74 protein-coding genes (1 of these 74 only partly in view) are annotated in these 56925 nt (G+C 38.5%); 45 read left to right on the top strand and 29 right to left on the bottom strand.

Annotation, left to right across the window (positions count from 1 at the left end):
* The 39 genes from M2277_RS24270 to M2277_RS24080 form a co-directional block, all read left to right on the top strand.
* Positions 1–199: the end of a DHH family phosphoesterase gene (locus M2277_RS24270; protein WP_280755726.1), read on the top strand. Its footprint begins 1397 nt before the window's first position; only the last 199 of its 1596 coding nucleotides appear in the window; its start codon lies beyond the left edge, outside the window; the stop codon is at positions 197–199.
* Positions 200–366: 167 nt separating this feature from the next.
* Positions 367–1215 (top strand): prohibitin family protein, encoded by an 849-nt coding sequence (locus tag M2277_RS24265; RefSeq protein ID WP_280755725.1) that lies wholly within the window; start codon positions 367–369, stop codon positions 1213–1215.
* Positions 1216–1232: 17 nt separating this feature from the next.
* Positions 1233–1598 carry a class Ib ribonucleoside-diphosphate reductase assembly flavoprotein NrdI gene (gene nrdI, locus M2277_RS24260; RefSeq protein WP_280755724.1) on the top strand — a complete coding sequence of 122 codons (366 nt, stop codon included), beginning with the start codon at positions 1233–1235 and terminating at the stop codon, positions 1596–1598.
* Between the two features lie 22 nt (positions 1599–1620).
* The gene (gene nrdE / locus M2277_RS24255) at positions 1621–3690 is read left to right on the top strand and encodes a class 1b ribonucleoside-diphosphate reductase subunit alpha (RefSeq protein ID WP_280755844.1); all 2070 of its coding nucleotides are present in this window, start codon (positions 1621–1623) and stop codon (positions 3688–3690) included.
* Between the two features lie 23 nt (positions 3691–3713).
* The gene (gene nrdF, locus M2277_RS24250) at positions 3714–4682 is read left to right on the top strand and encodes a class 1b ribonucleoside-diphosphate reductase subunit beta (RefSeq protein ID WP_280755723.1); all 969 of its coding nucleotides are present in this window, start codon (positions 3714–3716) and stop codon (positions 4680–4682) included.
* Between the two features lie 4 nt (positions 4683–4686).
* Positions 4687–4929 carry a glutaredoxin domain-containing protein gene (locus M2277_RS24245; protein ID WP_280755722.1) on the top strand — a complete coding sequence of 81 codons (243 nt, stop codon included), beginning with the start codon at positions 4687–4689 and terminating at the stop codon, positions 4927–4929.
* Positions 4930–4959: 30 nt separating this feature from the next.
* Positions 4960–5676: a dUTP diphosphatase gene (locus tag M2277_RS24240; RefSeq protein ID WP_280755721.1), complete on the top strand. Its 717-nt coding sequence runs from the start codon at positions 4960–4962 to the stop codon at positions 5674–5676.
* Positions 5677–5735: 59 nt separating this feature from the next.
* Positions 5736–6566, top strand: a complete 831-nt coding sequence (locus M2277_RS24235) for a thymidylate synthase (RefSeq protein ID WP_280755720.1) — start codon at positions 5736–5738, stop codon at positions 6564–6566.
* Complete coding sequence (locus tag M2277_RS24230) at positions 6566–7054, top strand: dihydrofolate reductase (RefSeq protein ID WP_280755719.1); 489 nt, start codon at positions 6566–6568, stop codon at positions 7052–7054. The genes M2277_RS24235 and M2277_RS24230 overlap by 1 nt, the downstream gene beginning before the upstream one ends.
* Before the next feature lie 596 nt (positions 7055–7650).
* On the top strand, positions 7651–7827 hold the full coding sequence (locus M2277_RS24225) for a hypothetical protein (RefSeq protein WP_280755718.1): 177 nt from the start codon (positions 7651–7653) through the stop codon (positions 7825–7827).
* A gap of 20 nt (positions 7828–7847) precedes the next feature.
* Positions 7848–8063 carry a hypothetical protein gene (locus tag M2277_RS24220; RefSeq protein WP_280755717.1) on the top strand — a complete coding sequence of 72 codons (216 nt, stop codon included), beginning with the start codon at positions 7848–7850 and terminating at the stop codon, positions 8061–8063.
* Positions 8064–8110: 47 nt separating this feature from the next.
* Positions 8111–8494 (top strand): hypothetical protein, encoded by a 384-nt coding sequence (locus M2277_RS24215; RefSeq protein ID WP_280755716.1) that lies wholly within the window; start codon positions 8111–8113, stop codon positions 8492–8494.
* Positions 8495–8639: 145 nt separating this feature from the next.
* Positions 8640–11819 carry a PHP domain-containing protein gene (locus M2277_RS24210; protein ID WP_280755715.1) on the top strand — a complete coding sequence of 1060 codons (3180 nt, stop codon included), beginning with the start codon at positions 8640–8642 and terminating at the stop codon, positions 11817–11819.
* Between the two features lie 16 nt (positions 11820–11835).
* A complete protein-coding gene (locus M2277_RS24205) occupies positions 11836–12381 on the top strand; it encodes a metallophosphoesterase (protein ID WP_280755714.1) in 546 nt (181 codons plus the stop codon).
* Entirely contained in the window at positions 12366–13376 is a 1011-nt protein-coding gene (locus tag M2277_RS24200) for a DNA cytosine methyltransferase (protein WP_280755713.1), read from the top strand. The genes M2277_RS24205 and M2277_RS24200 overlap by 16 nt, the downstream gene beginning before the upstream one ends.
* Before the next feature lie 6 nt (positions 13377–13382).
* Positions 13383–13622: a hypothetical protein gene (locus tag M2277_RS24195; RefSeq protein ID WP_280755712.1), complete on the top strand. Its 240-nt coding sequence runs from the start codon at positions 13383–13385 to the stop codon at positions 13620–13622.
* The gene (locus tag M2277_RS24190; protein ID WP_280755711.1) at positions 13615–14640 is read left to right on the top strand and encodes a DNA cytosine methyltransferase; all 1026 of its coding nucleotides are present in this window, start codon (positions 13615–13617) and stop codon (positions 14638–14640) included. The genes M2277_RS24195 and M2277_RS24190 overlap by 8 nt, the downstream gene beginning before the upstream one ends.
* On the top strand, positions 14637–15620 hold the full coding sequence (locus M2277_RS24185; RefSeq protein WP_280755710.1) for a DNA cytosine methyltransferase: 984 nt from the start codon (positions 14637–14639) through the stop codon (positions 15618–15620). Before M2277_RS24190 ends, M2277_RS24185 begins: the two co-directional genes overlap by 4 nt.
* Positions 15621–15635: 15 nt before the next feature.
* Positions 15636–16331 (top strand): hypothetical protein, encoded by a 696-nt coding sequence (locus M2277_RS24180; protein ID WP_280755709.1) that lies wholly within the window; start codon positions 15636–15638, stop codon positions 16329–16331.
* A gap of 16 nt (positions 16332–16347) precedes the next feature.
* Entirely contained in the window at positions 16348–16872 is a 525-nt protein-coding gene (locus M2277_RS24175; RefSeq protein ID WP_280755708.1) for a VUT family protein, read from the top strand.
* 5 nt (positions 16873–16877) lie between these two features.
* Positions 16878–17279 carry a DUF6884 domain-containing protein gene (locus M2277_RS24170; protein ID WP_280755707.1) on the top strand — a complete coding sequence of 134 codons (402 nt, stop codon included), beginning with the start codon at positions 16878–16880 and terminating at the stop codon, positions 17277–17279.
* Positions 17280–17313: 34 nt separating this feature from the next.
* Positions 17314–17583: a hypothetical protein gene (locus M2277_RS24165; RefSeq protein WP_280755706.1), complete on the top strand. Its 270-nt coding sequence runs from the start codon at positions 17314–17316 to the stop codon at positions 17581–17583.
* Positions 17584–17594: 11 nt separating this feature from the next.
* Complete coding sequence (locus M2277_RS24160; RefSeq protein WP_280755705.1) at positions 17595–18317, top strand: metallophosphoesterase family protein; 723 nt, start codon at positions 17595–17597, stop codon at positions 18315–18317.
* Between the two features lies 1 nt (position 18318).
* Positions 18319–18759, top strand: coding sequence for a hypothetical protein (locus M2277_RS24155; RefSeq protein ID WP_280755704.1), 441 nt, complete (start codon positions 18319–18321; stop codon positions 18757–18759).
* 299 nt (positions 18760–19058) lie between these two features.
* Positions 19059–19490, top strand: coding sequence for a hypothetical protein (locus tag M2277_RS24150; RefSeq protein ID WP_280755703.1), 432 nt, complete (start codon positions 19059–19061; stop codon positions 19488–19490).
* Positions 19491–19676: 186 nt separating this feature from the next.
* The gene (locus tag M2277_RS24145) at positions 19677–19982 is read left to right on the top strand and encodes a hypothetical protein (RefSeq protein ID WP_280755702.1); all 306 of its coding nucleotides are present in this window, start codon (positions 19677–19679) and stop codon (positions 19980–19982) included.
* Between the two features lie 3 nt (positions 19983–19985).
* Entirely contained in the window at positions 19986–20312 is a 327-nt protein-coding gene (locus M2277_RS24140; protein ID WP_280755701.1) for a hypothetical protein, read from the top strand.
* Positions 20287–20484, top strand: coding sequence for a hypothetical protein (locus M2277_RS24135; RefSeq protein WP_280755700.1), 198 nt, complete (start codon positions 20287–20289; stop codon positions 20482–20484). Before M2277_RS24140 ends, M2277_RS24135 begins: the two co-directional genes overlap by 26 nt.
* Positions 20481–20654 carry a hypothetical protein gene (locus M2277_RS24130; protein WP_280755699.1) on the top strand — a complete coding sequence of 58 codons (174 nt, stop codon included), beginning with the start codon at positions 20481–20483 and terminating at the stop codon, positions 20652–20654. The genes M2277_RS24135 and M2277_RS24130 overlap by 4 nt, the downstream gene beginning before the upstream one ends.
* A 600-nt stretch (positions 20655–21254) precedes the next feature.
* Positions 21255–21599, top strand: a complete 345-nt coding sequence (locus tag M2277_RS24125; RefSeq protein WP_280755698.1) for a hypothetical protein — start codon at positions 21255–21257, stop codon at positions 21597–21599.
* 39 nt (positions 21600–21638) lie between these two features.
* Positions 21639–21800 (top strand): hypothetical protein, encoded by a 162-nt coding sequence (locus M2277_RS24120; RefSeq protein ID WP_280755697.1) that lies wholly within the window; start codon positions 21639–21641, stop codon positions 21798–21800.
* A gap of 17 nt (positions 21801–21817) precedes the next feature.
* Entirely contained in the window at positions 21818–22126 is a 309-nt protein-coding gene (locus M2277_RS24115) for a hypothetical protein (protein WP_280755696.1), read from the top strand.
* The gene (locus tag M2277_RS24110; protein WP_280755695.1) at positions 22123–22371 is read left to right on the top strand and encodes a hypothetical protein; all 249 of its coding nucleotides are present in this window, start codon (positions 22123–22125) and stop codon (positions 22369–22371) included. The genes M2277_RS24115 and M2277_RS24110 overlap by 4 nt, the downstream gene beginning before the upstream one ends.
* Positions 22286–22816 carry a hypothetical protein gene (locus M2277_RS24105; protein WP_280755694.1) on the top strand — a complete coding sequence of 177 codons (531 nt, stop codon included), beginning with the start codon at positions 22286–22288 and terminating at the stop codon, positions 22814–22816. Before M2277_RS24110 ends, M2277_RS24105 begins: the two co-directional genes overlap by 86 nt.
* Positions 22813–23121 carry a DUF7352 domain-containing protein gene (locus tag M2277_RS24100; protein WP_280755693.1) on the top strand — a complete coding sequence of 103 codons (309 nt, stop codon included), beginning with the start codon at positions 22813–22815 and terminating at the stop codon, positions 23119–23121. Before M2277_RS24105 ends, M2277_RS24100 begins: the two co-directional genes overlap by 4 nt.
* 40 nt (positions 23122–23161) lie before the next feature.
* A complete protein-coding gene (locus tag M2277_RS24095) occupies positions 23162–23953 on the top strand; it encodes a hypothetical protein (protein ID WP_280755692.1) in 792 nt (263 codons plus the stop codon).
* Between the two features lie 25 nt (positions 23954–23978).
* Positions 23979–24443, top strand: coding sequence for a crossover junction endodeoxyribonuclease RuvC (locus M2277_RS24090; RefSeq protein ID WP_280755691.1), 465 nt, complete (start codon positions 23979–23981; stop codon positions 24441–24443).
* 253 nt (positions 24444–24696) lie between these two features.
* The gene (locus M2277_RS24085) at positions 24697–25998 is read left to right on the top strand and encodes a hypothetical protein (RefSeq protein ID WP_280755690.1); all 1302 of its coding nucleotides are present in this window, start codon (positions 24697–24699) and stop codon (positions 25996–25998) included.
* A gap of 391 nt (positions 25999–26389) precedes the next feature.
* Positions 26390–26647 carry a hypothetical protein gene (locus M2277_RS24080; protein WP_280755689.1) on the top strand — a complete coding sequence of 86 codons (258 nt, stop codon included), beginning with the start codon at positions 26390–26392 and terminating at the stop codon, positions 26645–26647.
* 396 nt (positions 26648–27043) lie between these two features.
* On the opposite strand, the gene M2277_RS24075 is transcribed toward M2277_RS24080, so the two are convergent.
* Together M2277_RS24075 and M2277_RS24070 are read right to left on the bottom strand one after the other, a co-directional pair.
* The gene (locus tag M2277_RS24075) at positions 27044–27673 is read right to left on the bottom strand and encodes a hypothetical protein (RefSeq protein ID WP_280755688.1); all 630 of its coding nucleotides are present in this window, start codon (positions 27671–27673) and stop codon (positions 27044–27046) included.
* A 180-nt stretch (positions 27674–27853) separates the two neighbouring features.
* A complete protein-coding gene (locus M2277_RS24070) occupies positions 27854–28192 on the bottom strand; it encodes a YolD-like family protein (protein ID WP_280755687.1) in 339 nt (112 codons plus the stop codon).
* Positions 28193–28272: 80 nt separating this feature from the next.
* Here M2277_RS24070 and M2277_RS24065 point away from each other — a divergent pair, with 80 nt between their 5' ends.
* A complete protein-coding gene (locus M2277_RS24065; RefSeq protein WP_280755686.1) occupies positions 28273–28509 on the top strand; it encodes a helix-turn-helix domain-containing protein in 237 nt (78 codons plus the stop codon).
* Positions 28510–28925: 416 nt separating this feature from the next.
* On the opposite strand, the gene M2277_RS24060 is transcribed toward M2277_RS24065, so the two are convergent.
* Together M2277_RS24060 and M2277_RS24055 are read right to left on the bottom strand one after the other, a co-directional pair.
* A complete protein-coding gene (locus tag M2277_RS24060) occupies positions 28926–29489 on the bottom strand; it encodes a hypothetical protein (RefSeq protein WP_280755685.1) in 564 nt (187 codons plus the stop codon).
* A gap of 190 nt (positions 29490–29679) precedes the next feature.
* Entirely contained in the window at positions 29680–30081 is a 402-nt protein-coding gene (locus tag M2277_RS24055; RefSeq protein ID WP_280755684.1) for a type II toxin-antitoxin system HicB family antitoxin, read from the bottom strand.
* Between the two features lie 262 nt (positions 30082–30343).
* Between M2277_RS24055 and M2277_RS24050 the strand changes: the two genes are divergently transcribed.
* Positions 30344–30733 (top strand): hypothetical protein, encoded by a 390-nt coding sequence (locus M2277_RS24050; RefSeq protein ID WP_280755683.1) that lies wholly within the window; start codon positions 30344–30346, stop codon positions 30731–30733.
* Between the two features lie 291 nt (positions 30734–31024).
* On the opposite strand, the gene M2277_RS24045 is transcribed toward M2277_RS24050, so the two are convergent.
* The 4 genes from M2277_RS24045 to M2277_RS24030 form a co-directional block, all read right to left on the bottom strand.
* The gene (locus M2277_RS24045; RefSeq protein ID WP_280755682.1) at positions 31025–31174 is read right to left on the bottom strand and encodes a hypothetical protein; all 150 of its coding nucleotides are present in this window, start codon (positions 31172–31174) and stop codon (positions 31025–31027) included.
* A 213-nt stretch (positions 31175–31387) separates the two neighbouring features.
* Positions 31388–31840, bottom strand: coding sequence for a hypothetical protein (locus M2277_RS24040; RefSeq protein WP_280755681.1), 453 nt, complete (start codon positions 31838–31840; stop codon positions 31388–31390).
* A gap of 23 nt (positions 31841–31863) precedes the next feature.
* On the bottom strand, positions 31864–32562 hold the full coding sequence (locus tag M2277_RS24035) for a hypothetical protein (protein ID WP_280755680.1): 699 nt from the start codon (positions 32560–32562) through the stop codon (positions 31864–31866).
* A gap of 122 nt (positions 32563–32684) precedes the next feature.
* Positions 32685–33305, bottom strand: coding sequence for a hypothetical protein (locus M2277_RS24030; protein ID WP_280755679.1), 621 nt, complete (start codon positions 33303–33305; stop codon positions 32685–32687).
* Between the two features lie 342 nt (positions 33306–33647).
* On the opposite strand from M2277_RS24030, the gene M2277_RS24025 reads away from it, so the two are divergent.
* The 4 genes from M2277_RS24025 to M2277_RS24010 all read left to right on the top strand — a co-directional run bounded on the left by M2277_RS24025 (position 33648) and on the right by M2277_RS24010 (position 35662).
* The gene (locus tag M2277_RS24025) at positions 33648–33959 is read left to right on the top strand and encodes a nucleoside triphosphate pyrophosphohydrolase (protein ID WP_280755678.1); all 312 of its coding nucleotides are present in this window, start codon (positions 33648–33650) and stop codon (positions 33957–33959) included.
* 29 nt (positions 33960–33988) lie between these two features.
* Positions 33989–34930, top strand: a complete 942-nt coding sequence (locus M2277_RS24020) for a copper amine oxidase N-terminal domain-containing protein (protein WP_280755677.1) — start codon at positions 33989–33991, stop codon at positions 34928–34930.
* Between the two features lie 122 nt (positions 34931–35052).
* Positions 35053–35421, top strand: a complete 369-nt coding sequence (locus M2277_RS24015) for a hypothetical protein (RefSeq protein WP_280755676.1) — start codon at positions 35053–35055, stop codon at positions 35419–35421.
* A 52-nt stretch (positions 35422–35473) separates the two neighbouring features.
* Positions 35474–35662, top strand: coding sequence for a hypothetical protein (locus M2277_RS24010; protein ID WP_280755675.1), 189 nt, complete (start codon positions 35474–35476; stop codon positions 35660–35662).
* Positions 35663–35703: 41 nt separating this feature from the next.
* On the opposite strand, the gene M2277_RS24005 is transcribed toward M2277_RS24010, so the two are convergent.
* The 21 genes from M2277_RS24005 to M2277_RS23905 form a co-directional block, all read right to left on the bottom strand.
* Positions 35704–36120, bottom strand: a complete 417-nt coding sequence (locus tag M2277_RS24005; RefSeq protein WP_280755674.1) for a phage holin family protein — start codon at positions 36118–36120, stop codon at positions 35704–35706.
* A gap of 14 nt (positions 36121–36134) precedes the next feature.
* Entirely contained in the window at positions 36135–36800 is a 666-nt protein-coding gene (locus tag M2277_RS24000) for a peptidoglycan recognition protein family protein (RefSeq protein ID WP_280755673.1), read from the bottom strand.
* Between the two features lie 140 nt (positions 36801–36940).
* Positions 36941–37219 (bottom strand): hypothetical protein, encoded by a 279-nt coding sequence (locus tag M2277_RS23995; protein ID WP_280755672.1) that lies wholly within the window; start codon positions 37217–37219, stop codon positions 36941–36943.
* Entirely contained in the window at positions 37212–37595 is a 384-nt protein-coding gene (locus M2277_RS23990; RefSeq protein ID WP_280755671.1) for a hypothetical protein, read from the bottom strand. Before M2277_RS23990 ends, M2277_RS23995 begins: the two co-directional genes overlap by 8 nt.
* Complete coding sequence (locus M2277_RS23985; protein ID WP_280755670.1) at positions 37592–37978, bottom strand: hypothetical protein; 387 nt, start codon at positions 37976–37978, stop codon at positions 37592–37594. Before M2277_RS23985 ends, M2277_RS23990 begins: the two co-directional genes overlap by 4 nt.
* Before the next feature lie 59 nt (positions 37979–38037).
* A complete protein-coding gene (locus tag M2277_RS23980; protein WP_280755669.1) occupies positions 38038–39825 on the bottom strand; it encodes a DNRLRE domain-containing protein in 1788 nt (595 codons plus the stop codon).
* Positions 39826–39900: 75 nt separating this feature from the next.
* Positions 39901–41712, bottom strand: coding sequence for a hypothetical protein (locus tag M2277_RS23975; protein WP_280755668.1), 1812 nt, complete (start codon positions 41710–41712; stop codon positions 39901–39903).
* 30 nt (positions 41713–41742) lie between these two features.
* Positions 41743–42924: a discoidin domain-containing protein gene (locus M2277_RS23970; protein ID WP_280755667.1), complete on the bottom strand. Its 1182-nt coding sequence runs from the start codon at positions 42922–42924 to the stop codon at positions 41743–41745.
* Between the two features lie 85 nt (positions 42925–43009).
* Positions 43010–44191 carry an SPRY domain-containing protein gene (locus M2277_RS23965; protein ID WP_280755666.1) on the bottom strand — a complete coding sequence of 394 codons (1182 nt, stop codon included), beginning with the start codon at positions 44189–44191 and terminating at the stop codon, positions 43010–43012.
* A 44-nt stretch (positions 44192–44235) separates the two neighbouring features.
* On the bottom strand, positions 44236–46020 hold the full coding sequence (locus tag M2277_RS23960) for a discoidin domain-containing protein (protein ID WP_280755665.1): 1785 nt from the start codon (positions 46018–46020) through the stop codon (positions 44236–44238).
* Positions 46021–46023: 3 nt separating this feature from the next.
* Positions 46024–47163 carry a hypothetical protein gene (locus M2277_RS23955; protein WP_280755664.1) on the bottom strand — a complete coding sequence of 380 codons (1140 nt, stop codon included), beginning with the start codon at positions 47161–47163 and terminating at the stop codon, positions 46024–46026.
* The gene (locus M2277_RS23950) at positions 47164–47736 is read right to left on the bottom strand and encodes a hypothetical protein (RefSeq protein ID WP_280755663.1); all 573 of its coding nucleotides are present in this window, start codon (positions 47734–47736) and stop codon (positions 47164–47166) included.
* A gap of 17 nt (positions 47737–47753) precedes the next feature.
* Positions 47754–48350, bottom strand: a complete 597-nt coding sequence (locus M2277_RS23945) for a hypothetical protein (protein ID WP_280755662.1) — start codon at positions 48348–48350, stop codon at positions 47754–47756.
* A 93-nt stretch (positions 48351–48443) separates the two neighbouring features.
* Positions 48444–48911, bottom strand: a complete 468-nt coding sequence (locus tag M2277_RS23940; protein ID WP_280755661.1) for a hypothetical protein — start codon at positions 48909–48911, stop codon at positions 48444–48446.
* A 62-nt stretch (positions 48912–48973) separates the two neighbouring features.
* The gene (locus M2277_RS23935; RefSeq protein ID WP_280755660.1) at positions 48974–50140 is read right to left on the bottom strand and encodes a hypothetical protein; all 1167 of its coding nucleotides are present in this window, start codon (positions 50138–50140) and stop codon (positions 48974–48976) included.
* A gap of 21 nt (positions 50141–50161) precedes the next feature.
* Complete coding sequence (locus tag M2277_RS23930) at positions 50162–50623, bottom strand: hypothetical protein (RefSeq protein ID WP_280755659.1); 462 nt, start codon at positions 50621–50623, stop codon at positions 50162–50164.
* A gap of 12 nt (positions 50624–50635) precedes the next feature.
* Positions 50636–54655: a phage tail spike protein gene (locus M2277_RS23925; RefSeq protein WP_280755658.1), complete on the bottom strand. Its 4020-nt coding sequence runs from the start codon at positions 54653–54655 to the stop codon at positions 50636–50638.
* A gap of 14 nt (positions 54656–54669) precedes the next feature.
* On the bottom strand, positions 54670–55314 hold the full coding sequence (locus M2277_RS23920) for a phage tail domain-containing protein (protein ID WP_280755657.1): 645 nt from the start codon (positions 55312–55314) through the stop codon (positions 54670–54672).
* Between the two features lie 17 nt (positions 55315–55331).
* A complete protein-coding gene (locus M2277_RS23915; protein WP_280755656.1) occupies positions 55332–55967 on the bottom strand; it encodes a hypothetical protein in 636 nt (211 codons plus the stop codon).
* 23 nt (positions 55968–55990) lie between these two features.
* A complete protein-coding gene (locus tag M2277_RS23910; protein WP_280755655.1) occupies positions 55991–56362 on the bottom strand; it encodes a hypothetical protein in 372 nt (123 codons plus the stop codon).
* 15 nt (positions 56363–56377) lie between these two features.
* A partial coding sequence (locus M2277_RS23905) for a phage tail protein (protein WP_348537792.1) occupies positions 56378–56925 on the bottom strand: 548 nt, incomplete at its 5' end.

Here is a 56925-nt window from a genome sequence, read left to right as displayed (position 1 = left end):
AAGAGTATTAGGCAAAAACAATGATACTGTGAAGATATCCTGCGATGGCATTGATTGTATTAAATTCAAAACTACATCGAGTTGGGCTAACGATGTTGATATTCTTGATGATATAGATGTTATTGGTAGCTTGAGCTTGAATGAATGGAGAAAGAAGCTTACGCCGCAAATAAAAGTAGAGGATTACTTTAAAAACTAATGCAATATAAAATAGGTGAAAATAAATGATTATGTTTCCAGGCTTACTGCTATCAATAATAATAATCGTAGTAATAATTTGGTTTTCATTAGGTCGATTCTATTATTATGTTGGCAAGAAGATAGATAAGATTGCAGAGCCATTTAAAAAGGGAGAAGACGAAGAAGATGAGTAGAAGTTTCAGAAACGGCGCGGTAGCTGTTGGAGTATTTCTAGTTTTAGTAGTAATTGGTTTAGTCATTTTTACAACAAGAATCACAGCAGGTCATGTTGGCATTGTTTATAGCGCTAATGGCGGCTTGAAAGATAAAACGCTACCCCAAGGTATCCACATTATTATGCCATGGGAGAAAGTAACGGAGTATCCAATCTCGACTGAAACAGTTTCATATGCTGATGTAATGATTGGAACGAAAGATGGAAAGCCGATTAAAACAACTCTTCAGTATAACTATCATATCGAGATCAGCGAAATCTCCGCTATCTTCAATAAGTTCCGTGGAGCAAAATCCACTACTATCGAGAATGGTTTCTTGAAGACACGTCTCACAGAAATGGCAAAAGAAGTTACGACTAAGTATTCTGTGTTAGATATCATGGGGGAGAAGAGTGGAGACGTTTCCATCAAAATTCAAGAGAAGTTTCATGACGATGTGAAAGGGATTGGTTTTGTTATCGAGTCCGTAACCTTCACACCGCCTATGCCAGATGAACAGACTCAGAAGGCTATTCAGGCTAAAGTTGACGCACAACAACTACTTGAACAATATAAGACGGAAAAAGAGCAAGCACAAATTCTTGCAGACAAGGCACGGATTGAAGCTCAGGGCAGAGCCGATGCAGTCATAATCGAAGCTGAAGGCCTTGCTGAAGCAAACAAAGTTAAAGCTCAGAGCATCACAGATAAACTAATCGAATACGATAAGATTCATAACTGGAACGGTCAGCTGCCGACTGCGACATCAGATGCAGGTATCTTTAATATGACACTCCCATCTCAACAAACATCCAAGTAAATGCAATGTAAAATAGCATGATTATAGTATATGCTTCTCTTACTGGGAAAGTCAAGAGGTTCATCGCCAAACTAGACCTAGACATCAAGTGTATCGAGCTAAAGAAAGGAATGAAGGTTGACGAACCTTTCATTCTCGTAACTTACACAACTGGGTTTGGCGAGGTTCCTAAGGTTGTCATGGAGTTTTTAGAAGGTAATCACTCGTTGCTAAAGGGAGTGGCAGCTAGTGGAAATAGAAATTGGGGGCCAAGATACGGGATTAGTGCAGACATCATTTCACGCAGATATAACGTTCCTATTATTTCCAAGTTCGAAATGGCTGGAACGCCTAGCGATGTCTCGTATTTTCAAGAAAGGGTGTTAGGTTTTGCGTCATATTGAGCTAAATAATGAAGTTAAAGTAATGAAAGATGGTCTATATCAGTTTGAGAAGGATAAAGAAGCTGTTAAGGCCTACATGATTGATTATGTGAATAAGAACACTGTTTTCTTCCATGATTTGAAAGAGAAGATGGATTATCTGTTCGAAAATAATTACTATGACAAGAAGGTTTTTGAACCTTATACGTTCGCACAGATCAAGCAAGTATTTCAACTTGCTTATAATAAAAAGTTTCGTTTCCCATCCTTCATGTCAGCTTATAAGTACTACAACAATTACACGTTAAGAACTGATGATGGAACTAAGTTTTTGGAACGGTATGAGGACAGAGTAGCGGTGAACGCCCTTGATCTTGCAGATGGTGATTTTGAAAAGGCGAAACTCATTGTTAAAGCCTTGATTAATCAAAGATACCAGCCTGCCACACCAACGTTCTTGAATTCAGGGAGAAAACGTTCTGGCGAAAAGGTTTCGTGCTTCCTGTTGGACACGCCTGATACAACCGAAGGCATACTTTACGTTATTAGTGCATGCGCTCAGCTGAGTCGGCGCGGCGGCGGCGTTGGTATCAACCTATCCAGGCTTCGGGCTGAATCTGATCCAATCCTAGATGTCGAGAATGCAGCTTCATCTCTTGTGGGCGTTGCAAAGATTCTTGAAGACACATTTAGCCACTTTAATCAACTAGGGCAAAGAAATGGTTCAGGCGTTGCTTATGTCAACATTTTTCATCTTGATGTTGATGTGTTCCTTGAAACGAAGAAAATTAATGCAGATGAGAAGTACCGCTTGAAAACTTTGTCTATCGGCTTGATTGCGCCATCTAAGTTCTTTGAGCTAGCAGAAAAGAACCTGCCGTATTTCACTTTCTCTCCATATGATGTTCGCAAAGAGACAGGCATTGAGTTGGCTGATATGGATATGGATGAATGGTATGACAAGTTGGTTGACAACAAGAACATTCGTAAAGAGAAAAAAGATGCGCGTCAAATGCTTACGAAAGTCGCACAAATCCAACAGGAGTCGGGATATCCATACTGGATGTTTATCGACAATGCGAACAAGAGAGATACTTTTATGAATGTGTCAGACCTTAAAGTATTGATGAGCAACCTGTGTAACGAGATTTACCAAGTTCAAGAGAAGTCTGACATTAAGGGATACGATTCTGAGGAAAAGAGTGTATTTGGAACCGATGTGTCTTGTAACCTTGGCTCACTAAACATTGTGAATGTAATGGAGAGCAAAGCCATTGAGGAGACAGTAAGTATAGCAATTGACTGCTTGAACTCTGTTGCAAAAAATACATCGATTAAAGCTGTTCCAACTGTAAAGAACGGCAATGATAAATTCCGCGCTGTCGGCCTTGGCGCGATGAATCTTCATGGATTCTTGGCAAAGAACAAAATCATGTATGACAGCCCAGAAGCAAAGGATTTTGCAAATGTATTCTTTGCAGCAGTTCGATACTACGCTATCAAGAGATCGATGGAAATTTCTCTAGAGACAGGATTTAAGTTTCATCGCTTTTCAGAGTCGGAGTATGCAAAAGGGCCAGAGGGCGCGATATTCAAAAAGTATGTAACAAATACTTATGCCCCAACTCTTCCAAAAGTTGTATCTCTCTTTGAAGGTATTTACATTCCAACAAAAGAGGATTGGTTGAAACTCTCGATTGACGTAGCGAACAACGGAATGGCGAATGCTTATCTATTAGCCATTGCACCTACTGGATCAATTTCTTATATTCAGTCAGCTACAGCTTCAGTCATGCCAATCACTGAGCAAATTGAGACGCGAACATATGGAGACAGCACGACTCACTACCCAGCGCCATATATGAGCAATGAGAATTTCTTCTATTATAAATCTGCATACAACACAGATATGTTTAAGGTTATTGACCTTATCGCAGTCATTCAAGAACATATATGCCAAGGTATCAGTACGATTCTCTTTGTAGACAGCAATAAAACGACAAGAGAGATGTCGAGGTACTACATTTACGCTCATAAGAAAGGTCTAAACGGCTTGTATTACACAAGAACTAAACTCCTTTCGGTAGATGAATGTTTGGCATGTAGTGTATAAAACGAATGATTGGAGAAAGAAAGATGACAGTATATAAAGCTTGTAACTGGAATGATATTCAAGACGATTATGTTCTTATGTTTTGGGAACAGAACCTTCGCCAATTTTGGATTGATACTGAAATTCCAGTATCAAAAGATTCCAAAGTGTGGAAGTCTCTCTCTGCGGAAGAAAAAGATGTTTATATGAAGGTGCTTGGCGGCCTTACCTTGTTGGACACCACCCAAGGGAATGTAGGTATGCCATTCATTGCAATGAACGTTGAAGACCTTACTAAAAAGGCAGTGCTTACCTTTATGGGGGCAATGGAGGAAATTCACCAGAAATCCTATAGTACGATCTTCACGACACTTGCCCAGAAAGACGAAATCAATGACGTATTTAAATGGGTAGAGGATAATAAACATCTTCAAACCAAAGCAGAGATTATCGAACGCTATTATCGAAACATCTATAGCAAAAAAGATTTATACATGGCTATGGTTGCTTCAGTCTTCCTTGAGTCTTTCTTATTCTATAGTGGGTTCTTTTATCCACTATACCTGGCAGGCCAAGGCAAGATGACCAGCAGTGGAGAAATTATTAATTTGATCTTGAGGGACGAAGCGATCCACGGGGTATTTGTGGGGTTACTAGCCCAAGAGATTTACAACGAGCTTCCTGTGGTTGAACAAATTAGCGTAGATCATGAAACGATTGGCTTGCTTCAGAAGTTGATGGCAAATGAAGTTCATTATACCGATGAGGTTTACGGCAGTATTAATCTTCATCATGATGTAAAGAACTTCCTCAAATATAATGCAAATAAAGCAATGATGAATCTGGGGAAAGACCCATTCTATGTTGAAGTAGAAATCAATCCTATTGTTCTTAACGGATTGAGCACCGACACTAGAACGCACGATTTCTTCAGTGTTAAGGGTAATGGTTATCAAAAAGGCGTAGTAGAGCCTTTGACCGATGACGACTTCATTTTTGACTTCGGAGGATAATTGAATGAAAGTAATTAAATTTGAAATGCCAAACTGCGCACCTTGCGCAAATGTGTCGAGATACCTTGAATCAAAAGGGGTAGAATATGAGCGCGTTGTCGCTTCAGATGATCCCGACATGGCAAGTGAATATATGGTTATGGCTGTTCCAGTTGTAGTGCTTGTAGATGATAACGGCACGGTTCTAAATAGAATTACAGGATATAAGCCTGAAGAGTTGGACAAGTTGATTCAACAACTAAACTAATGCAATATAAAATAGAAGGAGCTAATAAAAATGGCAAAGAGATATTATAAGCTAAATGAAATGGTATGGGTGAAACCTTTGAACAAGAAGGGGAAGGTCGTAGAACTGGACATTCCTAATCTGTCTGTTAAATTGACTTACTTTGAAAGTAAAGGAGAACTGAAGGCAGCTACGTTTAAGTTAGAAGAGATTGATAAGCTATTCAGTAAAAACTCCCAGGACGAAGACGTGAAAAAGACAAACAAAAAAGACACTGTTCTGTTTGCCAAAGTTAAACCTGATGCAATTATTCCTTCTAAACGCCATGAAGACGGCTGCTACGACATCTACGCTTGCCCAGATGTAAAATCAGAGCCTATCATCATTCTTCCATTCCAAATCGTGACAGTACCAACCGGCATTGCAAGTTCGATGTTGCCCAAATACCGATTCTCAGCTAAGCGTGAACGTGGAAGCACTGGTTCAATCGGGTTAGTACCACGTTGTGGAGAGATCGATTCAGGTTATCGCGGCGAATGGTTTATCAAGCTTCAAAACATGAATGCCGACAAACCCATTGTCATCACACACTTGGTCAAAGAGACAGTTGTGTACCATGACCGAATTGAGTATCCAGTCACTAAGGCCATCTGTCAAGCCGCGCTTGAGATTGTCCCAGATGTAAATACAAAAGAGATTTCATATGAAGCATTAAAGAAGATTCCTTCCGAGCGAGGAACAGGCAAGCTTGGTTCCAGTGGCAAGTAAACAACATGGTGGGCATTAACGCCCACCTTTTTCTAACATAAAAGAAAGAGGTTATACGAATGAAGCAATACCTTGATATTTTGCAACATGTTCTGGAAAATGGGACTTTAAAATCTGACAGAACCGGCACTGGTACCCTCAGTAAGTTTGGGTATCAATCCCGTTATGATTTACAAAAAGGCTTTCCACTTGTAACAACTAAGAAGCTTCATCTTAAAAGTGTTATTCATGAGTTACTTTGGTTTCTCAGTGGAGATACAAACATCAAATACCTTCAGGATAACGGCGTTCGCATATGGAACGAGTGGGCAGACGAAGATGGTGATCTTGGGCCAGTGTACGGGCAACAGTGGCGTAAATGGCACAATACTAAGCCAATCATCTCAAATGGTTCGTTTTTAGGATTTAAAACAGAACACATTGACCAAATTTCAAATGTCATCGAGCAGATCAAGAATAACGCTCACTCCCGTAGACATTTGGTAATCGCCTATAATCCTGGTGACGTAGATGATATGGCATTACCTCCTTGCCACTTTGCATTTCAGTTCTATGTAGAGAATGGCAGGCTGTCTTGTATGCTCTATCAGCGTAGTGCGGATCTCTTCCTTGGTGTGCCATTCAATATTGCTTCCTATGCATTGCTAACTCATATGGTGGCACATGTGGTAGGGCTGGAAGTCGGGGAGTTTATTCATACTATCGGAGATGCACATATTTATACGGATCATATTGAAAAGGTAGAGTTGCAACTTCAACGTGAACCCTTGCCGTTGCCGACACTGAAGATTAAACGTGAAGTTAAAAACATCTTTGATTTCAAATATGATGACTTTGAATTCATTGATTACCAACACCATCCCCATATCGCTGGGAAGGTAAGCGTATAATGATTTCTTTAGTAGCAGCTATGGGTAATCATAATGTGATCGGCAACAAAAATGAATTGCCCTGGCATTTGCCAGCAGACCTTAAGTATTTCCGGGCATTGACTCTTAATGGAGTTGTAGTAATGGGGCGCAAAACATATGAATCTATTGGCAAGGCATTGCCTAATAGAACGAATATTATCATGACGCGAGATACCCAATACTGGAAGAAAGATGCTATTGTTTTCCATTCAGTAGATGATGTAATCTTATATAAAGAGAAAAACGATGTCAAACATTTGTTCGTAATCGGCGGCTCTGAGGTGTATAATCTATTTATGCCTATTGCGGATCGACTCCATATCACCAAAATCAATCATGATTTCAAAGGGGATGCTTATTTCCCAGATATTAACCCTGAGATATGGGGGCATATGTATGAGCGCGTAGGGATAAAGGATGCTAATAACAATTACAATTACTCCTTTAATGTCTACTACAGGAAGTAAACAAAAATGATATTTATTCGCTATATCGTAATGGGATTTATATTCCTAATGCTCTTCATCGCCGTCTTTTCTGCTACAATGTTTACATTATTTAGTTAGGACGTGAACCGTAATGCAAGGTAAAATATTATACTGTTTTGACTGCTACGATATGATTTCGTTTCAGTTCAACGGACAATCAACCTACAGGCCTGAGAAAACGCAAACAAAGTACTCAGAGATGCTTAGGGATTGGCCTAAAAATAAGGTTATTACATGCGATTTATGCGACAGGTCCGTTGTCTATGAGCAGATAAAAGACAATCAATGGTCGCAAACAGTCCTTTAGATAGATCGTCTAAATGCAATAAAAAATTGAAGGATGAAGAATAATGTGCATTTGTGGCGGCTATCTCAAGGATTTTATGAAAATAACCTTCTTTGACCTTGAAGTTGACGAAAATTGTATATCTTCTTATGTGAATTATGAGAAGAAGAAAAATGTTATGGATGAAATATTCACTGAAATTATAGGGAAACGGTTTGGATTGAGTATCACAATATCCAAATAAAATACGTGATTTATCAAACACAACAACACCAAAGGAGACATGATTATGTCTATTCTCAGTTCAAAAAGCGAAACCGACAACATTATTGATGAAATCACTTACCGTATTGAAAAATTGCAGAAGGCCCAGAAGCAGGCAAATGACTATGAGTATGCCAAATTCCAAGCTAAGATTGAGGTTTTGGAAGAGATGAGAGCTTGGATTTCGGTCAACTATTACTAAGTCTTCGGGGGTTTCTTGTGATGGCTGTTTATTTGATCGTAGATACAAAGAATAATAGAATCTATAACTTTGAATCAGATGAATTCGAAGATACCCTTAAAGCTTCATGCATTATTCCTGTTCAATGGTTAGCGGATCAGCTACATGAGGAGATGCGTTTCAATGAGTGGGAGAAAGTAGTGGAGCTGCCGGTTGGAAACGGAAACTTCAATTATACAAACCTAGAGAAGTCGTGAAGGCTCCTCTAGTAACTAATGCTATATAAAATAGTGCGGGGTAGATAATGGGAGAGTTAAAGAGAAAATTCAAAGTTGGCGACATCGTTAAGGTCCAGGGCTATAGAGATGAATTTGAAATTGTAGGTTACATGCACCAATCCATTTATGTAATGGGAACTCTCGATGAGGAGATTCTTTACACAGTCAAAGAGAAAGCATCGGGTTGCGTTCTCGAAAAGAGTGAAGATAAACTATCCTACGCTGTTAGTCATGAGAAGATGAGAGAGCTTGCTGAGAGCATAGAGAGACAGTTGACGAATGACGCATTGGATATGTATAACGATTTGATGGCCTTACACTTGATGTTTGGTGATAAACAATACAAACAACAAGCAAACAAGATTGTCAAAGAATTAAAGCGATATTACAACAATAAAGATAACTACTAACCAAAGAGCGGTTGCTTCGGCAGCTGCTTTTTTTACATTCATTTACTTACCATGTTTATCCTGCATTCCCATCAATCACCCATACTAATGCAATGTAAAATAGAATATTATTAAATAGTAATAGTGAAAGGGGCAAAGGGATATCATGGCGGCGCTCAATAATTACGTTGTATATCATTTGCATTCGGACGACAGTTTGCTGGATAGTGCAACTAAATTTAAAAAGTACTTAGATAAAGCAGTTGATTATGGCATGACTGCTATTGGGTTTTCCGAACATGGCAACGTCTTCAACTGGATCAATAAGAAGATGGAAGCTGAAGCAAGAGGGCTTAAGTATATTCATGCAATGGAAGCCTACGTTACTGAGGATTTAAACACCAAGGTACGTGACAACTACCACATGATGTTTATTGCCAAGAACCTGGATGGAGTTAAAGAGCTAAATAAGATGAGTAGTAAAGCTTACTACAAAAATGACGGACACTACTACTATGATGCAAGGTTTAGCTTAGATGAGGTAATGGCAACCAGTGAGAACATCATGATTACTACATCTTGTTTAGGTGGAATTCTTGCAAAGGGCAGGAGACTCGAATCACCAGTGGTTGGTAAGTTCCTAGACTGGGCGATTAAGAACAAACATAGAGTATTTCTTGAAATCCAGTACCACAACCATCGTGAGCAGATAGAACACAATAGTTATCTCGTAGAGTTGAGTATGAACTATGGGTTTCAGTTAATTGTAGGGACAGATACACATTCGTTAGATGCTAAGCATGCCAAGGGAAGAAAGATTCTCATGCAGGCTAAGAACATCCAATTCCAAGAAGAAGACAAGTTCGATTTAACCTTTAAATCATACAGAGAAGTTCTTCAGATGTTTAAAATTCAAAACAGTATCAATGACACTGATGACGATTTAGAGGTTCAGGCCAAGAAGAAATATGATCTCCTAACTGATGATATAATTCTTGAAGCATTAGACTTCACGAATACAATGGCAGAAATGGTTGAGAATTTTGAGTTGGATAAGTCAGCAAAGTATCCTAAGCTGCACGATAATTCTGAAGAGGTTTTTCGCCAAAAGATAAATGCCGGCATTGTATCTAGAGGTATCAATAAGTTTGGGAAAGACAAGCGGAAACTCTATTACGATACTATCCATGAAGAGTTTGAAGTGTATAAAAAACTGGATGCAATCGACTATATGCTGTTCCAGGACGATGTTATTGAATATGGAAAGAGCAAAGGTATATACCCAGGTTACGGTCGGGGTAGCGTTAACGGGAGCCTTATTGCTTATGTATTGGGTATCACTGAGATGGACAGCATCAAACACAAACTTAACTTCTTCCGTTTTCTAAACCCTGAACGAATTTCTCTTGCTGATATTGATATCGATTGGCCCCCAAGCAGAAGACAAGAAATCATCGACTACGTTGCATCTAAAGAAGGGATTTATTTTAGTGAGATAGTTACCTTCAATACTATTGCAGATAAAGGGGCCATAAGAGAAGTAGGTAGGGCGTTAAAATATGACCTAGCCGTTGTAGATGATATAGCTAAGAATTACGAAGATAAGCCTAAGTACTATAGAAGTAAGTATCCTGAGATGTTTGAATACGTTGATTTGATTAAAGGCGTTAACGTCTCCGTTGGTTCTCATCCGAGTGGTTATCTGATTTCCTCAATTCCTTTAGATGAGAATGTAGGGACTTTCTTTACTAATGAATCCAAGTATCCAGTGTCACAGGTTAACATGAAAGAATTGGATAAAACCAATTATGTGAAATTAGACATTTTGGGCTTAGACAACATTGAGATTATCAACACAACATGTGAAAGCGCCGGTATTGAGCGGATCACACCAGACAACGTTGACATAAATGATGAGGATGTTTGGGCTTCTATGCGAGAGTCAACGCTTGGAATATTTCAATGGGAGTCTGATTCGGCTTTTGCCTATTATAAGAAACTCTTTAGCCCTGAAACGTTAGAAAAAATAAAAGAACAGAATCCAAGTATTAGCTATATTGACTTGTTTTCCATAGGCAATGGCGCTATCAGGCCATCAGGAGATTCTTATAGAGACAATCTTGCAAATGGAGTATTTAAAGACAATGGTCACATTTCCCTAAACGAATTCCTTAAAGATACAATAGGTTATCTCGTTTATCAGGAACAGATCATGAATTGGCTGGTTGATTTCTGTGGTTATAGTGGTAAACAGAGTGATACTGTTAGGAGAAGTATTGCAAAGAAAGATTCAGATGACTTCGATACAATGCTATCGGAAATCAGAAACCGATTCATCGGGACTATGGCAACCAAGTATGATACCGATAGTAAAACAGCAGAAGGTATACTCGAATCGTTGCTCCAGGTAATCGATGATGCACAGCGTTATGGCTTTTCGGTGAACCACTCAACTCCCTATAGCTATACTGGTTACATTTGTGGATACCTAAGACACTATTATCCATTAGCATTTTTAACATCAATGCTTAACCTTAACGATGATAACAAGAAGAAGACGGGTAAAATCATTGAGTATGCGAACAGACAGGGTATAGAAATACGGTCAATAAAGTTCCGTAAGTCTTTGGTGGCCTACTCGTACTCCAAAGAAGAAAATAGCATCTTCAAAGGCCTGAAGTCTATCAAGTTCCTAAATGAGAAGATAGCTATAGAATTGTACGATTTAGGTCGGCGAGAATATCATCGTTTTGTTGATCTGTTGGTTGACATTGTAAACGAAACAACCGTAGATGCTAGGCAACTTAATATCCTGATTCGACTGAACTTTTTTGAGGAGTTTGGGGAGATCGGTAAATTACTGAGCATATATAGCGAGTTTTCCGCAGGCAAGAATAGATATTCTAAGAGCCACAAAGAAGACACCAAGATGAAAAGACTTCCTTTGCTATATGAATATGAAAGTAATGCGCCTTTGGTTGAGTTAGAGATGATTGATATCCTAATGTTTGAGAAAGAACACCTTGGATATATCGATAGCAAAATCAGAGATGCTTCACCAAGAGTTGCAATAATTCTTGAAATTGATACAAAGTACACCCCCAAGGTATACCTATACCAGCTGCGCTCAGGGCAAGAAGCCATGGTCAAAGTGAGGAAAAAACACTTTTATGATTACAATGACCAAGAAAGATTGCATGTTGGGGATATCATCAAGGTGGGGGATGTAGTGTACGAAAATAAAAAGAGAATGGTTAACGGTGAATGGGTAGAACTTGAAGAACGCGAACCATTCATGGAGAATTGCGTTGTTATAAAAAACAATGGATCAACTAATGCAATGTAAAATGGGAGAGATGTAAATGTCAAATACTTGGTTCATTTCGGATACACACTTTGGTCACAAGAATATTATCAATTATGAGAATAGACCATTCACTTCAACTTATGAAATGGATGAGGTGATGATCGAAAATTGGAACAAAGTTGTCAAGCCGAATGATGTTGTGTATCACCTAGGGGATGTGTTTATTGCCAACAAAGAAAGACAACAAGAAATTATGAAGCGATTAAATGGACACGTCATTCTACGCCTAGGAAACCACGACAAGGCAACAGTCACAAGTTACCTGAAGCTGGGTTTCTATGATGTGTACAAGCACAATATCTTTGTCAATATTGAATCCAATCTGTTAGCACTAAGTCATTATCCTATCAACGAAGATAATGTTGACCCTAGTGATAACGGATTAAACCTAATTCAAAAAGGGCTGGCAAAGAACCTTCACGGTCATGTTCACAGTCAAATCCAAGAGTTAGATCAGTCAATTTATAAATGTGTGAGTGTAGAATTAACCAACTACACGCCCATTCATGTTGATGAGATTGCGGTATGGCTCAAGAGTTAAGACTAAATGATTTCTTTTGTGGTTGTGGGGGCATAGGACTTGGATTCAAGAATGCCGGTTTTACTATCGCAAAAGCCTGGGATGTTGATCCGTATGCTGTTAAGTCATACATGGCTAACGTTGATTCTAACGTAGAACAGAGAGATATCAGCGAGATGACTTACAGGGATGTGCCATATGCAGATGTATGGTCTTTTGGATTTCCGTGTCAAGACTTGAGTTCAGCAGGCAGTTGCAAAGGTATATATGAAGGCAGCCGCAGTAGGCTCTTCTTTGAAATCATGCGTTTGCTGAACGAGTTAAGGCAAAATGATCCTACCAGACTGCCAAAGATGATAATTGCAGAGAACGTTAAGGGTGTAAAAAAGTATCTGTCTGTCATTGAAAACGAGTATCAAAAAAACGGATATTCAATGCAGTATCAACTTATAGATTCAGCACAGTGGGGAGTGCCACAAAAGAGAGAGCGATACTACATGGTCGGCCTTCTAGAAGGAGTAGTGTCAAAATTTGATTTCCCAATACCATCGCGTAAATTCTGCTCTATGAAAGCAGTTCTGCAATTTGATGTACCTGAAAAATACTACGTTCACTATGAGAAGTCAGTTCAGATTGTCGCATCTTATTTAGGTCCTGAAATTGAGTTTGAAGTCGCACAAAATCGTCCTTTAAGCACTGTGTCCGAGTATATTACTGGTTACTACAGCCAGAAGGATGGGTTTAAGCAAAGCGATATATCAAATACAATCGATGCTACCTATTCAAAGGGGCTAGGAAGCAACCAATATAGACCAGCGATAATTGAGAGATATGAGGTCGATGTTTTTAGAGTAAGAAAGCTAACCCCGAGTGAGTACGGTAGGTTGCAAGGTTTTCCTTGGGACTGGATTCAAGTAGTCAGTGATTCCCAAGCATACAAACAATTCGGGAATGCAGTAACAGTCAATGTGTCTAATGCAATATCTAATGCAATGAAAAATAGTATACGTAGGTGATTTGAAGTGGCGAAGTATTTAAAACTTGATATAAGCAGTATGTTCGATCCTAGTAACCAATATTACACCACTTATGATGTTGGATTCACGAACGGATCAATCACGATTCATTCAGATGATAAGGAAGCTTTCTTAAGAGAATTTGCGTTGATTTGGCGCGAAATGGCTGAAGATGGATTAGTAGAAATCGATGAGAACCGTGACCATTACGGTGACATCATCAAAGAAGATCGATTCGATGACTAGCAAATTCAAAGTAATTGACATGTTTTGCGGTTGCGGCGGGATGGGCTTAGGATTCAAAAGGGCGGGATTTGAAATCGTAAGCGCTTGGGATATAGATAAGTACGCTATCCAATCCTACAGGGCAAACGTAGACCAGAATGGAATCGAAGCAGATATAAGAGAGATGACGTTTAATGATCTTAATTTGTCAGATGTTTGGACGTTTGGTTTTCCCTGCCAAGACCTAAGTCTAGGTGGTAAACAGGCTGGCTTGAGTGGGGATAGAAGTGGTTTGTTTTTTGAAGTAATGCGATTGCTGAAAGAAGCAAGGATTCATTCTCCCGAAAACCTACCAAAAGTAATTGTTGCCGAAAATGTCAAAGGTTTAAGAAAGTATCTACCTTCATTAGAAGAAGAATACAAGCGTCATGGGTACCTAATGTACGTTGTTCTCTACAATTCTAAGTATTGGAACCTTCCCCAGAACAGGGAAAGATACTTTGTCGTTGGAGTAAGAGAAGATATTGCTTCAATACCACTTCGGTTTCCTTTAGAAGATAAAACGAATGTACCAAAACTAAACACCATCCTTGATAGCCAGGTCGATGATAAATACTTTATTGAACCAGAGAAATCAAACAGAATGGTCGATGTAGCAATAGCTCATTTGCTATTAAAAAAAGGAATCAAGGCGATATCTTTTGATGCCATACAACAGCTTTTTACTGATCGAGATGGCGCTGCTTATGTGTGCAATGCAAGATACTTCAAAGGTCCGAGTTACCAAGATATTATAAAATCTCGAAATACTCAAGTGCTGGTCGAATGCGATCTTGAACCTCATGGTGTCAGATTCCGTATGTTAACTCCTACAGAATACGGAAGATTGCAGGGTTTCCCGATGGACTCTTGGAAGCAAGTCGTAAGCAACATGCAAGCCTATAAGCAGTTTGGCAACGCTGTTTCAGTAAATGTGGCAGAAGTTATTGCTTCAACTGTACTGAGCTTTCTTGAAGCAGTTAGCGAGGTTGCTCAATGAAACTAACCGTCAATGACTTATTCTGTGGCTGTGGAGGTATGGGGTTAGGGTTCATCAAGAGCGGCTTTGAGATAGTGGGTGCGTGGGATTATGATAAATTCGCAGCTGAGAGTTATAAGGCTAATGTAGATAAGAGTGTCCAAGTCAAAAACATCATTGATATGACCTATAAAGATTTAAAAAAGGCTAACGTCTGGACCTTCGGGTTTCCTTGCCAAGATTTATCCGTTGCTGGCCTAAAGGCTGGTTTACTTGAAGGTAAGAGATCAGGACTGTTCTTTCAAGTTATGCGACTCCTCAGTGAAACAAAAGAACATGTATCAGAGAACCTTCCCGAAATCATCCTTGCCGAAAATGTTAAGGGCCTGAAGAAGTACATTCCTGTCCTTAAAGAACAATTCAAAAAGCACGGATACAAGGCTTATATTGCATTATTAAATAGTAAGGAATTTGGTTTAGCTCAAAACAGAGAGAGGTATTTCATTGTTGGAGTCAGAGAGGATATAGAGAAAGAATTTACATTCCCATTGGGATATCTAAGTGACATTCAACCAATGATTCTATCTTTAGAGGAGCATGTGGAAGAACGATTTTACATTGACGATGTAAGAGCTAGTAAAGCAATCCAACAGGCAGCCGTCAACGGACTTACATTTCCACGTCTAGGAGATATAAGGGTGATTGCAGATTTGCAACATTACGGAAATGACCAGATGAATCGAGTGCATGACCCATTCGGACTTTCGCCAACACTTTTGACCGTAAGTGGTGGTGGTAGACATGTGAAGATATACGAAAGACACACCAAGAGAGTTCGGTATTTGACCCCAAGAGAGTATGCAAGACTTCAAGGTTTCCCTGAATCTTTTGAATTTGTGGTTTCAAAAGCGCAACTGTATAAGCAGTTTGGGAATGCGGTTAGCGTTAATGTCTCTTACGAAATGGCACGTTCTATAAAGAAATTTTTAAATGCAATGTAAAGTGGTGAAATACAATTGATAATATACTACGCAGGTATTAGCGGAAACGTAATTGATTTGCATACCGCTGTCAATAATGGCGCTAAGCACGTACTACTCTCTTATCATTACCGAAGCCTGTACAACCAAAAGCAAATGCGGAGATTTAGAAATCTTGGCCTTCACCTATTCGTTGACTCAGGTGCATATAGTGCTTGGAAGGTTGGCATTGATATCGATATCGATGAATACATTGCCTACCTAAAAGAAAATTGCATCGGGAAATTCATAAATTTAGATGTTGTAGGCGATCCAGAAAAGACCTACTTCAACCAAAAATATATGGAAGATAAGGGACTTAACCCTGTGCCTGTGCATCACATGGGTAGCGATTTAACCTATTTGAGTCAATATGAAAAAGAAGGTTATCGCTATATATGCTTGGGTGGATCAGTAGGTGCCAGCAAGAAGTCAAGAGTTCAATACTTTGATCAATGTTTTGAGAATTTCCCAAACCTTCTATTTCATGGATTAGGAATGACGGATATCGAATTAATGACTAAGTACCCTTGGATGAGTGTTGATTCTACTACTTGGCTCGTTGGTAGAAAGTATTGCCAAGTGATTACCGAAGAAGGCCGAATATCCATTCCTAAAGATACCCCGATGAGCGAAAAGATAGGGAAAAACGTCAAATTTTTCAGGGAGCTTGAGCGAAAATCGATACTTTAAAGAGAGGAAAGAGAATATGAGAGTGTTGTTCTATATGTTGTCCATCATTGCGGCAAACATTATCACAGCAAAAATAGCGCCTTTGAATTTAGGTCTATTTATTGTACCGACAGGCACATTGCTTATAGGCCTAACATTTATACTGCGTGACTTGGTTCAAATGAGACATGGAAGAAAGCAAACTTACAAGATCATTTCATTTGCGTTAATAGCGTCTGCACTAACTTCTTATTTACTAGGAGATACACTATGGATTGTTTTCGCGTCAACAATCGCATTCATAGTTTCTGAAACCACAGACACTGAGATATTTACACGATTAAAAACATCGTTAACTAAGAGAGTTATGTGGAGTGGTGTTATTGGCGGTACCTTAGACAGTGCGATATTTGCCGTTATCGGCTTGTCACCTCTGGGCGCAAACTTCTTGACTTGGAGCGAGATATGGTTGGCGATTATAGGACAAGTCATCGTCAAAATTGTAATGCAAATGTTCGGTTCGACTATCCTCAAATATCTCAGTAAGGGGGGAGAGCACTGATAGGTTTGATAAGTTGTGCAAAAACAAAACAGTCGTCGCCATGTAAGGCAAAAGATTTATATATTAGCGATCTTTTCACGAAAGCAAAGAAATACGCTGAAAGTAATTATGATAGTTATTTTATTTTGAGTGCTAAACACGGACTTCTTGATCCAGAAGAAATAATTGAACCTTACGATCTCACATTGAACAACCAAAAGAAAGACTTTATCGAAGAGTGGTCTATCAATGTATCAAAACAGTTACAGGACACTTTGGAAGAAGGGGTCAGCCTATACTTCCATGCTGGGTTTAAGTACCGCCAGTTTTTAATCCCTCAATTAGAAAGTCATTTCAATTGCTTCACCCCATTGTTGGGCATGGGGATAGGTGAGCAGCTAGCTTGGTATAAGTTAAACACTAAATAAAAGAAGATTTTTATCAAAATTAGGAGTGAATATTTTGAAAGATAAACAAACCCATACAATTGTTGTCTCAAATACTCCACAAGAACAAGCAATAACCTTCAAAGAGCTTTATGAAGATATTTTGAATGAGATTAGCGCCTACAAAGAACTTGGTTGTTTGGACGAATTAATGAATCAAAAAGTCAGGCTTAGTCTGCTTGACGCTGAAGGGAAAGTAGTTGAGGGAGCTGCAACACTTGCAGTTGGATGGTTAGAGAACGGCGATGTTCTTATTACAGGAAGTATCGAGGGTGTGTTCGCATAGTGAGGACTTTAGTGATTAGCGATATCCACGGATGCCATGACGAATTTGAATTACTACTTCAAAAGGTGAAATATCAGCCAGGTCAAGATGAGTTGATACTTCTAGGTGATTATATTGATCGCGGACAAAAGAGCCGACAGGTTGTCGAACGAGTCAAGGAACTTCATGACAAATGGGGAGCTATTGTTCTCTTAGGCAATCATGATGACATGATGATTAAGGCCGTTACTGGCAACAACGAAGAAGATGACGCTATGTGGTTGAACAATGGGGGATTATCAACGATACAAAGTTATTGTGGGTTAGATTTCTTTGAAGAACATTTCGACTGGCACACCTATGAGGAAGCTAAGGAATACGTTCTGAAATACTACAAATCACATTTAGCTTTCTTAGCTTCACTGCCACTGTATTATGAGACAGACCATCATATATTTGTGCATGCTGGAATAAACCCATTCGCCACTGACTGGAAGAAGCAAGACGAGCAAGAGTTCATTTGGATCAGAAATCTATTTATAAAGAACAAAACCAATCTTGAAAAAACCGTGGTGTTTGGACATACACCGACAGCCAGCATACACGATTCCTCGGATATTTGGTTCAGTGATAACGGTGACAAAGTTGGAATCGATGGGGCTTGTGCATATGGCAGGCAGCTAAACTGTCTTGAAATACACGAAGACGGTTACGAAACATATTCTGTAAAACGTGGAGAGATCGGGGGAGAATAGCATGGTAAAAATGTATCTGTATCATTTCTCAGGAGGGAGTACCGAGTACTTTACTGAAAATAAAAAGTATATTGGAAGAACAACTAAGTCGGGAGATATTTCGGCTAGAGACAACAATGGGAATTGGACAATGATCTATAGAAATGTGCTAACGGTTAATCGATTTATAAACGAGTTCAAAGAAGTAAGCACATTCTACCTGCCAAATCATAAGGCGGCACTCTCTTTTGATATCAAAGATTATAGACCTGAAGAGTACTGTCAAAATTGTGGGACTGATCTTATTGGCCTTGAGATACCAGACAACCTCAAAGAACATTATTCACCGCCATATTATTGGAAGCGTAAGATTGGGATCTACGATGCTTTGCTAGATAGAACAACTCAATGGCAATGTCCTGACTGCAAATTCATCTGGGAAAGAGTTGGATATTCATTTTAAGGGAGGGAATGTAAATGGCTGAGTTTTTCCAATCCATCCATTGGGAAAGTTTTTGGATCGGTGTTGTTGTAACTGTTGTGTTTGGCAGTCTGGGGGCAATCCTATTCAACATTTTGGGCGAAGACTACTGAAAAAAATATGCAATTCTGAAGATTGGTGCAGGCTACTTCATTATAAAAAGCATTGGATTCGGCTGCCGAACGGCGAGTTGCTTTGTGTTAAATGCCTTAAGAGATACGTGATTGTATGCGTGAGAGATAGATTCTTTATTCAGAGACAAGAATAACGGGGGTTCCAATTTGAAATCAGTAATTAGTGCGATAGTATCCTTTTTCGAAGGTGTACGTAATATCTTCTACTGGATGCCGGTGGTCTACCGTGACAAGAACTTTGACGAACATTACTTTTATAAAATCATTCATCACAAGTTATCAGACATGGAAAGAACATTTATCAAGGATGATAGCTTTATCATCTCTGCAATGTCAATTCGTAAAGCTAAGGCAATTCTACAAAGATTGATAGACGACAACTACTATCATGAAAGAGTTAAAGGGATTGATACAAAGGCTTTCATTCAAATCAAAAAAGGCAAGTATACAGTTGACAGAGAACATCCCGATTTTGATAGGTGGTCGCAGGCAGGGGAAGAAGCTGAACGAGACCGCGACCATGATAAGGAAGAATTCTTTGATATCTTATCTACTGAAATTAATGGTTGGTGGTATTAATGGGATTGAATACTTATCGTTGGTATCGAAGAATGAAAGGTGGCTCATGGTTCCGAGTAACACATCATGCGCTACCTGGAATGAGTTTTTGGGTAAACGATCCTCTAAATTATGATGTCATAGATTTTGAGAGTTGGTATCAAGGAGTTAACTTTAGCTGTCTATTTGAAGGGAGAGAACATTTGTATGAGCGAAGTGATTACTACTAACCACGCTAAGCAACGGACAAAAGATCGTCTGGGTCTAAGCAAAAAACTGACTGATAAACTAGCACAGAAAGCGTTAGATTACGGTATTAAGCATTCAGATACCGCAGGCAGCTTAAGAAGATTTATGGATTCTCTTTATCTAAGCCAGCGTAATGCAAACAACATCAGGATCTATAATCGTAAAATCTACCTGTTTCACGACACGATCTTAGTGACAATCATTAACCTTCCAAATAAGTACAGCACATTAGCAGATAAGATTCAAAAAAGAAAGGTTGGATAGTTCATGCACTGGTTATGGACGCAATTTACTGAACTACCTTGGTGGGGTATGACGCTATGGGGTTTATATACTATTTACTTCATTCTTAGAGCTTGGTATGTATGGAGTGAAACATCAGAAAATGGACTTTTAAAAGGATACAAAATCGTATTTATAGGTGAATATGAGAAGACTCTTCGATTGTACCATTTGCTTCGAATGATCTTCGATATACCACCAGCGATTTTAGGGTTAGTTTTCCCTATTTGTCGAACAATTTTTACATTGAAAATCTATGAATTTAATAAAGAAGGTGAAAGCAAGGATGGTAAGAAAAGAAATGAAAGATGAAATTCTCAGTCATCTTCTGGCAGCTTCTGGACTCTGTGCTTTTTCAGCAAGAAATGTACACCACTCTGATTATGAGTTAGCAATCCAAAATATTGACAGTCTCAAACATCACCTTGAGGAAGCTAAGGTTGGTATTATGGTTCATCTTCGAGAATTGGGTGAAGGCAAATGAACCCATTCTTTGAGGTAATAGCAACTTTTGAGTGGGAAGAGCTAGATGGAAAAGTAGTTGAAATGAGACACATCGTTTTCGATGATGGTTGCACTTTGACCGCCGCATATGACATGAAGAATGAAAAGATTTATATTCTAGATCAGCAAATCCCCAAAGGGAAAATCTAGTTACCAGTAATAACCTAAAAGCTAATGAAAGGATAAATAGTATAATATGAATGTAGAAACCTGCCCAATTTGTGGCAATGAGATGACTGTCTCTCAGGACGTACACGAGCACGTTGTTCATGAGTATAGCGAGACGTGTAATGTATGCAGGCTATACGACTTTCAATATGCACATGGCAACGGGAAAGAGTGTGTCGGAAATATTGAAATACACGATCACCATGCAGATGACGAAAAGCAAAGGCTGTTCAATCAGATGGTTCGCAGTATGGCATTGTCTTACTTCAAAACGACTCAAGGCTTTAAATATCGGGGAGGTCGCTAAGATTGATCGAGGTACTTGATTATATAAGATGCGATGACGGTAACACATATCACATCACACACAACTGGAAAGACGATAACTATAAATTCATGCTGTGCTTAGGAAACAAGTCAGTGAATGAAGTGCATCCATGGTATCTAAATGATTGCTATGAATACGGTGAATCTATCTGTGTTGGAGAATCCGAAAACAGAGAACATCTGTACGCAAAAATAGTTTCCGTTTATGATGCACTCGGTCGTCTGAAGAGTACTAAATAGGAAGGAGTGGCTAAAGTGAAAAATTATAAAAAGGAAACAGTGACAGAAGAAAAGCTAATTCATGTTTCCACAACTTGCAATAAATGCGGTAAAACTGTTGAGCCAGAACAGGTTGATTTCTATGTCTGGGAAACTTTCGCCTATGATTTTTCGATTGCTTTTAAAGAAGGTAGCGAGTATGAAGGCCAAAGATGGCTATTCGATATTTGTGAGGAATGTGTGATTAATTTTGTGAGGACATTTAAAATTGTTCCGCAATATTTTGATGGAAGTGTATCCGAACAATCTCAAAAGGGATTTGATGAGTGGAAGAAAAACTGGTATGCAAACGCCAGCATATCGAAATTCAATTCTAATTAAAAGTGTAATTTTATTTCATTCTGAGAGGAGAGCGCAGTTGTGATTGGAACGTTTGAACTTTTAATTCATGCCCCGTATGGCAGAGGGGTGCCTGAAGAGATATCTGTAAAAACAAAAGGCGGTAAGGAATACATCTATACGGTTCATGGATGGCGAAGAGAGTCCAGTGACATGATGACTGTGTTTGTCCAAACTACGTGAATTAAGGAGATTAAGTATTGAGTAATATTAATGTGCCTATCAGACAGGCTGGAACCAGAACTTATATCCGTATGCCCAAGGATTGCTTGGAAGTACTTGATCTAAACTCCAATCGCCTATTGACTATCAAAACAAATGGCAAGGGCGACTTCCTTTTTGAAAAAAGCCAATCCAACATCGGCGCAAAGGTTCGTAAGAATAATGATTTTGTCTTCCCGAAAGCGTTCGAAGATAAATATCGACTAAACACCGACTTCGAAGTGAGATTCAGCATCAAAGAAGGGAAGGTAATGTTCAGACTAAGTAGATGGAAGGTAACCGTATGAACGAGTACAGAGAAGTAACAAAAGCAGAGTGGTATCACTTTGTCATCTGGTATGGCAAGTATATCGAAGATTATCAATGGATACCGATGACTATCTGTGACGCTATAATTGTGAAGGATGCCAAGGGCGAATCTATTGCTCAGCAGGATTTTGGATTCGATGGCAAACAAGAATATCATCATTACTACGTCCTTAAGAATTGGTTCGATACATGGGATCAAGCACCTAACAAATATAATGAGTGAAACTTTCTATGTCACTGGTGGGAAGGGGAACGCCAGGCTAATTAGTTGGAGCTACGAATATACAGAAGAATATAAGCGTCAACGTCTCGACAATTGGGCAAAGCAAAAGGCAAATAAACAAACTAACATAGAAGAGATACCATTGTATATTCGCCCAGAAATAAACACAGCGATACGTACAATACCTATAACTGTTAAACGTTTGGGTAGGGTCATAAGAAGAGAGGAAGAATCTTTGTTAGTTAAATGCAAGAAGGAAGTAGTGGGTAATCGTGGTGCGCTCATATTTGAGCTTGGCAAGGTTTATGAAGCAACTGAGATGAATGGCTGCTTGATAGTAAAAGATGAGTTGAAGTGCCTTAGAGAAGTCTCTAGGAGCAAAATGGGCAATTGGAATGATAGTAAAGTATTTAAAGAATATTTTGAGATATATGAGGTGTCATGATGCATTATACAATTCACAAATATGACTTGCCATTCGTTCGAAATACCATTGAATTTCCTATTGGTTCAAAAGTGATTTCGGTCAAGAATCAGCGAGAAAGAATTGTTGCTTATGTTATGGTCCCTGTTGACCAAACGTATAACGATTCGGTTGAGATTGAATTTTTGGTTGTAGGTACTGGATGGACAATCTCAAATGAAGACTATAGAAAGTACCATTTCATTGATACAGTAATGACCGACAATGATCAACTGGTATCGCATGTATTTGCAAAGACAGTATTTATTGAGAGGGCTTTGGGTTAATGACAGCACGAAATACTAAAATGAGAAGGAAGAATATATAATGAAAAAAGCAACTTGGATGTGGAACTTTACGGATATTTGCCAGAATTCCGACATGTATGTACGTTTTATGGCTGTTCAAGGCGTTACGGATATTTATCTCCAATTTACTATGTCTACTACATTTGACCGCTCTGCATATCGCTCATTAATTAAAAGCTTAACACGAAACGGTATAAGAGCGCATGCTACAAATGGAGCATCTAACTGGGTTAATAATCAACAGTATGCACTTCGTTTTCTTGATTTAGTGCATGAGTACAATCGGGCATGTGAAATAGATGAAATGTTCTGTGGCGTTCATCTAGATGTGGAGCCATACACTCTTCCTGAGTGGATAACAAATCAGGGAGAACTTGTTTCTCGTTGGACTAGCTTGATTAAAACTTACGCTTCTTATGCAGAAATTCCAGTATCCGCAGCAATGCCATTTTGGTTTCATAATCTTGGAGAAGAATTTCTGTTAACCGTAATGAATTCCCATGATCACGTTGCTCTTATGTCGTATCGGAATATAATAGAAGGGCCGAACAGCCTGACTACGATCATACAGCCGACATTGGATTTGATGGCCTTCTATAAACCATATGCTAATGTTGTCGTTGGAATGGAAACTATCCCTGTTAATGAAGGGCCTATGATAAGTTATTGTGATAAAAGCATTAAGGATTTAAATTTGGATATGCGTACAATAACTCGTAAGTATAACCAAGCTCCACATGTGGCAGGCATTGCGATTCATAGCCTTAATGGGTGGATGGCGCTTAATCAGATTAGTAAGACTAGCATCTAATGAAATGTAAAATAGGGATGGTTTAATGTATCTATATGCCTTAGATTTATCAATGAGTTGTTCAGGGGTTGTTGTGTTTGATCTCAACACCCTGGAACCGGCTCTTATTACTTCTATTCCAACTAATGATAAATATAGTCACGGCATTCGCCTGAGACACTTAGCACTGGAATTAGAAAAGATTATTCTTCAATACGAGCCAAGTGTAATTGTGATAGAAAGGACTTTCAATCGGTTCCCAACTGCAACAGCTGTCTTGTATAAGACACATGGCGTGGTTAACTATCTATTCCACAATTATGAACAGGTTTATTATTCTCCAAAAGAAATAAAAAAAGAGATAGCCAATGTCGGGAACGCCACTAAACAGAAGGTCCAAGCTGTAATCAAACGTAAGTATCCTGAAGTATCTTTTAATAATGAAGATGAATCGGATGCCTTTGCTATTGGTTTGACTTGGCTAATCAGAAATAAAAAGATAGTTTGGTAAATTACAATAGGGAGCTTATGGAATGGTAATTTTTTCATCTAGTAGATGCGGAAATTCCTTGTTTCATAAGCTTTTTATATGTTTATAAGGTTTAAAAGTGTATAATTCCAATTAGCTAAACATAATTAAAGGAGTAAAATAAAATAAAAAGGAGGGACATATTTTGTCGAATATGTTAATATAAAAATCGACTAAAGGCTATTTTATATTATATTAGCTATAAAGGTCCTATACCTACTAGGAGGAAATGCGAATGGAGACTCAACTAGACATACAGGCTTGGCAAAAGTATTATGACAACAAGTATGGAAGACCAAATGACGAGGGACAAGAAATTGACATACTAACAAAGGTATATAGAAGATTCTTTCCTAGAATGACGATTGCTGAAGGCGAGGGTATAGCTGAATATTACCGGTCATTAAAAGCAAAAGGTTTACCAGCATACTTATGGATGCAAGAAGCTATACACGTTTTATCAAAAAAACACAGAAATAAACAGTCCTTCAGGTATTTTGTAGGTATTTTAAGACATTGGACTCTTTATGGTTTTGGTCACATCCAAAGCGAAGAAGAGGATGACATAATTGAGTATTTTATGGAATGCAGTAAATTAAATTCCGAAGAAGTTTCTGCACATAGTAGATCAAGATTGAGAAATATACTGGGTAGTTATGGGGTTGTGACTCTTAGCAAGATACTTAATGAAGTTAGTAATATGGACAAATCAAGAATATTCGTTGATTTAATAGAAACAATAGCGAACACTGATTATGAAACATCATATCAAAAAAGACAAAATAAAATAAACAGCGGTCATGAAGTGATCGAAGAACCCAATGAGGATACTCAAATTAGCCGTGAATCAAAACTGATTACACAGCCAAGCTACACTTCAACTGCGCAAGTATCAACAACTAATAGTTATAATAGCTCAAGGTATGCAAATACTACAGTGTCGGTTTCGACTAAACCAGTAATAGTAGCTGAAGATAGTAGCATCAAAGATCAGAATGCTTCACCCATAACCGAAGAGAAGAAGCAGTTAGAAATAAATTTAGTTGAACCGGCAGCCAAACTTGCTGAAAAAGAAATAGCTACTAGTTTAGAAATAGCAGAAGAATCTAATATTTCACCATTAGTTCAGAATGATGATGTTCATGAGAAGAAAGAAAATCCACCTTTTACAATTGGAGAAGTAATTAAATTAAAGCTTGCAGAGAAATCAAGTAATAAACCTGTTAATGAGGAAAGAAGTATTGCAATTAGTAATAAACCTGTGTCTGAAAAGGAAGACAAATCGACAGGCTTGCCTGCAAAAAAAGGCGGTTTGACTAAAGCTGAGAGAGAAGAAGTAGCAGAGAAATTATTAAAAGAATCAATTATCATCGAGGACACTATACGCGCTCACGGACAAAAGCTAAAAGTAACTATGTTGAGAGATTTAACAAAGGATAAAGTTGATTGGGGTACAAATGCCCACAATAAAATCAATACATTCATTAAACAAAATCCAAACATCGTTAAACGAGATGGATTTATTACAGTTCATTAGATAATGGAGGACCGCTTATTAGGCGGTTCTTCTCTTTTATACATAAAATTAGATAAAGAGAATTTTAAAAACTGGAGAAATATGATAGAATTAACTTGAACAAGTGCATAGTGCGGTTGGGACTCAACATCTCATAGGTAAGGGGGTGTTGAGTATGGAGCAAGTAATCTACTATATTGTCAGTATTATTCTTCAACTGGTCAATCTGATGATTACCTTAGTCGATAAAATGACAAAAAAGTAGCCCACCCAACCGCCCTGAGAAGTTGTTAGGTGAGCCACTTTTTGACAACATACTTAGCATGACCGTCCCAACGGTCTATGCACTTGTTCCTTACCTATCTGTATTATACCCCAAAACAAACAAAATTATCAAGAAGAGGATACAACAATGAGCGACTTACAATTGGAGAACTTCGAAAACCTAGATGTTTCTGATCTGAAGATGCCGATGATAGTGATTTACAACAACGATACGAAGGATTACCCAGGAATGTTCGTGGCTAGGTTATTCGATCTCAATTCACCGACCAACTGTGTGGTTATTAAATCAACATACGAAGAGATATATGATGTGATTCCTCAACATATGGTCAAAATGGACAGAAGTCAAATTGACGACCCTGTAATCAAAGAGGTCTGGGTTTAAACGTTTGTTTGAATGAATTGTAAAATGGAGGAAGCTTTTGATGCTACCAATACCTTATGTAACATCACTTGAAAATATGATTGAAAAGATCAATGATCATTTGTGCTATTTCGTTACCTTCAGAGTGCAAACAGAGGGTGGCATAATATCTAATGCCACAATACCTTTCTGCCGATTTAGGCCAGTGGAGGGAAGCGAAGATTCAATGATCGAAGCAAGGAGTTGTGATTGTAATGGTGAAATATGCAATCATCCTACACAGAGATTGTACATTTCTAAGAATCAATTAGTGAATTATGTTTTCTTTGACCGTTTACAGGATGTTAATTTGATATTTGTTTATAATGTGTAGGGCAAACGAAAAGGCGATACCACACGGTAACGCCTTAAATTCAACTAAAGTTTCCCTATAACCTGAAATATATCAAACATGCTATAATCGTTTTCTTCATACTCAACTTCATTAAAGTTCTTGTCAGAAATTATTTGTGTAGCAAGTCGTCTGACTTGACGCTCTACATAATCAATATCTTTATAGGTACCCATGAAGCTTGGATCTCTCCCCATTTCCTTAAGATCTTGATATACACGAGGAGTTAAATCATTTGCATGCGCTGTGTCAAATCCGATATACCATAGATCAGGCTTCATAAGCTTGAAGTGGTTTAGCTGTCGATGTTCTCCTCCACTTCCTGAGAAGGTGACACCGCCATGTACGTTCAGAAAGTATAAACTTTGACTGCCTGTTAATAAGTATGGTATCTCCTTGCCATGGAATACATTACCCCTAGGGACTCCCACATACCCGTTCAGATTCCCGAAGTCTGGACTCCGAACAATTAGTCCGTGCAATGAAACTTCTTGTCTTTCATAACCATATCTTTTGCGCCACTTGTTATCGATACGAGTCTTATTATGCTTCATTGTACGCATTAAGCTGGTGCCAGTGATCTCAAATTCTTTCTCGTCTGGTTCGTCAGGGAATGGTTTATATCCAGTGTATTTTTCTGGTATGTTGTACTTCATCGATACATCACCGCCTTGCTACTATTTTACATTATATTCGGAGAAATGTCGATAATCTCTGCTTGGTAAATTGCCATATAATGTATAGGCGTGGTATAATTATTGTATCCGTCAAAGGATAGGTGTATGCAAACTGCTGAGTACTTTATAGCCACTAACGATGTTAGTGGCTATACTTTTTTATTGGTAAGCTGCCGAAACGATTTCTGAGAACTTAATTCTTTCATATCTGTCATCACCTACACATAGTTTAACTTCCTTCAGATAGTTGTTGATGGTTGTAACAAATCCAATCAACTCTCTGTCTTCGTATGGATCAAACACATTGATACGTACTCTTTCATGTGCATGCAATGAATAAAGCAGTACCAAATTGATTAGTTCTTTTTCCTGCCAGTCTAGAACAGGCATACTGCGCTTATTACTCTCTTTTTCATGAGCAATTAATGCTTCACGATGTTCTGGCATGATAAACCTTGAACTTTCATATAAACCATTTCCATTCAATTTCTTAGACATGATGAAGGCCCTCCAATAAGAACGTTTGTTCTTATTATAATGAAGTGTATTATAAAAATCAATTACAAGGGTGAGTGTTAATGTTAACTCCTGAAAAACATCTGCACGAAAAAATAGTCAAGGCTAGAAGGGCTAAGGGGTATACACAAAAAGAAGTGGCCTATAAAATGAATATGACTTTGAATGAAGTCAGGCAATTTGAAAAAATCGAAAAAGATATGAGCGATGTTGGCCTTGAATCCATAGCAGAGATTATTGGATTATCTCCTGAAGGGTTAAAAAAAGAATGGCGTAGAGTATATAAAAAACAAAACTGATTAGAGATACGAAAGGGTTGACTACTTATGAACAAGAATGTTCTAACACCGATATTATTCGCGCTGTGTTCTGTCTGTTTGGCGTTGTTTGTGTTAGGCCTGATATTTGGCGAAAACAGTGCCTTGGCCTTAACAGGGTTTTGTGTTGGAGTGCTTGCTTTGTTTAATCCATACAGCATAAAAGAAACGAAAAGATTCATGCGAGAGTTTGCTGATTGGATTAAGTAAAGTAGCAAGGAACATGAAAAAATAGAAAAAGGTGAGTGTTAAATATGGATAATACCTCGTACATTGAATGTGAAGAATGCTTCTCAATGGTACCTCTCGAAGAATACGAAGAAAATGGATGTCCAAATTGCGATTAATAAGCGATAACTAAAAGACCGCTAACGAGAATATCAGCGGTCTTTTTTCTGTTACTTGATTAAAATGTTTAGAATATCCTCAAAATTATCGTAGGCATTTCGGTCATTTTTAGCGAAGTAAAAGCGAACCTTTGCTTCCTCAATGTTGGCAAGATACTCCTTAAGTTCTTCGAGGTCTTTTTTAGCGTAAGATATTTCCTGCTTTAGTTTTTCACCCTCATCTGCCGGTACAGTGTAGCTTCGGGAAAAATTCGGGCCATCTGCTTTACGAAGCCATATCCCAACTTCGGTTTTGTTTGACTTATCCCTGAATGTAATAGGGTTTAAAATTCCCATGTATGGAGCAGATACCTCAGGTGCTTCTAGTTCAAATGAAAGCCCTCCATATGTTGCTGTCAACTTCTTCACAGTGTACGATTTGGAATCTATCTGCGTTTGAGACTGACTCTCTTTTATCTCAAAACCAAGAGGAGAGAGTTTATCGCTAAATGCTTTAAAAGCACTAGCTTGAAGGGTTTCGGCTTTCTTTAAGAGATGTGCAGAAACTCCACCTTGTACTTCTCCCAACTCTTTACGTAAATCTTGCAATTCAATTTTTAACTGCAACAATGACATTGGACATGACCGCCTTCTCAATATATTGTGAGTCATCGGGCGTATTCTTTGTTGTACTTACAACATATAGTTTACTTTCATATTAATTAAAATGCAATAAATAGAATGGATTATTTATTTGATTAAAACTGAGAAGCGTTAACGCATTAATGTTTAATTCTCTTAGATGGAAACAATGAACAACCTGGGGCTACATCTTTAATGCGTCTCTTAGGCCTTGCTGCAATACAAGGGAAAAGTTTATTCCTAGTTCTTTTCCTGCATCCCTCATCCACATTGGAACGGTACAATTGACTGTTACGGATTTGTTTTTATAACCCTCAAGATAAGGTAAGATGTTGCACTCAATATAAACAATGCGATCCGTTGAGTTGTACAGTTCAATGTCTTTAGCAGGGGTAGGGGAGGGAAGTTGTTCATTTTTGTAAGCGAGTTCGACCAACCTTGAGATCAATAAGCTTTTGGCGTTCAGAATTGCATGGCTTTCTGAAGAATGTAACACAGCTGTTCCTGGAAGGTCTGGGAAGTAAATGCTAAATCCATCTGTTGTATGTTCAATCACGGCAGGATATAAAAAGGCACCGTCAGACATTTTATCACCCTTTAAATGTTTTAATTCAATAATAACACGCATCATTACGCATGTAAATAACACGCATAACGATGCGTGTTAAATAGCATAATGGATTTATGTGGAATTACTTGACATGATATAAGAGGATGGCATATGATTAAAACACCACTGAGCCGCTTACCAAGCGGTAAAGAGTAGCCCACACAAAAATTCTCCGCCAAGAGATGGGCTACTCTTTATTTTTGTCTCATATTTGGTCAACTTGAAGGGTAGAGATAATATGGAACACATTAAAAAGCAAATAATAGATGGTATCCAGAAATTCAATAAGGACTTTAATAGCCTGTCTAGTTGGGAATACAATGCTAAGAAGTATGGTCCACCTCTAACAGCTGTTGAGGAAGTTTTCGGCTCATGGAACGATGCAATATCAGCCGCAGGGTTCACTCCCAACAGGCCAGCGATGCTTACTAAGGAAGAAGCAACGAATACTTTCTTAACACACTTACGTAGCCACCCAGAGATCGTTAGCAGAAAAAATTATATTGAATTAAGTTTAGAACCTTCACCGTCTAGGTTAACCAAACCATTTAACGGAAGTTGGAGAAACTTGCTTTTACATATAGGAATGGACGTTAATACTAAAAACACAAAGAAATCAGCCACATGACGGGAACATGCGTTCCTATTTTAAAACTGATATATGAACAAAAGTCGTATTTTGGACATATGTCTAACTCTCTCCAACAAAATAAAAAGACCACCATATGGGAGTTGGGTGGTCTTAGGTGTGGGAATGGGGATCTCACACCAAACACATGTTCAAATCGAATATATCACACTTTTCACTAGAGAAGCAAGTACGTTTACATGAAAGCCGCCCACAATCGGACGGCTCTTTCTCTCATAACCTGAGTGACACCACGCGATGTCATAATCAGTATATCCTCAGTAATTGGAATTATACTTCTTGGTTCGTTAATTTGTTTGGATCAACCAGGTCGGTTTCATTAATCGCTCTAAGCAAATTTTTATAAGCGTTCATTACTTCAGATTTGTTAACTTCACTTTTTTCACTTTCTAAACGATCAAGCATTTCTTTAAAATTCATAAATGAATTCCACCTTTTATGCCGGCATGCCGGTTATTGAGAAGAAGGTTTCCCTAATAATCATTGTACCCAGCAAAAATAAGCGATAACCAAATATGAAAAATTAGTTCTCTTATTACTTATATCCGAACAAAATTTCCGGAACCTGGTTGCGATCGTTCGGTAATGAGAAGTTGGCCAATCTTATTTCTTGAAACAATGTTCGTGTTTACCTTAGAATAAACCTAATTGTTTACCAGTGTTTCTTAAGTTATCATAGCCTAAGTATGGTTTCATCCCGAGCCAGCTACCTATTTGCCTTAAGCGATTATCGATATCAAAATCCAATCCAACACCCGATTTGAAGACTGTACCTTTTTCAATCAACTTAACTATTGTTGTTCCTCTTAGACCATTTTCAGTATACCACTCTGTTTCCTCCCCTGCTCTTCTCAAGGTTTGGATTAAGCCTAAGTCTTGGTCTTCAGGTCTGAACGACCTGGTGCCTTGCCCATCATTCAAATCAATATGACCCGAATGTACAGAGCTAACCTGAAGGTTTTCAATCTCTCCTCTTGTAAGGCCGAACACAACCGATAACACCAATGCTGAGTCTTGAAAATTAACCAGGCTGCCGGTGATGTTAACCAGGTCGTCTTTGTCTAAAGACTGTTGATCGTTTGTCATTTAGCTAACTCCTCATCTATTGTTTATTTTAAGCCCTCTAAATGGTCTATGTACCTTTTCAGCGCTTCCCTTTTATGAGTACTTACCCACTCTACATATGTTAACCCCATTTTCCTAGCCGCTTTCCTTGCGTACTCTTTAGGTGTACTTTTTGATTCCCTGAAGCCATAGTAGTCCAGACCTGAAGGTAGTTCTCCCAAGACCATTGCAGGTCCCTTGAAATCAAAGAACTGTTCCTCTTGACCGATTGAGATGTCAACAATTGCGCCTTTGACTTCTAACCAAGCATGTAATCCAGATTGGTTTTCACCAAGTAACTTCCCTAATGGATTATCATCCCTGCATTTATGCCAATACATCCCTTGGCAATAAGTGATATTTGAATCGCTGATCCCGTCATTTCTTAGCAAAGCATACAACAGGAATGACAGGTATATGCATTGACCACCATTCTTTTCCCACTCGAAAAGCTCATCTAATATAGGCTTAGGCAAATCTGTCCCTGTAGGATTCCAGTCCCTGATAATTTCAAACAAGAAACCGATGTAACTAAGGCTACTAATGAAATCTATATTACTTGCCAGTGATCCATTAAGCTTTAAACCTTTAAATCGTTCCATTTCCTTAGATTCATAGTCAAAACTCGTAATGAATTTCTCATTATACATTGATTTTACGAGTTGTATGCCGCTTTCTAAGTCTTTAATGTTATGTAACTCCATTTAATAGACCCTCCTGAAGCCACAAAGCCGCCAGTTCCCCAACTGACGGCTAAAGGTGGATATTTGGAAACTGTTATTCATATAGGCTAGTTAAGTATACCACAGCGTTCCGCTTAATGATATTACTTAGTCATTGCTGGATGTACCCACCAATGGTCTGCAACCATCTCAAGGCTGTCCAGTCGGAAATTATCAAAATTGATCTTATCTAAAGTCTCCCTGCTAACTTCAACCGACACCACTGTATCGTCACTTTCATTTCCATAAGCATCAACCAATGGCATTAAAATATTGAACTCAACATTAGATACTTCCTTGAAAGTCTTAAGTTCCTTTAGAATGCTAATCATATCCATTCTCATACCGTCTAGGATCATATTAGTGGTGAAGTTATCCTTGCCTAGCGCCTTTATGTATACTCTTCCGTTCTCAGAATTGTAATTTACACTAACTACTTTTTCAAACTTATCGGCAGCCAGCTCACTTGCAACTGTTTTAGGAGTCTTAGGTTTCTCTTTTACTACTTCCTTTTTAGGTTCCTCTTTCTTAGGTTCCTCTTTCTTCGGATCAGCTTCCTTCTTGTCTTCAGCTTTTTTATCGGCAGTATCTGTTTTTTCTGAAGCTACAACATCTTTTGCTTTTGGTTCAGCTTTATCTTTGTCTGGATCACTAAGTACTCCAATAATAAATAAAACAACGATAAATATAAACCACCAACGAGTGTAAAACGGTTTCTTCTTCATTCCTCAGAACTCCCCCCAAGATCAAAAATTGGCAATAATATTTTTCAGAGCATTTGCCCTCAAAGTTAGGCACTAAAGACTATTGTAGCACAATTTTCCAACAAGTAAAGATAAGGTTTATTATTGTTAAATTAACACCATGTGAATATTTCATAATAGAAAGCTATCAATGATTTCACCTAGTTACTTCCCCAATTATCGCACACAATAATACGTATATATCCTACTAAAATCAATGTACAAAGAATGACCGGCGAACTAGGGAATAATGTGGCACAATTAATCCTTGAGAAGTATAATTAAATAGGCATATTTAACCGATTTAATTTAGGAGGGTTCTTCTTGATTTATTACAATAAAGTTATCCGTGACAACATCCCTTCAATCATTGAAAAGAGTGGCAAGAAATGCGAAGTACACGAATTGAATGACGATGACTTCCTTGTTGGCCTGAAGAAGAAGCTACTTGAAGAAATCGATGAATTCAATGACGGAGAAGACGTTAATGAGCTAGCAGACGTTTTAGAGGTTGTATATGCAATTGCAAGATTGAAGGGTGTTTCCCAAGAGAAACTTGAAGAAATTCGAAAGGCTAAAGTGGATTCAAATGGAGGATTCGATAATAACCTTTATTTAGTAAGGACTTACGATTGAGAGACTTAAGTAAAAAAGGAGAATTTCAGATGAAAATGAAAATCGCTATTGCTACTGCTGCTATCTTGCTTGCGATATCTTCTAGCGCTGTCAGTGCTGATGCTCGAAAGAATGTAACCGTTAACGGACAAGCAGTTCTTTTCGACCAAAACCCTGTTGTTAAGAATGGAGTTACTTTGGTTCAATTTAAACCGATCTTTAAAGAGCTTGGTATCTCTGTTCAATGGAACCAACAAAAGAAGCAAATCACCGGCACTAAAAACGGAAAACGAATTGTTCTAACTGTTGGCAGTAAAACTGCCTATGTAAATGGGAACCCTATTAAACTAGATGTTCCTGCACAAGTAGTTAATGGAAGTGTGTTTGTTCCGCTTAGATTTATCAGTGAATCTACTGGTTCTTATCTCGGGATTAAAGGTAATCTAATCGAGATTAGAAACTTCTCTGACCAAGGAAACACAACCCAGCCACAACCAGTAAAGCCACCTGTCAAACCACCAGTTACCCAAGTTAGTAGCGCTACCGATGATGAGATTACGAATTATCTCAATTCATATTTCTCAACTGTTTCCTACAGCAAGCAAATTTATGACCTTAGATATTTAACAGTATCTAACACCACTGGTTTATTTAACGTAGGTGTATACATTGAAGATCTAAGTCAAATGAAAGCACTAATCTCTACTGGCTCAGAGTATCCACACAAAGTTATGGGCGAAGTGGCTAATGTTCTACATACAAAGTACAACAAGAACAAAATTGGGATTATAATGTACTTAGACTTCGATGCTCCTTTCTATCCTGATGCATTCCATATGAGTGCTATCACCGACAATGGCGATGGTACATATCACGTCAGTGTGCCTGCTATCTCTTTGATGTATGACTTCAACGAAAAAACAGTGCGTGTCTATGCAATTAATCCTGACGACAAGTACAATGTGAGTTTGCTTTCAGAGTATAAGCTATAGTATCCACTAATTTATCTTTCATTAGGTAGTGCAAGTGTGCTATACTATTGTTGGTAATGCTTTATAGGCATCCGAGTTTCGCCTGACCTTTATTGGTTAGGCGATTCTTGCTATAGGGGGCGATGAAAATAGCGACCAATATGAAAGATAGGGACGAGATTATCAAGAGTGAAGCAAAGAAGAAAAAAGCGATGGAGAAAGCCAGGCAAGAGTTAAACGCTATAAACAATGTAGTCACAGGTACTGCTGGGAAAAAGTTAAGTGAAAATAAGAGAAAAAATCTCGATAAACAACCCGTGCATAAGAACAGCGGAGCTATTATAAACAAACGAAAAAACTCTGAGAAACATAGAAATAAGTTAAGAACATCTCTTCCTAGGGTCCGCGATGAAGGTAGGCGTTGGAGAGGTTGGCGCGATTCTGACGGTGTAAAGAGTGAAGTAGTTACATACTCGCTAGCAGATTTAGAGAAAAACAAAGAAAACAGCTAATATTTCTTGATAAAACTCATGTTTTAACAAGATGAAGGAGTCACAAGTCATTATGGGTAGAAGAAAAAAATCATTTAGTATCAGCTATGTACGGGTTTGCGATGACAATACTTCAGCAGAAATTATAAGAAGTTTAGTTAGAAAAGAAATCATCAAAACCTTGGATTCTCAATATGTTGTAGCAGACAATTTAGAAGAGGTCTTAGCCAAACATATCACAAAGGATATGATTAGTTCATAATATGTATACCGTCCCTGTTTTCACAGGGGCGTTTTTTTATCTTAAGCGTTCGTTTTTGGCAAGAGGTTAACGGCTGCTTCAATACCAACCTCAATCAACTGCATCATATCTTCATTCACAACAATCCCCATCGATGCTAAAGCTTGAAGCGTGGTTTGCACAGCCATTGCTTTCTTCTCATCATTCGTCAAATCTTTGGACACTTGCTCTACATACCGAACAGAAACCTCGGCTATCTCAAGCACCTTCTCGGCATCTTTCTTTGCCTTAGAGTCCATGTCTGTATTCTTCAGGATGATCCGAAGAAGCTTGAGGATTTCTGCTACTGTAGCCGATCCACCTGCGATGTTTACACCTCTGCTTTTCAGAAACGGAAGAACAACAAACGCTAGCAATACTGCAATAACCATAACGATAGCACTTACAATGACACCATAGTTCTCTTGAATGAATTCCATTTTATTTCACTCTCCTAAAGTAGTTTCTTTTCTTTCATAGAATCATATACTTTCAACAAGCAGGCATTTGCCCAGTCAGCCTTTTTCTTGTCAGCCCCTTGCGACAATGAATAGAGATACTTGATTTGATTCTGGACCTGATAAATCTTTTCGTCTTGATTCACGTCCGACACCCCTTTGGATTCTTCCTTTGTGCATTCTTTGTATTCCGTGACAACATCCTTCAGCATCTGCTCATAAGTGCGACCGCATTTCGAAAGACCATTCTTAGGATCGATTTTGCGGCCTGGGTCAAGAATGTGATGACCAACGATTGCTTTAGCAGGATCTAGTTTATAGAAGTAGCAAAGGTAAGCCATGACCCAAATAAACCGCGCATATGCTTCATTAGAATTGATGTTCGACCCGAAACAATATTCAACACCAATTGCACAATCATTTGCATTAACCCCATACATTTTGTTGTCAGTTGTGAGATTGTAAAGCACATGCCAAGCTTTCTCTGCCTTCATTTCCAGAAGACCTGTAGGGATGCATTCGATAATCTCCTTATCATCTACAAATAAATGCGCCGATGCAGAGATTTCGTTACGACTGTTTTGATAGTAGTTTATATTGCCAGCTGCCGTTGAGTTTGGATTTCCAGTGTCATGAGCAACAATGAACACGACCTTGCTCATTGCGTCTCCCCCACGCCGCTTAGAGGGTTTTCCTAGGTATTTCGAGTTGATTGAATATTTCATCTTAAAACTCATATCAATCATTCCTTTCGTGAATATAAAAAGGACCGAAGGCAATGGCCCTCAGTCCTCTTCTTGAATTACTTTTCTGATTCTTCGTTATAAGGTTGCGGTATAGTCTCATCAGTTTTCTTATTTTGAGATACGGCTGCCACTACACTATGCACTGCGTTAACGCCACCGACAGTAAAGATTAACGTTTCAGTTAACTGCAATAAGTTATCTGATATTTCACCGTATTTGAAATAACCAACAAGGCAGGCAACCATCGTTCCAAGTAAACACACAATCAGCACAGATACCTTGAATTCATCAATGGAGATTGTATGTTCTAAGCTTTTCTTCAATGATTTACGCATTCTGATCAGCTTCTTTCAATCGCATTTCCAGAACATACACTTTATTCTGCAATTGCTTGTTCTCCATCTCCAATTCTGTGTACTTAATTCGCCATTCTTTATCAAGTTCTACATATTTGTTTTTCCACAATACAATTGTTTCTTCTAACTCAATGCTCTTTTGATGATATTTGTCTACTTGCTCTTGCAATAGATTCATTCTCTCAATGATTTTAGCCCTGAATTCCTGCTCATCCTTAGACAACTGTTCCCTATCACTAATTGCGATGTCCTTTTTACTGTTTTGTTTTGCAACAAGAAAGCCGAAAACCCCTGTAACGATCATCCCTGCGATGCTGCTTGCGGCAGATATAAGAACATCGTTTACACTGCTCATTTTTGTCCACCAACTTTCCCGTACAACCATGTTGCTAGTACGCCGATTATAAAATAAACTCCCCACTCTGTTGATGCAGATGCATCAAGAGCCATCATTGAAGAAATAAAATACCATTGCCCAGCTGCTAGTATAAGCCCAACTCTTCGAACCATCTTATCGTCTTTTAGCATGCCAAAAAAATGAAACATAGCGACAATCACCATCAAGCCTGACCATACGCTTTCAGGGGCTAACTGCTCCATCGAATTATAAGCCGATGACCCATCAAATGTATTTGTTGGAACCATGAGTACGATTCCCCAAAATAGCGAGATCCCCATCAAGGTCAATTCAATTGCTCTAAATTTTGCATGTTTAAAATACTGTTTGATTTTTTTCATGACATTAACACCAATCCCCTTCTTTGTATAATAAAAAAGAGAGCCTAAGAAGACTCCCTTTACATAATGAACACATATGCTCCATCATCCAGCTCGCCACCAATGCGGATTGTACTTACCAATTCGCTGATGTTCAGAACTCGAACAGTGGCTTTACCTCTAAGATCGCTTGACCCGCTGTACGGAACAAAGATGGACGATTTCAAATCACCAGATATAACCAGGATACTACCAGGAATTGTGCTAGCACCGATAACCCGAAGACTACTTGGTAGATCAGACCTAAACAGGACGAAAATCTCACCAGTCAAATCCTTCTTATCATACCGTTTAACATTGATCGTCCCAGGGAAATACGATGAAAACACTACACCAATATTAGAAATCAAGGTTGGCTTGCTTGCACTAATCTTAGATGGTATTTGTTTTACGCCCTGCCGTCTGATCATGATAGAGCCGTCTATGTTAGACTCATCACTTCTTCTGACGATAATATTGCAGTAAACTGTCTCTCTAATGATCTTGATTTGAGACGGTATTGATATATCAAGATGCTGAGCGACATGGATTTTACCATTGAGATCACTGCGATTAGGGATGATAAAGCGACCATACATGTGATTTCGACTGATATTAAATCTTGATTTCAAATCGTAATCATCAGAAACCCTTACTGTCAGTCTAGACGGGAACATCTCTTCATACGGAATCTGCAACCTACTGACCATTGCTGGTTTGCTTGCGAAGACCTTCGCATCAAATTCTTTAAGGCCCATCTGCCTAACCGTAATAGTACTAACGAAATCTTCTTTATTCGTCCGTCTTACAACGACCCTCGAATGAATCAATGTCTTAGATATAAACCCATTGATAAACATAGTGTCCGCTGATTTTACTCGAATACGACTTCGCAGATTTCTCTTTTCATCATAAGTTGGTACTTCGAGAGATGAACGGAAATCGTTCCTATGCAATACATAGGCATTACCAGGCAGCTCACGTTTGGCAATACTCGGAATGTTAGGATCATAATACTCAATTTCCAACTTTGGTCGGAAGTCTGGATTGGAATATTCTTTTGTATATACCTGAAGGACTTGATCTATAGCTTCATTCATTGAACGAATGATAAACCCATTGTTTGGTGATAAACCATTCACCCAGCTATTAACGGCCTTCAGAACATCAATCTCAACGTAGCCTTCTTTATCTCCAAACTCTGCTATAGCAATATTCCGTACAATTGGCGGTTGGTTTACCCAAGTGACACTCTTCTCTGCCCAATCGCTGTATGCTTCGTAGATACCCACTCTCAGCTTCTGCCTTGCAGTGGTGTTGTATATCTTAAGGACTGCTTTGTTTAGAGTTTGTCCTTTCGGTATCATGGAAAGATCGAATCCCATAAATCCACGATAGACTTCATTCAATAAATCAGAACGACCAAAGAGCATGGTTTGCTCAGAGCCATAGTTTAACGTTTTTATACTCTCACGGATAAAAGCGTCTTTAATAGGTTCTAATGAATGATGAATTTTAGGTGGCTCAAGTACGTCAACGATACCTGACATCTTTCCGTTTGGCTTGATACCAATAGATGATTTAATATCGTTCCTAAACTTAACGTTAAGCCTTGATCTTCTCTGATTACCATAAATAGGTGGAAAAGTTATTGTATCGATAACTGTGTCCGAATAAATTTGTACTTCGGCAATCAGCTCACTTTTTTGCTTAATTAACGCAGTCGAACGGATGTCCTTTTCATCAACCGCTATTATCTTAACCTTACCTTGCATACGGTCAAGCGGTCTTACTGTAATGGACGACCGTATTTCGTTAAATCCTTCCAAAACAAATCACTTCCTATTCCTCATTGTATTGAGTAAAACAAACAATCACATTGCATTGTGATATTTTACATTTCATTAGGCTGGATCAGATTTTACCATGATATCGAAGTTCCCCCCTGTTTTAGCAGCTCTCTTGGATACAACTCGAACATGGAATGAGATTGTATCACCGCTGTTTAAGCGTGGGAGGTTGATTTCCGTTACGGCAATAAAGGGGTTATTTGTTTCGCTAATCTCAACATTCACTTCGTCAATCGATTCCTTCACCCATAATCTCAGGTTTGCGACATCATAATTGAGAGTGTTCATCAGGAAGACTTCTACAGGATCAGCAATCTGACCAGCAATCAAGGTACCCATATCTAGATATTGAAGAATTTCACCGGCGCTAGTGGAATAATAGCTCTGTGTCTTATCCATGAACATAAGTCCATAGTATTTTTTATCAATAGCGTCATATACAACATTTATAGCATTGATTGTCTGTGCTTCATTTACAGAAAACTCATTCGTAAAGAGCGCATCAAGTTTGGCTACATCCGTAATTTCTCTTTGCTCAAAATAGTAGGCAAATCGAATCTTTCCAGTTGGTGAAACCATCTTCCACTCGTTCTCTCCGAATAATAGAATGTCTGATGGCGAACAAGCATGGATCTTAATCTTTTCGATGTCATTAATGTCAATAGTTTTAATAATAGGCTTCCCATCAAAGCGGATTTTAACTGTTTTCCAAGAAGCACCGCTATCGCCACTAAACAAAACCTTTATCTTCCCATCATCAGCTAGCGAATTAATCAGTTCGAGTTTGCGTGGGTCACCATCCAATTGTATGTCTCTTGTTTGTTTTATTAGTTTTGGATGTGGTAAAGCAGTAACCTTAAGGTTCTTATTGTCCATTTCATCTTCATTACCTGTCCAGATAAACAAGCTCGGATCTTTGCCTAATTCATCTAGCGGACTGTAGTTAGCTGTAACTTCCATTTCAGAAGTTGTTTTTCGCGGATCGTCAGTATAGTATAAAACATCAACAGCGTTCATAATCTCATCATCAAAATAGAATCTTTCTGTTTCAATGGTGACCGTAGACTCCGTTTTATTGGGATCGTCAGAGTATTCAATTATTTTAATGGTTTGGTCTTCCCATTCTTCAGCGAGCGTGAATGGTTCTGTTACGATGTTAAATAGAACTTCATTTTTGTTAACAGCATCAGTGTAATAGGAAAATTCTATGTCGCCCTGCAATTGCTCCCAAGCATCTTCGGGTACAATAGATATATCCTCCATCCCGTAGTTGATATAATCACTTTCCGTAACGGTGGAACCTAAACTAACCCACATGTTATTAAAATATTTATATACCCCTTCATGAAAAACAAAAGATCGATTAACATCAACGTAATAATAGAAATCGAGTCCGAAAGACATTAGATATGTCCTGTTAATAGCCGATGGATTAATGTCACCGCCGCCAACGAAGTACCCGTCAATAATGGTGAAGTTAGTCTTATTATCACTTGTCGATAATTTCATTAAGTTAACATCTGAAAAACCACCCTGACCACCAATAGGATTACTACCGTCAAAATAAAACAGTAGTTTGTACTTCTCATTTTTTTTCATTGTGACAGGATTAGTAAGAGTGAACTTGATCCAATTCCCTTGCATGGCACCAGTAGTTGAAATACTAGGGGATGTTCCGATTAGCTGATTGCTTGAATTGTATATTCTTGGTGCTACGTTCATGGTCGATGAAGTACTACCTCTATACATATAAACGGATGTTATAATAATATCTCTATCCACTTCGATCATATGGCCTTGTGTCTGGTTAGTATTTCCGAAGGCAGTAACACTTTCAAAACCCTTGTAACTTACGTCAAACCTCATATATCTTTACTCCTTTCTATAACCATCTTTTTATTCAATGAGAACGTTTTTTATTGTTACTTTTGATGTGTCAATTGATTTCTTGAACAATCTGCCCGATCCTAATACTTCACTTCCAGAATCGATAAATATCTTTTCTGGTATAACTTTGTTCATATCTACAGTCGTCTGTTTACCCATCCCTTTTTTAATAATAACGTCTTCGGCAAAAGTTTGACCTTCGATAGATATTAATCCAATGTAGTTTATCATCATTTCCATTTCGCCTATACTTACATAATATGTGTTACCGTCATTTGACATTATGAAGATTCGATAAATTAAATATGCCTTGCTATTATTAAATTCAAACTCTCTTTTCACACCTAGTAACCAACCTGTGACCCCTGTTCGCGTATCTAGATCAGTCCAATTTACACCGTCATTACTACCTTGGAATTTCCAATCTCTTGGTGCCGCTGATTTTTCGTACTGTTCTGTAATTGTGTATTTATTTATGACTGTAGGAGCGTTGAATTGATACGCAAGCCATTGATCTTTAAGTTGCCCATTAGCTGCAATCCATCCATTCCCTGTGAATACATTATCGAACGCTTTATATGCAGCGTTTGCCCCTTCTACTGAACTCGAAGAAACAACTCCTTGTGGCGTTGTACTTGAAGTCATAGGTGGTATTAAATTTAAATAGGGGTCGCTTGTTTTTATCGAATAGTAATTACTATCTTCTGATAGAATCAAGAATTTATTGTCAAATATAATTTCATACATTTCTAATTCATATATATCTGTAAACGAGCCACCGTTATTTTCTATTAAATTTATCCTGTAAGTTTTGTAGGCTGTCGTATTGGAGAAATTAAATAATTGAAATGATGAAAGTGACCAATTAGTTATATTACTTCTGGTATCTAGTACAGTCCAATTAGAACCATCATTACTTCCTTCAAATGTCCAAGATTTTGGTGTGTAGATAAAAGTACTTCCAATCGTAACCTTATATGCAGAAATAATAATAGGACTAGTAAATTCATACGATAACCATTGAGGTAAAGGTTCACCATTTTTTGACCTCCAGTTCGAATTTACTAGACTATCGAAAGCCTTCCAAGGGTCTTGTCCTAAAGCGTTAAAGCTACTTGCACTCACAATACCACTCGGAGCAGTATTAGAAGTCATTTTAGGTATTGCATTAACTGTACTTGCTGTAGCCATTCTCTCACCTTCCTATCTTCATTTTCCTCAATAAAACATTTCTTTTAAGCAAAACAAAAGAAGCAGCGAAGTTAAGCACTGCTTCTTACTGAAACGTTATCTTGTTTGTTTTCCGCTCTCCAAGATCGACAACATGTTCAAACGTGCTACCAGATCCTAGAATATTTTTTTTAGAAGTAATCTCTTTGATTCCATTTACACTTACTGGATAGATATCCCCCCCCATTCCACACCTTAAAAAAACATCTTCATTTAGATGGTCGATTTTGACCATTTTTTTTTCTTTATATTCATACATCTTTAAATTGCTGATCAACATACTTATTCCTCCATGATGTTCAGTAACATAAATTCTATATGCTTTGAATTTATCGACATTATTCAAGTAAAAACTTTTCGTGTTTACTTCATCTTCCCATATGATATTTGTTTGTCGATCCAAAACAGTCCAGTCGGTAAGGTTGTTTGACCCCTCAAATCTCCAACTTTTTGGAAACCTATCTTTTAAAGTTTTGTCTAGTGCTACATTCAAATCGTATTTCCCTATTAATATAGGATCAACAAATTCATATCCAACATATCCAGAAGAGAAATTTGTTGTTGAATATCTAGGAGTTTCCGATTTGTTAAATGCGTACCATGCAATTGTTGATGATGCGTCTCCAAACGCTATTCCCAATGGCGCAGTGTTTGAAGTCATTTTAGGTATAACATCAAACTTGCTGGCGCTTGGAAACGAGATGTATTCTTTATCATTGGGAGAAAATAACACCTTACGGACATGGTAATTTACATAAGGTTCATATCCTTCTGGTGGAGAAAAGCGGAAAGTTGTGCTTCCGAAATTGATTGTGAAGGTTTTGGTAGCTGTAGAATTGCTACCAAGGTATGGATAAACCTCGCCAAAATAATCAAAGTTCTCTGTATCAAAAAACATTTCTGTCCCGTTTTTATGATATCTTATTGTATAATTATCCATATCTAAAGCTACGCCGATTATATCTCCAGCAACAGGAGAAAATCCACCTATACCCCTAGTTTTTCTGTAGGCGATATCTAAGAACGCCCTATTTCCTATACCAACCTGTCCATTTGTAATTGCTCCACTAACCAAGCTCACTTCCCAATAATACTTTCCTGATGTTTTGCCATGTGTGGCTATGATGTGGCCTGATGATACGGTTGTCGTGACAGTTAATCCACCATTACTCAGCTGGTTTCCTGCTGATGCAGTTGTCGGATCAAGAACAACCTTCACTATCGTCATTTTCTCATTCCTCCTAAAAAGTAAAAGAAGTAGAGCCACAAGCCCTACTTCACATTAATCTTCTTAATATCGATATACTTATTTAGATCAATCCGTTCCTTAAACATCTTACCGCTACCCAACGCCTGTCCCGAAGCAGTATTATCATTCATTGGAATAGTAGTTGTTGTAATCTTTCTATTAAGAACGGAAATGTCGTCCATGCCTGTGCTAATAAAAGTATCCGCATCAGGCAGCGTTGTCGATACTGTTTCCCAGAATGGAGCGTTTACTGTCTTAGTTACGGTCCCATACTCCAATAGGTTTAATGCGCCTATGGTAAGGTAGGCACTGTTTTCACTGATAACTACATTTACCCTGTAGTACCTGAAACTCATTGGGTTTGCAATCATATACGACCTTTTTTCTCCATTAGTCCAATTAATTTGATTGGTTTGAGTGTCTAGTATGGTCCAGTCTGCATCGTTATTACTACCTTCAAAAGTCCATTCTTTTGGGGCATCGTCTGCGAATCTATAGCCCTTTTCTATTTCATAATTTCCAACTACTGTCTGTGTCCCCAAATCGATTTTAAGCCAACCAGAATTTGACTGACATACCCAGCAGTCTGTTACGGTAGCATTTACACCATCGAATGCCAAGTATGCAGGGTAACTGGTAAGAGCGCTTGAAGCACTTGCGACAAACGGAGATGGAGTGTTATCTGAGGTCATTACAATACTTATCGGAGTTGCAATTCTCTCAGTTACTGTGTAGGAATTTTTCAGTGTTTTGTACTCACCATTTGATAAAATTAACGATTTAACCTGTGGGAGCATTTTAATTTCGAGAACTGGTCGGAAACCTCCTCCATTCGAAAGGCTTGAATCCGAAGAGGTCCATGTTGCCATAGCGCTGTTCCCTCTAACGACTCTGTAGACACTATTTCCTTTCAGTGTTGTGCTTGTCCAAGCATAAGAATTGCCACTCCAATTCCACACAGCATTATCACCAGATACGATTGTTCCATTAAGCGTAGAGTTGACGATGTATTTATCCCAATCATTCTCTTTATCTATACTTTCAACTCCACCTGAAAGAAGACGTATAGAAAAACTATATCCCATTAAACCTGGTATGATATTCAATAGAAGCCCACTACTACTTGCAAAACCAGCTCTGTTCAAAGTGTCCCAAGAGATAGTGTGTTGAATGTTACGATCAGCTATGAGAGTCTTCTTTTTATTAGTATCTTCGACCATAATAAAATAGAAGTCGCCGTTAGGAGTGGCTGTTCCAGTAACTGGGATGAAGTCAGCCGTTTCTTGTCCAAGCCCTCTGAATGTGCCTGTTGCACCAGATGTCGCAGAATAATTACAACGAATACGCTTGCCCACATCAAGGTCTTTAATTCCAAAAACTTCATTTGGATGAATTAACCGACCAGTAGAGTCAACATCAACACCTTGTATTGACTGGTACTCATTCGCTACATTTATAGTTATAACGACTGTATGGTTGCCTTCGACCAATCCAGTCTTCTCATACACTAGTGCTGAATTTATCAAAGTATTAGACAAGAAGGGGATTTGTTCAGTCACACCATCTATTGATATAGATGCTGGTGTTTTAGAGGTAGTATTGTACTGCCCGATATACCTAAACTTTGTTCCCCTAAAAGCAAAAGTTATTCTAGCTCCTACGGTAGTAGCGTATTTATTTATCCCCCCTGAGTATGCAGCATTACTTTGTGTCGTCCATGAACCTGTGTATGAAAGCAGAGGATGATCGGCGTTTATCCTCTTCCAACCACTCTCAGGGGCGGTTAATGCTTGTCCTATAGTAGCCATTTATTACACCTCCTTATATTCGAATACTGGACGGAAACCCACGTTGGATGCGGCACTATTGGAACTAATAAATGAGAATGCATAAGCTAGTGCAGTATCATTATTCTGTATAAAAGATCCACGATGAACTCTATGTGAACTCACAGCTTTAACTGTCGAAGTAAGTTGCGTAATTCCGATAGCAGGGGTTTCTTGGCATAAAGTCACAACATTACCAGACCAATGAAATATATCGTCTGTTGTTTTTCCGACTTGCATCTTACTTTTCGGGAAATTAATGATGTATTTATCCCATTCATTATTCGTAGGCCAGCCACCAAAATTCTGGTTCGTAGTGGACATACCACCATTTGCATCAGCATAAGCCACTCCACCAGTCAGAGAACGCACACCATAAGGTATGTCAAACATCCTTAACTCTGCTATCTCCATTGCCGAATCGCCATTATTCGCACTAATTACTAATTTATAATACTGGTAAACCCCCTTATTCTGAGTCACATTGAATAATAGCTCTATTCCAGCAGCACTCCATGTGATGTTAGTCCTACTATCTAAAACAACCCAGTTGGCCCCATCATTTGATGCTTCAAACGTCCAATTTTTAGGCGCACGATTAGCGCCCAAGGCTTCGTTTACACTGACTATACTGTAATGTTCAACTTTTTTGCTAGTATCAAACTTGTATTGTATCCAGGCTCCAGAGGAGAACGTGTTAACATACCATCGATCTTGCCAATTTGTTGCTATTCCGTTAAAAGCTTTCCAAGCTTCCCCATCAGCACCTGAAAAGCTAGCTGTAACAATACCATTTGCTTCACTGACAGTTTTTACGAGCTTAACAATGTTGCCTGCCATTGGCCCACCTTGCATAACTCTACTATTATTTAGAACATCCCAAGTTATGGAATTCTGTATCACTCTATCAGCTATTAGCAAACCAGTATCAACTTTAATCAGGTAGAAGAACCCATCTGGTGCACTTACCCCAGTTATAGGGATTTCGCTTCCAGTAGCCATGCCAAGATTGTTAAATTCACCTATGGTATTAGCAGTAGCTTTGTATCCACAAGCAATGTAGTCACCAATCTGCATATCTTGGGTCTTCGTCCTCAATTGCCCTGTCGTCGCAGGCGTTGCCATCTATATCACCTCAATCTTATCAATCTTTTTATAATTACCTATAGGTGTAGAGTATATGAACCCTTCCGAAACAGCAGCGTTCTTCGTGAATGTTTTAATATGTTCTATACGAAGATACATACTTCCATCCAACACGACTTGATTATCAGCATCGAACTGAATAGAGTCACCTTGAATAAAGTCATTTCTTAGAATTCTCAAGAGATTTTCCCCACCAGACAATTCAACTTTTACTCTGATATATCGGCCTTGTGGAGAAAGCATATTGCCACTATTGTCAACCTGCTGATACGCAGTAAATGTCTTAGCATCGTTTGATGTTGAAGTGAAAACTTTTGTTAAGGTTGTATTCGGGAAGTTACCTGGGACCTCAATCTTAGTGACTTTCATGTAGAACTGGCCCAGATCAATCGCAGGGAATTCTATACTACCTTCTTTCACATAAATCTTTTCACCATAGTTTGTGTCTTTAACTAAATTCAGCTTAAATGAGTTATTTGAATATGTTACGTTTGTTGTTGCGCCCCTAGCATTATCAAAGGGCAATGTAATCTGAGTAATAGGCAGAGCCATTTATTTCACCACCCTTATTAATTTGAAATCAACCAATTAACTTCCCCACCCACATTGTTATGCAGCGGAGCTTCTATTTCCTGTACAACCTTGCCGTTTCGTTTGATTACCACTTGACCATCTAATTCTCGATCAGCGACCAGCCATAAGTTCATGTATGCATTCTGCATATATGGGATCATGCAGATAGCCTTAAAATTAAAATTTATGCCATCAATATTTAAATTCGTTTTGTAGCCAAAGTTGAACTGCGTTATTTGACTATTCATTTCTCCACCGCCGCTAAGCAAATTAATAGTAGCTTCAGCATTTTTATAAGAAATGATATCGCAATACATTGCTTGTTGGCCCGTCAGGTAATACTCCTTATCTCCAACTTTATATAATACTTCGATCATCTGTCCTGCGACTTTAAAAATACCGCCATAGACTTCATAATAAAGTTTAATTCCATGTCCAATCAATCCAAATCTAAGTAGCTTATCTCTCTCAATATCGTAAAAATTGTTTTCAATTTTTGTTACTAAATCAAACTCGCTCAGATGACTACCATCCATATATTCTGCCAACCATATAAAATCTTGATTAACAGGCGAAATGTAATTGTTATTCATATTTAATCCCCCATTGTATTGAAGTATAAAAGGCCCACCATTAGGCAGGCCTTCTCATTAAAATCTATCTTTTATTTATCATTGCATTAACTATTAGTTGTAGGTATACGCAACACGAGTCAAGAAGTCAACGTTACCTGCTGTAGCTGTTGCTGGAACGTTTGCCTGCAAAGTTACCTTAGCAAAGTTATCCACGCCACCTGCGATTGTTCCGTCATTAATTTTACCGCTAATAGTTCCTGCTGGAACCGTTGTACCACCAGCTTTGATTGCCTTTGTAACACTGCCGCCAATAGCACTGAAAGTTGTCTCACCCATTGTTTCAACTTTGACTTCAATCCACTTATTAATTACTAATTCGCCGGTGTTACCACCCGATGCATCTTTGGTCGTGATTGTGCAGTTATCCATATCAGCAACAGCCGTTGTACCTGCTCTGTTGTTCCAAATAGTAAAAGTTGTTGCTTGTGAAACTGTACCTGCATCGACTGTGCCTATCGCCCAATCTGTAACCGCCGCCGTGTTATCTCCATTCCACCAAGTAACTGTCGGTGTAGCCATAATAAAATTCCTCCTAAGATTTAATTAAAAAGAACAGAGCAATAATTTCGCCCTGTCCTGATTTATAATTTAACTTCAATATGAATAGTTAAGCCTTTCACATCAGTATCAATTTGAGTCAAGTTGATCCTGAAATAGTCACCTGCATCGATGACATTATTATTCAAAACTTCATTCGCACTGCTATTCGACTGGTTAGGCAAATCCATGGTCGCTATCCCTGACCAAGTACCATTTGCCTTAAAATCAGCATCACTTATTTTTTCTACAACAATTTGAGTAGTAGCTGCTAGGCCAGGAATGTTGCAATATGCATACACCTTTTCGATCTCACCTTCTAATGGGAATCGAATAATTGGTTTCATCACTCCTACATCTTGAAACGATGGAATCACGAAAACGATAGACTTTCTATCGAGTTTTGTATGAAACTTGGTGTAATCTTCTTTATACATCATACCGTTCAACACATCGGAAACCATTGGAATAGATCCACCAGTATAGTTGTCGATAAGCTCCCATTGCCCACTCACAATTCCATCAAACCTATAGATGTCGCCCGTTGATGTTACCATTACTCTGTCACCATTTACTGGGTTAGGATACTGGATATCGATATCGTCATACTTTGCTACTGGATTAAGATAAATCATGATAGTGCTAGCAGCTGCGTCCAATGCTTCCTTTGTTGCATCTTTAGCATCGTCAGTCGCTATGTTGGCATTATCAGTTGCTTTATCGGCTCTTAATGTGGCTTCTTCAGCAAGCACCCTGGCGGCATTAATACGATCAATCGCATCATTAGCGTCAATCAACGCTGTCATCGAGTCATCAAGTATTTCCTGTAGATTCTCAACCACGTTGTTCTTTCGCTTATTATGAGCGAATATACGCTCAGCTGGATACTGTATAATGCCACGGCCTTTATATTCAAAGACCAATGTTTTATCTTCTTCAGACGAATTAAACTCAATAATTCCGTTGTTGTAGTTTACATAGAATTCGTTTGATAGAAGGACCTTCTTTCTACGAAGCGTATCTTCCTGCACTTCAGTATAACCCGATACTTTTACCTTATCGAAACTAGAAGGGATCTCTTCGAGTACAACCTTATTGTTGATAATTCGTTTACTCTCCACCCTAGGGACATATGGGTCCTCTGTCGTTCCAGCCCTCCAAATAATTCGGACTGGATCGTTGAATTGAAAGTATAAATTCGGTATTGACAAGTGATTCACCCCCATTCTTCTCTAGGTTATATATACATTAGTACTACCATCTTTGATAGTTGTACTTCCCCCAGCATGCGTTGTGACTGAACTACCAACAACTGCTACTAGTACACCGCCTGCATAAACTCTGCTACTATTACCGTTTGACACTCTACCTGTTCCACCATCTGCATTTCTAATGTTAACGGCGTTTCCTGGTACATTTGCTTGCTCTGTTTCTGTAACGGAGTCATTTTGCCTTGCTATTTTTTTACCATTGACATAAACATTTGCAATTGAAGCACTAACTGTACCCCTAACAGTCGATGTACCATCATAATCGTCATATCCAGGTATCCAATAACCGCAGTCCCAAGTATTACCCTCTGAATCACTGCATGTTCTGTCATACCAAGTTTTTTGAGGATTGTAAACCTGATATGTGATATCAGTTGCAGTTGAATCATTCGTGTTACTTCCATTGCAAGCCACTAAACTCATACCAATCACTCCTTAGTTCAAATGGATGTTCCCAACTGCTGATAGTTTAATATCATTTGCAATCTGAATGTAGCTACCACTTGAATGAGTCAGTTTAATAATTCCAGAGTTTTCAATTTCTATCTTTGATCCTAACCCGTGTTCAATAGTCAGTTTCCCGTTCTCTGTTTTAATATCCAGACCAGCATCCGTTAGATCAACCAAGCGTAGCTTTGCTGAGTTAGAAACAAGGTATTTCAAAGTGAATCTATCTTGTTCCTTATAGATATAGCCGATTGCTCCACCAAGAGTATCACCTTCACCCCATTGCCAGACTGGGTAGGCATCAAATCCATCGTTATTGAAATAAACCTGCATCTTGATCCGTTCCTTGAAAGTGTTACCCATAACTGGGATACCAGTATTGTCAGTTGTTGCGGCTGTCTTAGTGCTATCAGTCCAGTATAAGAGTTGCCCAGCAGAGTTCTTGGATTGTGCAGTGCCGGTGATTTCACTTGTCACCCATTTTGCATATTTCTCATAAATATCGATGTAGTTTAGATAACCACTCGTATTATTAGGCAATGTCTTCAAACGATTTACCGTTAGGTCGGCAATGAATCCCTCATTAGCTGTGATTGTTTTTGAGATAATGTTCTCGGCTGCCACTGTACCTATGACCATATCGAAGTTATCTAAGCGTAAGACTTTTTCGTCTGCATCAAGAAGGATTTCCCCGTTATTCCCTTTGAGTAAAAGTCTTCTGGCTTCGATATTGTCAACTTGCAATTTACCAGTGTAATCTACCGAGAAACGGTTAACCCATTGCCCATTCTCCTTAACCTGAAGAACAAAACCTTCAGTTGCGTTAAGTCGAGTACGCTGCATGTCATCACTACGGGTAACAGTAATGCCGTCAATAGCATCAATCAATACATTGTTGTAGAACTGACCTAGTTGCAGAGATGAGTATTTAATAGAGTCCGCAATGGCGTTTATAATCTTTATCGCTTCATCATAGTATTCTTGGAATCGTTGGATAAATAGTTGTCGGTCTATTGCTTCTGTGATATCCATATTTACTAGATAAGGAACGATATAATTATTCAAACGCAAATAAGCTTCACTGTAAGCCGATGTACTGATACGTTGTGAACTATCACGGCTAGTGAAAGCATAATTGTTAGCTTGCTGAAGCAACATCTGATATTCTGTTTTGATCCGTTCCCATTCGCTCTTAACCTGAAGCTTTTCAAGTGGGGTTAACTTCCCATCCACTATAATGTTTTCGAATTTACCAATATTCATATAGCTCGTATCTGTATTGATAAGCTCTTCATTGAAGTCATTAACTACACGAATACGCTTTGCGTTCAAGTCTTCAACCCATAGGTATCCGTTGGTGTCCGCATAAAACTTCTTCTGCCAGAACATCCCGTTATATCGTTCAATCGATATTCCGCTTGTCGCATTTAAAATCGTGCGAACCAGACCATCGCTTCTAGAAATCATAATTCCATCTGTAGGGTTAATTATAATCCCGTTCGTTAAGATACCCATCAAATGGTCAACTTCACTTTGGAAGATCCGAATACCCTGGGCATGTAATACCCCGTCAGTGCCTAACCACGCCATATCAATCCAGTTGCCATATCCATCATTTTTCGTGATTTTAAATCCACTGTCACGATCTATGATGACTTGATTTGTATCATTCTCAAGCTTCATGCCAAACTTATCGCCATTTGTGGTGTCATAAAGGCCAAACCACATAACCTCTCGACCGTTTCTATCGGTGATTTTACCTTTGTTTCCAAGAATCTCAAGAATCCCGTCTGGATCACCAATCACAACACGTTCACCAGTAATGATTTTGCCGTATATCCTCTCACCGATGATACCAAAGTAGGTGATTGCATGCTTATAAGTGTTGCCGCCGTCATCAGTAATCCCTAAGATACCATGCGTAGCTCTAAGAAACTTATTCGGGTCATTTGGATCGTAGATGGTTATACCACGCTTGTCTATAACTACCGTTTCATTGGCAGCCATATCAAGCTCATTCTTCGTCTTATCCCACAAGGAGTTGATGATTCTGTCGATTTCGCCCAAATCAGTTTTAGTTCCATCCCATTTGTACTTATTCATGTCAACTACAGTAGAGGTTGAGATTGAGTCATACAGATATTTCATTAGCTTTTCAGCGTCAGTCTGGATGTCCTTGATATTAGCTATCGTTAGTTTAATCGTACCGTTTTCGAAGTCATAATCAATTTGAATGATTTTGGCATGGACTTTAATATTTAACTTTTCGTACTTAATGGTGATAATGTCGCCAAGGTTGAGTTTTCGCCAATTCCACTGTTCCTCAAGGCACTCTAAAAAGTTAACTACATCAATCTCGATGACCATCTGCGGAAGTCTAAGCTCATCAAACTTCTTTTGTGCTTCCTCAAACAAGTCCTCATCATCAATGATGTTCTCATCACTAAATTCTTTTTCGATAACATATTCGTTTAGTTCTACGATTTGAGCAGGAGTGAAGTTAGCTTGTACACTAATTTCGTTTTTCAATGCATTAATTGCATCATCTTTAACTTTAATCTGCTTATTGATGTTATCTATCTCTGCTTTTTTATTAGCAATCTGAACTTCCTTGTTGTCCAGTCCATACTTATTAAGAATTTCACCATCAGTAATATTAACCTTGGTATACGAACCGTCTGGATTCAGTACTTCCTTCCACCCACGGAACTCATCGTCAGTAACTTGGTTTATCTGAATTTTGACATCCGTTCCAAAAGTAGTGCCGCCCGTAACATTAATCGATGCTAGGGTAGTAAGCTGCAATCGCTGAACTAAGCTCCACTGGTTATTTTGAAGGCCTGAATTCAAACCGTTCACACTGATGTTGATATTACTGTTATCCGAGACTTTAGCCAAAACAACATACTTGCGAATGTTATTTAGGTCCATAGACTTGCTCATGGAACCTCCATAGAAAAGGAAGTTGTAGATAGAGAAAGCTCCGTCAGCTTGTTGAACATCCTTAATATCTAGAATCACATCTCTTTGACGATCAAGTTCAGTCAACTCTTGAGTCAGAGTGGTCAAGGTCTTCAATAATCCATCTTTTTCAGTTAGGAGTGTTTTGAAGTAATCCTGTTTCGATCTAATTAGCGCATTATAGCGGATCAACGCTTGGCACAAAGCATCTGACATATAGTAACTATGAGAAATTACGTTGCCATTATTGTCTTGTTCAAATGGGTACATGAAATAACTAAAGTCTTCGATATAGTTCTGTCCAGTTGGATTAACTCGTTGAATGGACATCCCTTCGCTACCGAAGACTTTTAGCCGTGTTACCATTTCATCGCTATTCGATTCTTTGCCAAGAGACTGAAGGTATTTTCCATATGAGAAAATCAATCCCTTATTCGTCCCAACCAAGTTCGGTTTCTTCAAACTCACCTTGCAATTCAGGGTATTATACTCAACGAGTGCTGTATACGTCTCAGCGATCTCAACTATGAAATCCAAGACAGATTTACTTGAGACTTCAAACTGTCTATATTTCAATTCAAAATCTGAATCAATATAATCAATAGACCATACTGTATTGCTTAGCGCAACAGTCAAAGCTTCTCTCGCGTTCTTTGATTCTAACTTAATGTCCCTAACCATTTTATCTTTTAACATATACGCAAGCGAATATGCTGTGATTGTTTTGAAGTCAGAGTCATCTTCCATGTCATCGTTGATTTTAGTAATGATAAAAATCTCTTTTAGATTCCCAATTTCCAATCTTAATAGGTATCTTTCCTTTACTAAATCAGCATTGATATTTGTTTCAAGCACATGATTAATATCAACGTCATACGGCATTCTAAATGTAAGCTCATTGATGCCGCCAAGTTTCGCGGAATACGCCACATCATATGCTTCATTGATTTTTCCGATAGTCGATCTATTTGGTTTTAATAGAAATATCTTGTGATTCATCGGTTTTATATTCCGATCAATATTGCCTATGCCCATACTTGCTAACATCTTAGCCCTCCCTTCTACCCTTGAAGTGTCTTAAATTGATATCTAAACTGAATTTTCGCATCGCCATTAACTCTTAAAACATTAATCCCACGAAGTAGTTCAAGAAAATTATCATTAAAGTTATCGTAACGATATACCAGCGCTAAACTAGTCTCTATATACTCTCTTTCATTGTGCAAATAGACCGTTTCCCCATCGATTAAGCCAGTGAACTTAAACTCTCGATTGTTATCCGTCATATTAACGATTGAAATGTCGCCGTTCCCAACCTTTGTGATCCACATTTCAGGTTTTAATGTGTAATCACCGGCATTCTCGAACTGAATTACTGGTATCATAGTGAAAACGACCTCTGATAACTCAGGAGTTACATTCGCCGATTCACTACTTAAAAAACTTCTATACTTAATAATTAAGTTCGTTAAATCTGTATTTGTTGTGACATCTGGTATCGAACCACCATTCGTAGCCTTCTTCCATCCCATCCATGTGTGACCGCCATCAAATGAGACATTGGTACTTAGCGAAATGCTAGTCCCACTCGGGATAACCCCTGACCATTTTACTGTCGATACCGCACCGTCACCCTCCAAACTTACAGGGAGTTCGGGGGATTCTCTATGTCCTTCAAATCCTGCGACACTTGCCCATGTTGGCATGATTATTCAGCCCCTAACTATGCGATAATTCCAAAGCCCTTAAACAAGGCTGCTGGTCCAACTTCTTTCCATTCTGTCTTTCTGTAAACTCTCCATGTTACGTTCCCATCGTATACTGCATCTCCTGCACTTGCAGACCACAACGGTTCTGCCGAACCTGTTACGCCTGGTACTTCACAAACATAGAAGGCTCCATTATCCAAGGTCGGGAATACAATGTCATTTGCATTTGCCCTGGTTGCAGATCGCCAAGGGACACCACCCTTTGTATCTTCAACTATTCCTTGTGGTGATAACGGAAAAGTCGGCTGAGTAACGCCACTGTTCCCTGTTTTAGTACATTGATAAACATGACCATTGTCAGCCAACGGCACAATGTAATCGCCTAATGTGTAAGGTGTTAAGGCGTTCCACGTCCGAGCTGCAATGCCATCACGGACACAAACCCAACCAATGTAACTGCCACTCGCTGGATTGCTATTCCACACTCTTTGCTTCTTAACCCAATTCCCCAGTTGAGGGAAATTGTTAGCATACAATTCAGCAGCGTCATCAATCTTTTGAAAATTATCAGAGAAATTGATTATTGTCTGGTGCATTTCTTCATAAAGATCGACTTTTACCAGGTCAAGATTCTTTGTTTTACTGATCATTAACTACCTTCCTTTCTCCAAACTTAAGGCTCTACTTTTTGGATAGTTCCGAATACTGTATCATTTGCGTTACCTTTAAAATCTTCAATAACGTGTGAAGTGGTCGTGTCATTATGACTGAAAATCAAAACGTTCTTGTGCGCATTTCCTATAGGACCGTCATCCGACACGATTCCACCAAGCGCTACTGTAACTGGGCAATTCGCCGCTAATAGCTTCTCATTTACATGAGGTACTAGAGCGGAAGTGAAGAATTCTTTTCTTGTTACATAGGTGTTCGGATCAAGGTAAATTGTGTACTCTACTGTGTCTACATAAAAAATCAGGGTGTCATTAACACCCTGAACAATTTCAACTGATGGATTAACTGCTTTACTGCCCCAAACAGATGCCATTATTTCACCACTTTCCTAATAAAGATCAAACCAAGTTGTTGAGCTAGGGAAATCAATCCATCTCTTTTTGACTGGATTGAGTGCTAAATTCTGATTTGAATTAACAATTACATTTGTTAGCGTCCCTTTGCTAAAATCCGAAGCCGTTGCCTTCTCCTGAACCGTCAGCGGAATTTCATTCCATTCATACACCTTTGATACATACTCAGGTGAATATGAAAAAGGACTATCACAACGCATTTCCAGCGTTATATAGCCCTGTTTTAAACCGTTATGAAGAAGATTGGAATCCGAATTCAACAAACAATAAAAAATTCGTTCTGGATTATCAGAAGTGTAAAACGGCTTATAGTAATCCTGATCCAACCACCTTGCCACCTCACGAATCCTTTGTTCATCATAATAACCTTCAAAAGCGAATTCCAGCTTAAGAACAAGGGGGGAACGCTTTACCCCTTGAAAATATGGTTTATCGTTCCCACGAACTTCTACTTCTTGGATGCTTCTTTCAGATATGAACGACTCTGAATATAGGTCATTACTCAACTGAACATTGAACAATC

Origin of the sequence: Paenibacillus sp. LBL (assembly GCF_029893715.1) — a bacterium.
GTDB classification, from domain to species: Bacteria; Bacillota; Bacilli; order Paenibacillales; family Paenibacillaceae; genus Paenibacillus_AQ; species Paenibacillus_AQ glucanolyticus.
This window is presented reverse-complemented; position numbering and strand designations above follow the sequence as displayed.

What these genes read in the sequence shown, in the direction of transcription:
- M2277_RS23920 (WP_280755657.1), bottom strand. Translation starts at nt 55,314, where the DNA reads ATGCCAACATGGGCAAGTGTCGCAGGATTTGAAGGACATAGAGAATCC.
- M2277_RS23970 (WP_280755667.1), bottom strand. Translation starts at nt 42,924, where the DNA reads ATGGCTACAGCAAGTACAGTTAATGCAATACCTAAAATGACTTCTAAT.
- M2277_RS24055 (WP_280755684.1), bottom strand. Translation starts at nt 30,081, where the DNA reads ATGTCTGACGGTGCCTTTTTATATCCTGCCGTGATTGAACATACAACA.
- M2277_RS24155 (WP_280755704.1), top strand. Translation starts at nt 18,319, where the DNA reads ATGGTAAAAATGTATCTGTATCATTTCTCAGGAGGGAGTACCGAGTAC.
- M2277_RS23990 (WP_280755671.1), bottom strand. Translation starts at nt 37,595, where the DNA reads ATGAGCAGTGTAAACGATGTTCTTATATCTGCCGCAAGCAGCATCGCA.
- M2277_RS24035 (WP_280755680.1), bottom strand. Translation starts at nt 32,562, where the DNA reads ATGGAGTTACATAACATTAAAGACTTAGAAAGCGGCATACAACTCGTA.
- M2277_RS23930 (WP_280755659.1), bottom strand. Translation starts at nt 50,623, where the DNA reads ATGAGTTTAGTGGCTTGCAATGGAAGTAACACGAATGATTCAACTGCA.
- M2277_RS24080 (WP_280755689.1), top strand. Translation starts at nt 26,390, where the DNA reads ATGAGCGACTTACAATTGGAGAACTTCGAAAACCTAGATGTTTCTGAT.
- M2277_RS24005 (WP_280755674.1), bottom strand. Translation starts at nt 36,120, where the DNA reads ATGGAATTCATTCAAGAGAACTATGGTGTCATTGTAAGTGCTATCGTT.
- M2277_RS24225 (WP_280755718.1), top strand. Translation starts at nt 7,651, where the DNA reads ATGTCTATTCTCAGTTCAAAAAGCGAAACCGACAACATTATTGATGAA.
- M2277_RS24050 (WP_280755683.1), top strand. Translation starts at nt 30,344, where the DNA reads ATGGAACACATTAAAAAGCAAATAATAGATGGTATCCAGAAATTCAAT.
- M2277_RS24015 (WP_280755676.1), top strand. Translation starts at nt 35,053, where the DNA reads ATGAAAATAGCGACCAATATGAAAGATAGGGACGAGATTATCAAGAGT.
- M2277_RS24060 (WP_280755685.1), bottom strand. Translation starts at nt 29,489, where the DNA reads ATGTCATTGTTGCAGTTAAAAATTGAATTGCAAGATTTACGTAAAGAG.
- M2277_RS24090 (WP_280755691.1), top strand. Translation starts at nt 23,979, where the DNA reads ATGTATCTATATGCCTTAGATTTATCAATGAGTTGTTCAGGGGTTGTT.
- M2277_RS23960 (WP_280755665.1), bottom strand. Translation starts at nt 46,020, where the DNA reads ATGGCTACTATAGGACAAGCATTAACCGCCCCTGAGAGTGGTTGGAAG.
- M2277_RS24245 (WP_280755722.1), top strand. Translation starts at nt 4,687, where the DNA reads ATGAAAGTAATTAAATTTGAAATGCCAAACTGCGCACCTTGCGCAAAT.
- M2277_RS24075 (WP_280755688.1), bottom strand. Translation starts at nt 27,673, where the DNA reads ATGAAGTACAACATACCAGAAAAATACACTGGATATAAACCATTCCCT.
- M2277_RS24205 (WP_280755714.1), top strand. Translation starts at nt 11,836, where the DNA reads ATGTCAAATACTTGGTTCATTTCGGATACACACTTTGGTCACAAGAAT.
- M2277_RS24045 (WP_280755682.1), bottom strand. Translation starts at nt 31,174, where the DNA reads ATGAATTTTAAAGAAATGCTTGATCGTTTAGAAAGTGAAAAAAGTGAA.
- M2277_RS23955 (WP_280755664.1), bottom strand. Translation starts at nt 47,163, where the DNA reads ATGGCAACGCCTGCGACGACAGGGCAATTGAGGACGAAGACCCAAGAT.
- M2277_RS24235 (WP_280755720.1), top strand. Translation starts at nt 5,736, where the DNA reads ATGAAGCAATACCTTGATATTTTGCAACATGTTCTGGAAAATGGGACT.
- M2277_RS23915 (WP_280755656.1), bottom strand. Translation starts at nt 55,967, where the DNA reads ATGATCAGTAAAACAAAGAATCTTGACCTGGTAAAAGTCGATCTTTAT.
- M2277_RS24210 (WP_280755715.1), top strand. Translation starts at nt 8,640, where the DNA reads ATGGCGGCGCTCAATAATTACGTTGTATATCATTTGCATTCGGACGAC.
- M2277_RS24065 (WP_280755686.1), top strand. Translation starts at nt 28,273, where the DNA reads ATGTTAACTCCTGAAAAACATCTGCACGAAAAAATAGTCAAGGCTAGA.
- M2277_RS24040 (WP_280755681.1), bottom strand. Translation starts at nt 31,840, where the DNA reads ATGACAAACGATCAACAGTCTTTAGACAAAGACGACCTGGTTAACATC.
- M2277_RS24140 (WP_280755701.1), top strand. Translation starts at nt 19,986, where the DNA reads ATGCACTGGTTATGGACGCAATTTACTGAACTACCTTGGTGGGGTATG.
- M2277_RS24070 (WP_280755687.1), bottom strand. Translation starts at nt 28,192, where the DNA reads ATGTCTAAGAAATTGAATGGAAATGGTTTATATGAAAGTTCAAGGTTT.
- M2277_RS23940 (WP_280755661.1), bottom strand. Translation starts at nt 48,911, where the DNA reads ATGGCTACACCGACAGTTACTTGGTGGAATGGAGATAACACGGCGGCG.
- M2277_RS24145 (WP_280755702.1), top strand. Translation starts at nt 19,677, where the DNA reads ATGAGCGAAGTGATTACTACTAACCACGCTAAGCAACGGACAAAAGAT.
- M2277_RS23965 (WP_280755666.1), bottom strand. Translation starts at nt 44,191, where the DNA reads ATGACGATAGTGAAGGTTGTTCTTGATCCGACAACTGCATCAGCAGGA.
- nrdI (WP_280755724.1), top strand. Translation starts at nt 1,233, where the DNA reads ATGATTATAGTATATGCTTCTCTTACTGGGAAAGTCAAGAGGTTCATC.
- M2277_RS24215 (WP_280755716.1), top strand. Translation starts at nt 8,111, where the DNA reads ATGGGAGAGTTAAAGAGAAAATTCAAAGTTGGCGACATCGTTAAGGTC.
- M2277_RS24175 (WP_280755708.1), top strand. Translation starts at nt 16,348, where the DNA reads ATGAGAGTGTTGTTCTATATGTTGTCCATCATTGCGGCAAACATTATC.
- M2277_RS24230 (WP_280755719.1), top strand. Translation starts at nt 6,566, where the DNA reads ATGATTTCTTTAGTAGCAGCTATGGGTAATCATAATGTGATCGGCAAC.
- M2277_RS24200 (WP_280755713.1), top strand. Translation starts at nt 12,366, where the DNA reads ATGGCTCAAGAGTTAAGACTAAATGATTTCTTTTGTGGTTGTGGGGGC.
- M2277_RS23985 (WP_280755670.1), bottom strand. Translation starts at nt 37,978, where the DNA reads ATGAAAAAAATCAAACAGTATTTTAAACATGCAAAATTTAGAGCAATT.
- nrdF (WP_280755723.1), top strand. Translation starts at nt 3,714, where the DNA reads ATGACAGTATATAAAGCTTGTAACTGGAATGATATTCAAGACGATTAT.
- M2277_RS23910 (WP_280755655.1), bottom strand. Translation starts at nt 56,362, where the DNA reads ATGGCATCTGTTTGGGGCAGTAAAGCAGTTAATCCATCAGTTGAAATT.
- M2277_RS24185 (WP_280755710.1), top strand. Translation starts at nt 14,637, where the DNA reads ATGAAACTAACCGTCAATGACTTATTCTGTGGCTGTGGAGGTATGGGG.
- M2277_RS24085 (WP_280755690.1), top strand. Translation starts at nt 24,697, where the DNA reads ATGGAGACTCAACTAGACATACAGGCTTGGCAAAAGTATTATGACAAC.
- M2277_RS24130 (WP_280755699.1), top strand. Translation starts at nt 20,481, where the DNA reads ATGAACCCATTCTTTGAGGTAATAGCAACTTTTGAGTGGGAAGAGCTA.
- M2277_RS24095 (WP_280755692.1), top strand. Translation starts at nt 23,162, where the DNA reads ATGAAAAAAGCAACTTGGATGTGGAACTTTACGGATATTTGCCAGAAT.
- nrdE (WP_280755844.1), top strand. Translation starts at nt 1,621, where the DNA reads ATGAAAGATGGTCTATATCAGTTTGAGAAGGATAAAGAAGCTGTTAAG.
- M2277_RS24135 (WP_280755700.1), top strand. Translation starts at nt 20,287, where the DNA reads ATGGTAAGAAAAGAAATGAAAGATGAAATTCTCAGTCATCTTCTGGCA.
- M2277_RS24030 (WP_280755679.1), bottom strand. Translation starts at nt 33,305, where the DNA reads ATGAAGAAGAAACCGTTTTACACTCGTTGGTGGTTTATATTTATCGTT.
- M2277_RS24110 (WP_280755695.1), top strand. Translation starts at nt 22,123, where the DNA reads ATGAACGAGTACAGAGAAGTAACAAAAGCAGAGTGGTATCACTTTGTC.
- M2277_RS23945 (WP_280755662.1), bottom strand. Translation starts at nt 48,350, where the DNA reads ATGAATAACAATTACATTTCGCCTGTTAATCAAGATTTTATATGGTTG.
- M2277_RS24190 (WP_280755711.1), top strand. Translation starts at nt 13,615, where the DNA reads ATGACTAGCAAATTCAAAGTAATTGACATGTTTTGCGGTTGCGGCGGG.
- M2277_RS24100 (WP_280755693.1), top strand. Translation starts at nt 22,813, where the DNA reads ATGATGCATTATACAATTCACAAATATGACTTGCCATTCGTTCGAAAT.
- M2277_RS24220 (WP_280755717.1), top strand. Translation starts at nt 7,848, where the DNA reads ATGGCTGTTTATTTGATCGTAGATACAAAGAATAATAGAATCTATAAC.
- M2277_RS24020 (WP_280755677.1), top strand. Translation starts at nt 33,989, where the DNA reads ATGAAAATGAAAATCGCTATTGCTACTGCTGCTATCTTGCTTGCGATA.
- M2277_RS23975 (WP_280755668.1), bottom strand. Translation starts at nt 41,712, where the DNA reads ATGAGGTTTGACGTAAGTTACAAGGGTTTTGAAAGTGTTACTGCCTTC.
- M2277_RS23995 (WP_280755672.1), bottom strand. Translation starts at nt 37,219, where the DNA reads ATGCGTAAATCATTGAAGAAAAGCTTAGAACATACAATCTCCATTGAT.
- M2277_RS24265 (WP_280755725.1), top strand. Translation starts at nt 367, where the DNA reads ATGAGTAGAAGTTTCAGAAACGGCGCGGTAGCTGTTGGAGTATTTCTA.
- M2277_RS23950 (WP_280755663.1), bottom strand. Translation starts at nt 47,736, where the DNA reads ATGGCTCTGCCTATTACTCAGATTACATTGCCCTTTGATAATGCTAGG.
- M2277_RS24010 (WP_280755675.1), top strand. Translation starts at nt 35,474, where the DNA reads ATGGGTAGAAGAAAAAAATCATTTAGTATCAGCTATGTACGGGTTTGC.
- M2277_RS24240 (WP_280755721.1), top strand. Translation starts at nt 4,960, where the DNA reads ATGGCAAAGAGATATTATAAGCTAAATGAAATGGTATGGGTGAAACCT.
- M2277_RS23925 (WP_280755658.1), bottom strand. Translation starts at nt 54,655, where the DNA reads ATGTTAGCAAGTATGGGCATAGGCAATATTGATCGGAATATAAAACCG.
- M2277_RS24000 (WP_280755673.1), bottom strand. Translation starts at nt 36,800, where the DNA reads ATGAGCAAGGTCGTGTTCATTGTTGCTCATGACACTGGAAATCCAAAC.
- M2277_RS24105 (WP_280755694.1), top strand. Translation starts at nt 22,286, where the DNA reads ATGGCAAACAAGAATATCATCATTACTACGTCCTTAAGAATTGGTTCG.